The organism is Sutterella wadsworthensis 2_1_59BFAA (genome assembly GCF_000297775.1).
GTDB lineage: Bacteria > Pseudomonadota > Gammaproteobacteria > Burkholderiales > Burkholderiaceae_F > Sutterella > Sutterella wadsworthensis_A.
In genome coordinates this window covers 233,520-289,994 of record NZ_JH815516.1, presented here as the reverse complement: position 1 = coordinate 289,994, position 56,475 = coordinate 233,520, and the positions used below count along the sequence as shown (strand labels likewise).

Here is a 56,475-nt window from a genome sequence, read left to right as displayed (position 1 = left end):
GCGCTGGACGACGCGCAGGTCGACGACGAGGATGTCGCCCGCGACGATCCTGCTGTTGAAGGCATCGTCCTTCATGACGGCCGTGAACGAATGGTGTTCGCCGAGCGAAACGCGGATTCTGCGGCCCGAAGCTACGAGCTCGAAGGCCCTGTTTTGAGAGAAACACAGAACGGCGTCGACGCCCGGCGTCGAGAGCGAGGCCGCCACGCGCGAGCAGGCCGCGCCGCACTCGGCGTCGCGAAAGCCGATCCAGGCGCCGCCCGAAACGGCAAGACGCCTGTCGCCCGCCGTCACTTCACCCCCCCCCCGATCGCGGGATTGAACGCAAAGGCAGCGTCCGTGCCGCCCTCGAGCCACTTCTTGAGGGCAAGGATCTCGACGAGACAGTCGGCGAGACAGGCGATCTGGTTCTCGAACGTGCGCCAGACCAAGAGGCCGAGCTCGAAGCGTCCGCCTTCGGCCTTCGTGACGGAAAGACCCGCCTCGACGCCGTCGGGATTGACCAGACGGTTGAGGAACCTGAGCGCGTCGCTCAGCGCGAGAAGCGACGGCGCAAGACGGTCCGTGCAGAGGGTTCCGTCCGAGACGGACGGTCCGGTGAATTCGACGACAAGGACGGCGTGGCTCTCCGGCATCCCGCAACTCCAGAATGAAACCTAAGGAAGCTCTTCAAAACCCCCATCTCTGAACGATGGGGGAAGCAGATTTGTTTAAACGAGTGACTTTTGACCAGGTGTTGAAAAGCGTCGGGAGTTCCCGTGAACGTTAGTCGTTCGATTTTTCCGAATAATGCTGAAACAACTCGACATTTGCCTAAAAATTGGGCAAATTACGTTTTCTAGAGTCGGCAAGGCCCCATGGCATTCGAGACGAAGCGCGCACCAGAGTTTCGGGGTAATCAGCAAGGTAGCCTTGGCGGAGCGCACCATTTGCGCAAGCGGTTGCAGTTGTAAAGTGCGAGCAACGTTACCGCTTGACTGTGATTTTTCGCCAACCCTCGATAACGAACCTTGGCATAGCCATAAATCCTCTTCAGCCAGAGGAAGCACCACTCAATCGAGCATCGTACCGATGCTTTTGCATGTTCCAGTTGCCGCTTTACGTGGGAGTGTCAGGATTTCTGTGTCTGGGGAGGTTATTCCAGGGGCAGCCCAACGAGGCTGCCCTTTGTTTTTTGTGATGCAGTATGCCAGACCTGATGCGATAGCGCGGGTAGTCTAATCATACCCCTTGTCTTACTCCATGGCACCTGTAAAGCGCTCGCCAAACAGCAGAGCGAACTGAGGCATGGCAGCAGACCACCTGGCTGTAGCACGCTTCCAGGAGGTCGTGAAATTCATGATAGCCAGGTAGATCAGCTTCCGGGCTGCGTCCTCACTAGGGAATAGAGTGCGCGTCTTGATCACCTTCCTGACAGCGCGGTTTAGCCCTTCAATCGCATTGGTCGTATAGATCAGTGTACGGATCTCTGGCGGGAACTGGAAGAACGGGATCACTTGCGCCCAGGCGCGTTCCCAGATCTGGATGATGGCTGGATACTTCTTGCCCATGTCCGTGCTTCCAAAACGCTCCAGAGCGCGTTCTGCAGCGTCGGCATCCACTGCCTGGTAGATGGGCTTCAGCTCCTTGCATACGGCCGCCCTGTCCTTCTGAGAGACGAATGAGGTGGATGCGCGGATAAGGTGGACGATGCAGGTCTGGTGGAGGGTCTGCGGATACACGGTTTCAAGAGCCTCCGTCATGCCCTTCAGGCCGTCCGTAACGGCGATGAGGATGTCCTCCACGCCTCGGGCCTTGAGCCCGTTGAACACGCTCGCCCAGAAGCTTGCGCCCTCGTTCTCGGCGATCCACATGCCCAGAACCTCACGCGTACCGTCCGTGCGAACACCAATCCCGAGATGAACAGCCATGTTCTTTACGGCTGCGCCGCTGCGGATTTTGACTCGAAGGGCGTCGAAGAAAGCGACGGGATACACACTTGCGAGCGGGCGATTCTGCCACTCCCGGACGTCCTCAAGCACTCTGTCAGTAACCTTGCTGACGTAGTCGGGGCTGATGTCCACCCCGTAGAGGTTGTCGATGAAGGCCTGGATGTCACGGGTGCTCATGCCCCTGGCGTACATGGCGATGATCTGCTCGTCCATCTTGCCGAACGAGCGGCTGTGCTTGGGCACGATGATCGGGTCGAAAGTGTTCTGTCGGTCGCGCGGAACGCTCAGCGGCAGAGGACCAAACTCGGTCTTCAGGGTCTTGTGGCTAAAGCCGTTGCGCTTGTTGGAAAGCTGGGGAAGCTCGTCAGCGGCGACCTCTTCAGGAGGCGTTTCAGTGGGCTGACAGCCTGTGAGATGGGCATCCATTTCTCCCTGCAGCATGGCTTCGACGAAGCGTTGGGAGAAGGTACGGACGGCCTCGGAGAAGGCTTCGGGGCCCAGCGGGCGGCCCGATGCTCGAAGCTCGGAAACGTACTGGTCGATATGGTTATCGAGGGGGTTGGTGGACTTCTTACGAGAATTGCGTTTGGTATTCGTGTTCATTGGATGCACCCGATTGGCGGGCTCCGATTATCCCATGGACACAAAATTTCTGACGCTCTCCTTTACGTTCACGCATTCGACGAGCGCTTGACCAAGTTCGCCTCCAAAGTTCTCACTGATTGACAATTCCTTCTTCCATGCGCTCGGCCTGGCAGCAATGTACCATGACACGTCCTTGAAAGGAATCGCCCGAATTTCAGCACGCTTGTGGCAACCAATGTAGCCGGAATCAAGGAAGACCTTCTTCTCAAGCCCCTTCAGAAGGTCGCCCAGATGAGTAATGTCATGTTCATTAGCCGGTGCGGCGACCGTGCCATAGATGATCCCGGATTCAGAGCAGGCGGCAATGTGCTCCTTCATCCCGAAATGCCAGGTGTTGGCCTTCTTGCCCGAAGCCATCTCAGGATCTCGAGCGTGAGCCTTGTTCTTCGTTGACGACGGCGCTTCGATAAAGGTGCCGTCAGCCGCCACCATATCAAAAGAACAGGCTCCGGCCTCTGCTGCCAGATTTACCGTGCGCTCGGAGATTTCTGCGCCAACCCATGTTGTTCAATGAAATGCCGGAAGCGCAGTATCGTCGAATCTGAGATGAAAAGACGAGTGCTGGACACGCGGCAGAAGTTGCGAGCCACCATATCGCTCGTCAAATATGACTCCATCTCTGGATCAGACAGGTTGAGAGAGACCTGAAGCAGGTGAACCCGAACCATCGTTTCAAGGCGCGTATACGGCCTTCCTTGTTGAACCGTCTCGCCGGCTTTGATGTGGTAGTGAGGCAGGCATAGTTGGATCAATTCGTTGATTACATCATCTGTCAAGCGATCCATGGCATTCACGCGGCGATCAGCATGAGCCCGACGAACATGTAGGAACTTTTCAGCGTCAATGTCTGCAAAGCTCAATTGACCATTAAACAACTCTTCCATAGCGTTACAAGATCGTAAGCATCAATACAATAGGGCTATACTATTTTGATGGCAAAATACACCATTTTTTTGACGTCGCAAAGAAAAACCGAACGGAACAATTTTGTTCAATTCGGCTTGGGAACAGGGGTTTTTGAAGAGCTTCCCTAAAAACGAACCTAATTATAGAGAGAGAGGACTGTACGTGAACCTCGACGAGAGGCGATTTCGCGAAGCGTACGAAAATGCGCGGGAAGGGCACTCAGGTCGCAGTTAGAATGACGGTACACGCGTCCACCATGAGGAAATCCGACCATGCATCACGCCAACCCGCATCCCATGCGCCGCCCAGACCGCGCGGCCTCCGAGGACTTTGCCCGCCGCACCGCGAACGAGGCTCCCTACGGCACGCTCGTGACGGCGTCCGCCTCAGCCGAACCGTACGGCACGCCCGTCTCGCCAGTCATCGAGGACGATAAGATCTACTTTCACGCGGCGACAGGTGCAGGTCGAAAGTTCGAGAACCTCACCTCAAACCCGCGCTGCTCGATGGTCTTCGTCAGCATGACCGAGCCCGACGAACCGGCCTTTTCGATGAACTACCGCACTGCGGTCTTCGAGGGGCGCGCGACGCTCGTCACGGACGAAATCGAGAAGATGCACGCGCTCTGGCTCATCGGCGCGCGCTGGGCTGGAAGCCAGCCCATTGCGAAGAGGCGTGCCTACATCGAGGGCGACATGGCCCGCTGCGACGTCTGGCGCATCGACGTCGACGTCATCTCCGGGAAGACCCGCGAGATGAGGCGCTGAACGGAGCCTTTTCTCAGAACTTCGGGAACGCCTCGGCCGCCTCGAAGTGCACGGGAATGCCCGTCGTCGGGTGAGGAATCGTGAGCTCGGCCGCATGGAGGCAGAGTCGCGAGGTCTTCTCCTCGGCGAGGATGCCGCGGCTGCCGTAAAAGCTGTCGCCGTCGATCGGAAGGCCGATGCCTGCAGCGTGCGCGCAGTGCACGCGCAGCTGGTGCGTGCGGCCCGTCTCGGGCCAGAGGCTCACGAGGGCCTTGCGCCTGCCGTCGGGCATCGTCTCGACGCGCAGAAGCTCCCAGTCGGTGGCGGCGGGCTTGCCGCCCTCGGCTTCGGAGAGCACGCACTGGCGCGGACGATCAAGCCTGTTGAGGGCGAGCGGAAGCTCGATCCTGCCCGACATCTGCTCGGGGACGCCCTCGAGCCTCGCCACGTAGCGCTTCATCGCAAGTCCCTCGCGAAAGCTCTCCTGAAGCGCCTTCTCGGCCCTGAGGCTTCTCGCAAAGAGCAGAACCCCCGAGGTGTCCATGTCGAGCCTGTGCACGATGCGCAGCGGCCCGAACTGCTTTTCAAGAATCTCCTTGGCGGAGGTCGTCTCCCTCACGCCCGGCACCGAGGCGAGCCTCGTCGGCTTGTCGATCACGACGATGTCGTCATCGATATAAAGCACCGGAAGGGTCTCAAAATCCTCTTCGGACGCGATGGCCGACACGGGTGCGGCGGGGAGGCCTTCGACGAGACGCTCGTAGAGCCACTTCGCGGCGGCCCTCGGCGGGTAGAAGGTCCCGTCAAATCGTATTTCGTGCGCGGGCGTCGGGCCGCACCACCATTCGGCAAGCCCGATGATCCTCGCGTTCCCCGAGATCCGCCCCCGGACGGCGGCTTCGTTTCGTGCCGCAACGAGCGCCACGATGGGGCTCGTGAGCGCATCCGTCACCGCCATGCGCCAGCCCGCCTTTCTGGCCTCGAGCTCTCGCCCGCCCTGCATTTCGGGCAGATCGGGGTAGGGCTCGAACATCGCCTTGAGAAAGTCCCTCACCGTAAACCTCACGCCGCGTCCGTCGACGAGCGTGCGCTCGGGCACCTCGTCCCTCGACATCCCGGGCCAGAGCGCCGCCGCCCTGAGGGTCGACCAGTCGCGGCCTTCGCCGCCCGCACCGCACAAGGCCCGGCTCACGGGCTCGAAGGCATGCTCGGCATGCATGCCCGCCTCATCCTCGAAGACAAGCACGCCCGCACGTCCTGTGAAGCCCTCGGGAACGGGAACGAGGCGCGCCCGAGCGACGAGCTCGGGCGAAGGCGGGGTGCCGAACGGGGAGGGAAAGAGGATTTCGTGCATGGCTCAAGCCTTCATCGATTGTGGGACGAATGTCAGGATTCTACGGAATCCTCGGCGAACCGCGGAAAATGAGACATGTTAGGCGGTAACATCTAGGGGTTTTTACGGATTTCGTTCGTGTTTTGCGTGTGCGCGAACGCCGAAGGCGGGGAGCGCGCGCTATAGTTTTTTCCTTTCCCTCGTCCGATGCGGCGTCAGACCGCAGGATCGAGGGCCGCGCGGGTGCGTCTGACGCCCGTTCTCGGACCCCCACCATCACACAGGAGCAGCTTTCCATCATGACCAAGCGTCTTAGCCGCGTCTTCCGGTTTGCCGAGCCGATCGTTCACGGCTCGCTCATCCGGCAGATTCTCGTCGCGCTCGTTCTGGGCGCCGCGCTCGCCTTCGTCTGGCCCACGGCCGCGAAGGACGTCGGCATTCTCGGCGAGATCTTCGTGACGGCCCTCAAGGGCGTCGCCCCCGTCCTCGTCTTCGTGCTCGTGACGAGCGCGATTGCGAATTCGTCCATGTCCACCGAGATGCACATCCGTCCGGTGATCGCGCTCTATCTGGCGTCGACCTTCGGTGCGGCCATGGCCTCGGTTGCCGTGAGCTTCATGTTCCCGACGACGATCACGCTCACGGGGGCCGCGCAGTCCTCAGCGGCGCCCGGCGAAATCTCCCAAGTGCTCACGCAGCTCCTTCTCAACGTGGTCGACAATCCCGTGCGCGCCATTGCGAACGCGAACTACATCGGCATCCTCTCCTGGGCGGTGGCCGTGGGCATGATCCTGAGGAAGTCCCGCGAGGAGACCCGCATCGTGCTGGGCGACGCCTCGTCGGCCGTCTCCTCGATCGTGCAGATCGTGATCCGCTTTGCGCCGATCGGCATCTTCGGCCTCGTGTCCCACACGCTCGCCACGGAAGGCTTCCAGGTGATGCTCGAGTACGCGCAGCTTCTTCTCGTGCTGCTCGGCGCCATGGCCTTCGTCGCGCTTGTGCTCAATCCCTTCATCGTCTGGGTCGCCACGCACGACAATCCGTACCCGCTCACCTTCATGGTGCTGCGCGAGTCGGGCGTCTCCGCCTTCTTCACGCGCTCGTCGGCCGCGAACATTCCGGTCAACATGGACATCTGCCGGCGCCTGAAGCTGCCCGAATCCACGTATGCGATCTCGATTCCCGTGGGCTCCACGATCAACATGGCGGGCGCCGCCGTCACGATCACGGTGATCACGCTCTCGGCCGCGCACTCGCTCGGCATCCAGGTCGACATGTTCTCGGCGATCTTCCTCTCCGTCATCGCGAGCGTCTGCGCCGCGGGCACCTCGGGCGTTCCCGGCGGCTCGCTCATGCTGATCCCGCTCGCCTGCGGCCTCTTCGGCATCGACCAGGACACCGCCATGCAGGTCGTGGCCGTGGGCTTCATCATCAGCGTCCTGCAGGACTCGACCGAAACGGGCCTCAACTCCTCCTCCGACGTCCTCTTCACGATCGCCGCCTGCTACCGCGCCGACCGAATCAGGGCCGAGCAGGAGGCCGCGAAAAACAACTGCGGCAATAACTGAGAATATCTGTAAAATACGATGGTTTGCCTAGGGGCGGTCAGTCGAAACCGCCCCAGGGGCAACGCCAGACATTCCGGCGCGGACGGTCGCCTTACGCCGTCCGCGCCTTTTTGCAACCCACATTTTCCCTAGGCATTCCCACACATGACCGAAGCCGACCTGACACCCAAGGCGCCGCTCGTACGCGAGGACGAGCACCCCCAATTTGAAAGAACCATGAAGGCCCGTCACCTGATCATGCTGTCCCTGGGCGGCGTGATCGGGACGGGCCTTTTCTTCAACACGGGCTTCGTGATCGGCCAGACGGGCGCCTTCGGCACCGTCGTCGCCTATCTGATCGGCGCGCTCGTCGTCTACCTTGTCATGCTCTCGATGGGCGAACTGTGCGTCGCGATGCCGCAGACGGGAAGCTTCCACCTCTACGCCACGACCTTCATCGGTCCGCGCACGGGCTTCACGGTCGCGTGGCTCTACTGGGTGACCTGCACGGTGAGCGTCGGCACGTCGCTCACGGGCGCGGGGCTCGCGATGCAGTACTGGTTCCCGAACGTCGACGTCTGGATATGGTGTCTGTTCTACTGCCTCCTGATTCTGGCGATGAACGTCTTCACGACGAAGTTCTTCGCCGAGGGCGAATTCATCTTCTCGCTCATCAAGGTGATCACGATCCAGGTCTTCATCATCGCGGGCGGCCTCGCCGTCTTCGGCGTCATTCCGCTCTCCGACGGCTCTCCCGCGCCTTACTTCAGCAACCTCACCGAAGGTGGCCTCTTCCCGAAGGGCCTGCTGCCGCTGCTCACGACGATGATCGCCGTCAACTTCGCTTTCTCGGGCACCGAACTCATCGGTGTCGCTGCAGGTGAAACGCAGAATCCCGAGAAGGTCATTCCGATGGCCGTGCGCACGACCGTCGTGCGCCTCGTGCTCTTCTTCATCGGCACGATCGTGATCCTCGCCGCGCTTCTTCCGATGGAGGAGGCCTCGATCCTCAAGAGCCCGTTCGTGACGGTCTTCGAGCGCATCGGCATTCCGTACGCCGCCGACCTCTTCAACTTCGTGATCCTCACGGCCGTCATCTCGGCCGCGAACTCGAACCTCTACGCCGCGGGCCGCATGATCTGGGCCCTCGCACACGACGGCATGCTGCCCGCCTGGGCCTCGAAGCGCACGAAGCGCGGCCTTCCGGTCAACGCCATCATGCTCTCCATGCTCGGCGGTTGGCTCGCTCTCTTCACCTCGGTCTTCGCCGCCGATACGGTCTTCGTGGTCCTCACCGCCATCGTCGGCTTCTCCGTCGTCGCCGTCTGGATTGCCATCAGCGTCGCGCACATCGGCTTTCGCAGGCAGCTCAAGGCCGAAGGCAAGTCCGCCTCCGACCTCGCCTGGCACTCGCCGCTCTTTCCCGTCGTGCCCGTCCTCGCGATCATCCTCTGCTCGGTCGCCTTCATCGGGCTTCTCTTCGACCCTGAGCAGCGACTCGCGCTCTACTTCGGCGTTCCCTTCGCCGCAGCCTGCATGATCCTCTATCCCGTCATCGCACGCCGCCGCGACGCCCGCCGCGAGGCCGCACGCCTCGCCGAAGCCGGCAGGCACTGACACCCTGAAGCCTCTCTGAACACAAACGGCCCCGCTCATGACAGGATGAGCGGGGCCGTTTGCTTTTGGCATTCAGGACCCGTCAGGGCCCTGTTTCCACCTCAAGGCTTTCAGAACGTCCTGAAGGCGAGGGCGGGATCGACGCCGCAGGCGAGCGAGAGCTGCGCGAGCACACGGGCCTTCTGCGGGTTGAGCGTCCCTGCAGGCACGAAGCCCGCATCCTGCCACTTGGCGAGTCCCTCGACGGTCATGCCGCTCGGGGTTCTCGAAGCGCGCACGACGAGTACGCCGTGAGCGGCAGCCTCCATGAGGGCGCCTTCCGCCTTCTCGTGAATCGAGCCGTTGCCGGTCCCCGCATGCACGATTGCACGGGCGCCTGCAGCCATGGCCGAACGAACCATCACGCCGTCGTCGTCGACGTGCGAATACACGATGTCGACGCGGGGCAGGGCGCCGTCGGCCGCAACCCGGGCTTCGAGCGCCTCAAGCGTGAAGGGCGTGGCGGCCCCATGGGCCTTTTCGGACCTCGCGATCCACTCGATGTGCGTGCCCGCGATCATGCCGAGCATGCCAAGATCCGGCCCCCTGAAGGTGGCGACATTGGTGGGATGGGTCTTCGTGGCGTCACGCGCGGAGACGATCACGTCGTTGAGCGCGATGAGCACGCCCCGGCCCGCAGCCTTCGGATCGGACGCGATGCGAACGGCGTTGAGAAGGTTGAGGGGCCCCTCGGCCGAAAGGGCCGTGGCGGGACGCATCGCGCCCGTGAGCACGACGGGCTTTTCGCTCTTCACCACCAGATTGAGGAAGAACGCGGTCTCCTCCATGGTGTCGGTGCCGTGCGTAATCACGACACCCGAGACGTCCTCGCGGCGAAGAGCCTCCTCGACCGCGTTCGCGAGCTTCAACCAGAGCTCCGAAGTCATCGAGCTCGAGTCGATGTTCGAGACCCGGGCGGCCTCGACGTCGGCCACGTCGGCCAGCATCGGAACGGCCGAGAGCAGGTCCTCGACGCCGAGCCCCTGAATGCTGTAGCCCGTCATCTGCGTGGCGGACGCGCCCGAACTGACGATGGTGCCGCCCGTGGCGAGAATCACGACCTTGGATGCGCAATGCGGCATGGTGTCTCCTTTGTCTTTTGTCTTGAAGATGGGTTTGTCTGTTTTTTCAATGATCCCAACAGCATACATCGCCGCCGGACAAAAAAGGCCCTCCCGCCGCCGGCGAAAGGACCTTTTCCTCCGTTAAATTCCCGTCAGGGTCTTATTTCCCTGCCGTAAGCCTAACGAGTTCGAGCGTCATCTCGAGCGACTTGTGCAGGCTCGGGAGCGGGAGGAACTCGGCATAGCTGTGGAAGTTGCACGCGCCCGTGAAGTAGTTGGGCGTGACGAGGCCCTTGGCGGAGAGGGCGGAGCCGTCCGTGCCGCCGCGCATGGCGATAGTGTTGGTGGTGATGCCGAGGTTGTCGGCAGCCTTGTAGAGGAGCTCCACCGGCGAGCGGTCGTCGCCGAGGCTGTCGGCGATGTTGGAGTAGACGTCGACGAGTTCGGCCTCGATGACGGCGCGCGGATGCTGTGCGCGCACGGCCTCGACCGCCTCAAGCACGAAGGCCTTGCGGGAATCGTAGCGGCTGCGGTCGAAGTCGCGGATGTTCATCGTGAGGCGGCACTCGGCAGCGTTGGCTTCGCAGTCGGTGAACCACCAGTAGCCTTCCTTGCCCTCGGTCTGCTCGGGCGTCTGCAGGCGGTCGAACCTGTTGATGAGGTCGGTCGCAACGAGGAGCGGATTGACAAGCACGCCCTTGGCGCTCATCGGATGCGCCGTCACGCCCTTGATGCGGATCGAGACCGAGCAGGCGTTGAAGGTCTCCCAGACGATTTCGCCAAGCGCGCAGCAGTCGATCGTGTAGGCGAAGTCGACCTTGAACTTCTTGAGGTCAAGGAGCTTGGAGCCGCAAAGACCGATCTCTTCATCGGGCACGAAGGCGACGCGGATGTCGCCGTGCGGACGGTTTTCCCTCGTCACGACGGCGAGCATCGTCATCACGTTCGCAACGGCCGCCTTGTTGTCGGCACCGAGCACGCTCGTGCCGTCCGTAAAGACGATGTCCTGACCCGCATATGCGGCAAGTTCCGGATGCTCCTCGAGACGCACCCAAATGTCCTTTTGGGCATTGAGGAGAACGTCCCCGCCTTCGTAGTGAATCACCTGCGCCTTCACGTCGGGCGAGAGGCTCACGGGCACCGTGTCGAGATGCGCGACCCAGCCCACGGCGGGAGCGCCCTCGACGTTGGCGGGCAGAAGCGCCGTCAGGATGGCGTGTTCGTTCAGTTCGATCTCGACGAGCCCGAGCGCCTCAAGTTCGCGGGCGAGAAGCTTCGCGAGCTCGCGCTGGCCCTCGGAGCTCGGCACGCGGCCGGCCTTCGGGTCGCTCTCGGAGGAGACGGCGACGTAGCGCAGGAAGTTGTCTCTGAGTTCGTCGACATAGGGAAGGTGGATGTCTGTCATGACGACGGTCCTTTTTTCTTGGATTGCAGAAAAATCGGTTTTGCATGAGAAACCCCGCCGGGAGCCGAAAGGGAGGCGTCCTCGACGGGGTGCGGGCAGGGCGCGGTGCGCCTCTTACTTCACGGGCGGGTAGACGTAGCCCGAATCGAAGCCGATCGGGATGCCGATGCCCCAGAAGGCGTAGAGCACGAAGGTAAGCGCGACGAGGAGCGCGAGGGTGTAGGGGATCATCATCGAGCTCAGAGTGCCGACGCCCGCCTGCTTGCAGTACTTCTGGCAGTACATGATGAGGAGCGGATAGAACGGGAACATCGGGGTGCAGACGTTCACGGCCGAGTCGGACACGCGGAAGGCGGCCTGGGTGAGCTCAGGCGAGATGCCGAGCATCATCAGCATCGGGACGAAGATGGTCGAAAGGATCGCCCACTTGGAGGTCGCCGAGGTGATGAGAAGGTTGAGCATGCCGGTGAAGATGATGATGCCCAGCAGCGAGCCCGCCGACGGCATTCCGAGGTCCTTGAGGAACTCGGCGCCCGAGATGGCGAGCAGCGTGCCGATGCCAGACTTGCCGAAGACGTAGAGGAACTGGGCGGCGAAGAAGGCGAACACCATGAAGCCGAGCAGCATCTTCATGACCTCTTCCATCGACTTGATCACGTCGGACGAGGACTTGAAGGTGCCTGCGGCGTAGCCGTAGACGATGCCGGGGAGCGAGAAGAAGATGAAGATGAGCGGAACGATGGCCTGCATGACGGGGGCCTTCGGGCTCGTGAGGGAGCCGTCGGGCGCGCGCAGCATGGAGCCTTCGGGCCAGCAGAGCACGAAGAGCAGGGCGGCGAGGCCGAGGAAGACCGTGCAGGCCTTGCGGTAGGCGCTGTTCTCAAGGGCGCTCACGGGCGTGATCCTGAGGTCGGGATCGTTCTCGAGGCCCTTGTCGAGCGGCATCGTGGCCCAGAGGCGCGGCTCGACGATCTTGTCGGTCACGTACCAGCAGGCGGCGATCACGAAGAAGGTGCCGCCGAGCGCGAAGAAGTAGTTGCAGAGCACGTTCACCGAGTAGGACGCATCGAGCGTCTGGGCGGCGGCCTGGGTGAAGGACTGCATGACGGGGTCGATCACGGACGGCGTGTAGGAGGCCGTGAAGCCGCCCGAGAGACCGGCGAACGAGCAGGCCACGCCCGCGAGCGGATGACGGCCCGCACAATAGAACATCAGGGCTGCAAGCGGCATGAGGATCACGTACACCGAGTCGCTCGCCACATGGCAGAGGATCGAGACGATCACGACGGCCGGCGTGAGCGCGGCGCGCGGGATGTAGCTCATCAGCTTCCTGAGAAGCGTGTGGATGAAGCCCGATCCCTCGGCGATGCCGATGCCGAGCGTCGCCACGAGCGTGATGCCCAGCGGCGGGAAGCCCATGAAGTTCTTCACGGAATTTACGACCAGTTCAAGCAGGTTCGCGGGGGCGAGCATGTTCGTCACGGCGATCACGGCACCCGTGGACGGATGCCTGTAGTCGAACGAGACGTAGGAGAGCGCGAGCGAGATCACGAGCGTGATCACGAGGCCCAAATGAAGAGCATCGTGATGTGCGGCAGCTTGTTGCCTGCCGCCTCAATGGCGTTGAGGAAGCGGTTGAGGCTTCCTGCAGCTTGCGGGGGAGTGGGATTCATTTGTAGTCCTTGAGGATGGAAGGACGGCCTCCGTCAGGCAGAGACCGAAGGCTCTATTGTACGGAAAATCCCGAATTCGGTTTTTCGGCCCACAAAGCCTGTGCGACCGACGTCCCCAATTGCCAGTGATGATGGAGATGATTCATGGCCGACATGCCGCAATTGCAACGGAAACACATGACGTCAGCCTCAGCGCGAGCGTGGCGAAAAAGAAATACAATAGCGTCAGAAACGCATGTCCCCCAGACGTTTTCTTTTGCTCGCGCCGCTTTCAAGCCCGCCGAGCGTCTCTTCGTCGAACCTCAGGCCGCGCTCACCTGGGCCTGGGTCGAAGGCGACGACTTCCGTGCGGGCCGCAGCTTCACGGTTCACCAGGACGACTATCAGAGCCTGATCGGACGCGTGGGCGTGCGCGCGGGCCTTGAGTTCCCGAACGAGAAGAGCACCTTCTACGCCCGTGTTTCGGGCGCCTGGGAGATGATGGGCGAGGACGAATACCATGCCGTCGCCGACGCGGGCAGGGTCGAGTCCTTCCGCACCGAACTTGACGGCGGTTGGAGCGAGTACGCCGTCGGCGCGAACTTCAAGCTCGCACCCAACGCCTTCGTCTGGGCTGACCTTGAAAAGATCGCGGGCGGAGACATCCGTGAAAACTACCGCTACACCATCAGCGCACGCCGGGTCTGGTAAGGCGCCTGAGGGGACTGTAATCCCTTGACGCTCGCCGGAAACACCCCGCCGGTCCTCACGGGCCGGCGGGTTCGTCTTTGGACGACGGGGCTTCAGCGTCGGATAATCGAAGGCGTGCATAATCGATTGAATGATGGAGGCAGTGCCTCCCGGACATCCGCGTCCGGCGCCTCCAGGCAAGACCAACCCAATTGAAGAGGAAGAAAAAGAAGATGTCCATCCTGCGCACCGCCGCCGCGCTTGCAGCCGCCCTTACGCTTTCCACCGCCTTCGCCGCGCCGCCTCCCGAGGTGGTCGAGCTTGAGGGCCAGTGGCGCGGCCGCCTCTGCACGGCCGAGGGCAATCCCACGAAGACGAATCTGAGCATCGACAAGTACGGCTGCTTCGTGCTCTTCCAGACCGACGTCAACGGCGCCGCCCAGTCCGCCGGCACCGTCACGGTGAAGGAAGGCGTCATGACCCTCGTCGACGCCAAGACCGGCCCCTACATGGTGCTCAAGGTCTCCGACGACGGCCGCCTCGTGCAGGACGTCCGCGGCAAGCTCCCGAAGAACTGCTGCTACCTCAAGCGCCGCTGATCCATCAGCCCCGCCTCATTCGAAGCCCCGTCCGCTCCGCGCTCGGGGCTTTTGCACTTTCAGTGTGCGGCGCACGCGCCGCCCCCTCCATCGGGAGTATTTCGCCAGCCGTCCCGATCGTGCATAATGTGCCTCTCATACTAGGAGCAACCCCAATGTCCATCGAGCAGACGCGTGAAATCCTCTCCCATGAAGAACTGTCGGACGCCGACATCGTTCATCTTCTCGGCCTCACGGATCCCGAGGAGTGCGAGCTCCTGCGCAAGACCGCCTACGACAGGACGACGGAGCTGATGGGCAGCTTCGTGTACTACCGCGGCCTCATCGAGTTTTCGAACATCTGCACGGCGAGCTGCCGCTACTGCGGCATTCGTCGCGAGAACCACGACGTCGAGCGCTACACGATGTCGAAGGAGGAGATCGTCGCGGCCGCGAAATGGGCCGCCGATCAGGGCTACGGCTCGATCTGCCTTCAGTCGGGCGAGCGCCGCGACGAGAAGTACATCGCCTTCGTCGAATCGTGCCTTGAGGCGATCCACGAGGCCACGGTCTCGGAGAAGCTCCCCGACGGCGTGGGCGTGACGCTCTCGCTCGGCGAGCAGACGATCGAGACCTACCGCCGTCTCGCAAAGGCCTCGGGCAATCCCTCGAATCTCAGGTACCTCGCCAGATTCGAGACCTCGAACCCCGAGCTCTTCAAGGTCCTTCACGGCGCCCGCGGCGACCATGAGAAGGAGCTTCAGAACCGCTTCCGCATGCTTCGCGACCTTCGCGAGGCGGGCTATCAGGTGGGCACGGGCGTCATGATCGGCATTCCCGGCCAGTCGCTCGAGGACCTCTGCCGCGACATCCGCACCTTCCAGCAGTTCGACGTCGACATGATCGGCATGGGCCCCTACCTCATGAGCGAGGGCGGGGAGCTTCAGGAATACGGCCAGATGGAGCCCAAGGCGCTCCTTCAGCTTGCCCTCAACATGATCGCCGTCACGCGCCTCGTGCTCGGCCCCGTCAACATCGCCGCCGCCACGGCCCTTCAGGCCATCCGCGACGACGGCCGCGAGCTCGGCGTCTCCTACGGCGCCAACGTCGTGATGCCCAACCTCTCGCCACAGCAGTACCGCGAGGGCTACCAGCTCTACGACAACAAGCCCTGCCTTGACGACGAGCCCACCCAGTGCGCCTCCTGCCTCGAAAACCGTCTGCGCCCTATCGGCCGCAGCGTCGGCTGGAACATGAGCGGAAGCTCCCGCAGGTGGCTGCGCCGCAACGGCCGCCCCGACGAGGCCGTACCCGAGGGCCTGCGTACCAAGACCCTCGAAGGCCGCAGGATCATCCCCATCGCTGCGGGAAAAGTTGCGTGAAAACAACACCTGCCCGAAATCCCGCCGCGGCTCCCCGTGTTCCCGGCCTCCGGCAAAGCCCCGCCCCGAGCGGGGCTTTTTTCACCCCTACGTTCCTCATCCACAGGGCATTTTCAGTCCGCCCGTGCAGCAGTCGAAAGCAGGGCTCCCGCTGGGCGAGAAAACTTTGCAGACGGGGAGAGCGGGAATGAGCGAACGGGTATTGACGTTTTCGCGCCGCCAGGTAGAATGGACGGTTTCCCAAAAACTCGGGTTAACCCGAGCAAGACCCAAGAATCAAATCCCGCCCTCATGAAGTCCGAAATCCGCACGATCCTGCTTGGGATCGGTCAGTTTCTTTTCTGTGCGTTGCTGAGCGCGTCCGCCTACGGCCTCTACGTCCTGAACCTCAGGGTAAGCGTCCCCGTCGAGAGTCTGATCGAGCTGGGCCAGGAAGCGCTGCTCCTTTCGGCGGCGATCTTCACGCTCAGGACCGCGTCGCTTGAGAAGGAACTCTCGGGCGGGCTGTGGCTCGTCGGCGGCTTTCTCGTCGCGCTCTTCATCCGGGAGCTCGACGGTTGGATCGGCCACGCCTGGGTCTACTGCGAGCTCGTCTGGCTCTGCGGTGTCGTCTGGGCCGTGAAGGCCGCGGGGCTCGGCACCGTCATTCCGGGACTTGCCCACTTCATCGGCCACCGCGCCTTTCCGATCATGTGCGCGGGCGTAGCGATCCTGCTCGTCTACTCGCGCCTCTACGGCATGCAGACGCTCTGGCTCGCCTATGCGGGCGAGGCCTGCTCGGGCCTTTATTCGGTGAAGACCCTCTCAGAAGAATCCACCGAACTTCTCGCCTACATGATGATCTTCACGAGCGCCGCCTTCTATGCAGGCAACTGCCTGCGAATGCGCCGCCGCAGGGCCCGCGCCGAACGCCTACAGAAGGAAGCCGGCATCAAGACCGCCTGACAAGGCCGCAGCCCGCAAAAAGGAAGGGACCCGAATCCTGATGGACATGGGTCCCTTTGTTCATTCCGCCTTCGAAAGCCGTCGGGGTCTTTCTGAAGCGTTCGACCGTTTCGGCGCTGTTATTTTAACTTAGCGAGCATTCCGCCCGCGATCCTGCGCACGAGGCAGCGGGGAAGAAATCGAGTCATGAAGGCGCCGAAGCGGTTGGCTGCGCCGTCGAGTACGACGACGCGGCCCGCCATCATGCCCTTGAAGCCCGTTTCGGCCACGCGTTCGGGGTCGGCGGAGAGGCGATCGAAGGGGCTTTCCTGCGAGAGGCCCGCGGTCACACCGAACTGCGTGCGCGTGGGGCCGGGACAGAAGGCGGTGACGGTGACGCCCGAGCCCTTGAGCTCCTCTGCGAGCGACTCGGTGAAGGAGAGCACGTAGCTCTTGGTGGCGCCGTAGACGCCGAGGTAGGGGCAGGGCTGAAAGGCGGCCGTGGAGGCCACGTTCATGATCCTGCCGCGGCCCTCGCGCTTCATGCGGCGCGCCATGCGAAGCGAGAGGCTAGTGAGCGCCATGACGTTGAGCCTGATCATCTTCTTCAACATCGCCTCGTCCATGTCGGACGCAGGACCGAAGGCACCGAAGCCCGCGTTGTTGATGAAGATCTCCGGCACGATCTGCCGATCCGAGAGCCAGCTCGAGATCTGGTCGACCGCACCCGCCGCCGTCAGGTCGAGCGCGAGCAGGTGGGTTTCGGTCCTCAGGTCGCGGCTCAGCACTTCAAGAGCGCGCATGTTGCGGGCGATGAGAAGAAGCCGGTAGCCCTTCTGGGCTGCGAGCTTCGCGAGCTCCCGGCCGATGCCGCTCGAGGCGCCTGTAATGACGGCGAGCGGCTGAATGTGGTCTGGCATCGATCTGACTCACTAGAATGCATGGATGCCGCAAGTGTACAACGGCTTGCGCCCCAACGCCCGCCCCTTCGAGGCGGTAAGACGCCAACACGGGATAGTCCCATACGGCAAACAACCTAGAGACATTGAGCCATCGCATGACAACCCCCATTGAGCGCCCGAACGGGACCGATTCCGGGAAAAATCTGCTTGCACAAATCCTTCTGCTTCTCACGGGCATGGCCGTGCACACGCTCGGCATCGCGCTCATCACGCGGGCAGATCTCGGCACCACGCCCATCAGCACGCTGCCGCTTACGCTCTCGGCCGTGATGGGCGTCACGCTCGGGACGTCCACCTTCATCATCAACATTGCGTTCTTCCTCTCGCAGATCGCGATGCTCGGCTCAAGGTTCGAGCGCCGCCAGTGGCTGCAGCTCCCATCGGTCCTTCTCTTCAGCGCGATGATCGACGCCTGGATGGCGGTTCTCTCCCGCGTCCCCGTCGAGGGGGCCGTTGCGTGCTGGAGCGCCTCGCTCCTGGCGAACGTCGTCATCGCGGCGGGCATTCTTCTGCAGCTTCGCTCGAGCCTCATCCTCCAGCCGATCGACGGCGCCGTGCTTGCCGCCTCGATCGTGACGGGACGTGCGTTCCCGATCATCAAGATCGCCAACGACGTGGGCTGCGTCATCGCGGCCGCCGCGGTCGGCCTCGTCTTTCTCGGAAATCTTTACGGAATCGGCGCGGGCACGCTCGTCTCCGCCTTTGCCGTGGGCTTGCTCATCAAGCGCCTGAAGCCCGTGCTCATGCCCGGAGAACAGCTCTGAAGACGTGTCCCTCCGGTCCCGCATGCCTCAAAGGATCCACGAAAAGACGGCCCGCCTCTCGAATGTGAGAAGCGGGCCGTTCTTCTTCAAGGGACGCCGGGATCCGTCTCAGCCCCTGCGCATCGGGATCATTTCGCCTTGGGCGACGGAACGATCACGAGTGCGGGACGGGTCTGTGCGGGATCGGGCAGGGGAGGCGTCACGGCGAGCGTACCGAACGTCCTTCTGAGTTCGGAGATCTCGCCGAAGCTTATCGCGCGCTGCGGACAGGCTTCGACGCAGATGGGCGCGCCGCCCTTTTCGAGACGATCGAGGCAGCCGTCGCACTTCATCATCTTGCGGGCCTTTTCATCGAGCTGAGGCGCACCGTAGGGGCAGGCCTGCGCGCACATGCCGCAGCCGATGCACTTGTCGCGGTCGATGACGACGAGGCCGTCCTCGGCGCGCTTGTAGTGCGCCTTGGTCGGGCAGACCTTGACGCATGCCGGGTTCTCGCAGTGGTTGCAGGCGATCGAGACGTACCAGGCGCGGACGTCCTGATGCCAGGCGCCCGTCATGCGGTCCTGACGCCAGCTGCCCGAAGCTTCTTCGAGCACGCGGCGCAGATTGAGGCCGACGGGCAGATTGTGCGCGTCCTTGCATGCAACGGCGCAGGTCCTGCAGCCCGTGCAGCGCGAGACGTCGACGACGAAACCGTATTGCTTTGTCATGTTCTATCTCCTTTTGCTCAAGCCTTGACGACCTCGACGAGGTTGGTGTGCTGCGGATTGCCCTTGGCGAGCGGGCTCGGGCGAAGCGACGTGAGCGTATTGATGTTGCCGCCAACGTCGACCCTTCGGCCGTCTTTCATCACGGGCCTGTACCACGCGCCCTGCGGAATCGAGACGACGCCCGGAATGATGCGCGGCGTCACCTTCGCCACAAGTTCGACCGCACCGCGGTCATTGAAGACGCGCACGCGGTCGCCCGAACGGATGCCGCGAGCATCTGCATCGAGCACGTTGACGAGCACCTCGTCGGGGAACTGCTCGCGAAGTGCGGGCAGGTTGTGGAAGGTCGAGTGAATGCGGCCGTGGCCGTGATAACCGTAGCATTGGAGCGGATACTTCTTCTGCAGTGCGTCGCCCGGCATCTCCCAGGTGCGCACGAACATCGGAATCGGCGAAATGACGTCGCCCTTGGGAAGCACCCAGTTCTTCGCGATGTTCGCAAGGCGCTCGGAGTAGATCTCGATCCTGCCCGACGGAGTTTTGAGAGGATTGGCCTTCGGGTCCTTGCGGAACGCCTTGAGCGCGATGCCCGCGTTGGGAAGATCATGGATGTGAGCGGGCCCCGTCTTCCAGAAGGTCGCGAAGTCGGGAAGCGACGGGATCTTGCGGCGCGTTTCGTTGTAGCACCATTCGATCCACTCGAGCTGGGTCTTTCCTTCGGTAAAGGCCTCTTCCTTGCCGAGATGCCTTGCGATGCCGCGGCAGATCTCCCAGGTCGGGCGCTGCTCCCACTGCGGTTCGACCGCCTTGTGAAGCGGCAGGATGGCGGCGGAGTCGCCGTTGGAGCCGCCTGAGGCCGTGACGTCGTCCGCTTCGGGTCCGAGCGTGTCCGGCAGGAGAATGTCGGCGTAGCGGGCCGACGGGGTCATCATGTTGTCGCAGACGACGATGAACTCGCACTTCGAGGTGTCGCGCAGGATTTCGTCCGTCCTGTTCGAATCGCTGTGCTGGTTGATGAGCGTGTTGCCGCCCGAATTGACGATCATCTTGATGTCGTGGCCGAGCGTCTTCACGCCGCGCAGGCCGTCGTGGACGTCATCCATCTCCCTGCCGCGCACGATGGCATCGGTCCAGAGGAAGCACGGAATCGTCGCCTTGACGGGATTGGTGCCGACCGGCAGATAGACTGCGGGCACGGCCGTGTTGCCTTCCTGCTGGCCGGTGCTCGTGCCGGGAAGGCCGACGTTGCCCGTGAGGATCGGAAGCATCGCAATGGCACGGCTCGTCTGTTCGCCGTTGGCCTGCCGCTGCGGGCCCCAGCCCTGTGAGAAGAAGACGGGCTTCGTCGTACCGATCTCCTCGGCGAGCCTCACGATCGTCTCGACGGGGACGCCCGTGATGCGGGAGGCCCATTCGGGCGTCTTCTCGATGCCGTCGGGCCCTCTGCCGAGAATGTGGCTCTTGTAGTCCGAGCCCTTGGGTGCGGAAGCGGGCAGGGTGCCTTCATCGTAGCCCACGCAATATTGGGCGAGGAACGCGTGGTCCACACGGTCGTGAACGATGAGCTCGTGGGCAATCGCCTCCACGAGCGCCGCGTCGGTGCCGGGACGGATCGGGATCCATTCGTCGGCATGCGCGACGGCCGTGTCGCTGTAGATCGGATCGATCACGATCATCTTCGGCTTCCTGCCGCCCTCGGCTTCGCGCGTGCAGGTCATCTGCCAGGACTTTCCGTGTCCGGAGCCGCGCGTGACGGCGGGATTGTGGCCGAAGGTCACGTAGAGCTTCGCATTGGCGATTTCCGAGATGTCAGAGGACGGGCTCGCGCCGTAGGTCATCGGGAAGGCGGCCGAGATCTGAGCAGTCGAATAGGAACCGTAATACTTCAGATAACCGCCGCAGAGATTGAGCAGGCGCCACCAGGCTCGGCGGGAGTTGACGAGCGACTGCTGGCCCGAGCAGTACTGCCAATAGAGCGATTCGTTGCCATACTTCTCGACGGTCTCGCGAAGCTTGTCGGCGACGGTCTTGAGGGCCTCGTCCCAGGAGATGCGCTCGAATCGGCCTTCGCCGCGCTCGCCCACGCGCTTCATAGAAATGCCGCAAGGAAACATCTGACTTCAGTCAGGTGAGGAATTGCGGCCCATGCCTTTCACACTACCACGTGATAAAATTAAGGATATGGTGGAAATAGTATACAACCGAAATTGCGTTTACCAGATGGCATACCATGTGATATGGTGTCCGAAGTACCGCAAACGGATACTTAAAGGTGAAATAGCCAAGGCTTTGCGTCTTGCCATCACCGCGATCTGCATTGAGCGCGAGTGGCCGATTCTGACCTAGGAAATCCAACCTGACCATATCCATTTGTTCGTAACCATCCCTCCGTCACAGGCTGTAGCCGATGCCGTAAAGATTTTGAAGGGTTCGACGGCCCGGAAGCTGTTTGTGGCTTTCCCGGCGTTGAAGGATCAGCTTTACGGCGGGCATTTGTGGTCTCCGTCCTATTACGTAGGTACGGCTGGCAATGTCAGTGCGGAAACCATCAGGCATTACATTGAAAGGACTGAACATATCAAAGGGCGCAGGTAAGCTCGTTCGACGCAAAGTCGACGTGCGTACCGTCTGCATTGCCTTGGAGGTCGATGCCGATGCTTCCGAAAAGATGCATCAGACCCGTCGTCTCTACGGGCAGGCCTGCAATTTGCTCGTCCCAATCGTCGTGTCCGATACAGATAGGAAAAAACGGCTCTGGCAACGGTACAACCTGCACAAGGCTGCTTATCCGATGGTTCGAACCAAAATGTCCGTTCTTGGTGCACAGCTCGCCTGCAACGTCATGCGTTCGGTGTCGAGCATGTACCAGTCGTGGATCAGCAACCATCCGAACTTCTCGAAGGATAAGAAGATGGTGCTTCCGAGCATCAGCTTCAGGAATCCTGTTGTTCACCTGGACAAGAACACCATTCGCTTCTTCAACAACTACACCGAGGCGTCGGTCTATACGGTGAATGGGCGTGTCGGCGTTCGTCTTCGTCCGGGAAAGTTTCAGCTGAGCCAATTGGCCGGTTTTCTGGCTGAAGAGCTTGCCGGAACGTCGAAGGAGAATCGGATTTACAGGCTTGGCGAATGCAACCTCGTTTGGAAGTGCGGCATCAAAGGCACGCCTTCCAGATGGGAGCTGCACATTGCCATAGAGAAGAAACTCGAGGAAGTATCTCTCGACAACTTGTCTTTGAATCAAGTCATGGGCGTTGATGTTGGCGAAAACAACGCCGCCGCACTGTCTACCGGCCGAATCTTCAAAGCCGGGAAGATGAAGGACGACCGTGACAAATACCTGAGCAGTCGGGCTCGTTTCCAGCGCAATGGCTCCAGAAGCGCCAGACAGGCACTTCGAAAGGCTTCCGGCCGAGAGAAACGACATGTGGAACAAATCAACGACGAAATCAGCAAGTCCATTATTGAAGATGTGGCAGAACGCAATATTCGCCTGATCGTTCTTGAAGATCTTACGGACATCCGCGAGCGAATCAAGGCCGGGCAGAAGGTTCGCGCACGCCTGCACCGCTGGCCCTTCAGGGAGCTTCAGCAGAAGATAGTGGACAAAGCTTGTAGAGCGGGTATCGAAGTGATCTTCGTTGACCCTCGCTATACGTCGCAAACCTGTCCGCATTGCAATGCCATCGGAACACGGCAGAAGCACCGATTTGTTTGCAAGAACTGTGGTTACAGAGCGCACAGCGACCTCAATGGAGGTCGGAATCTGCAACGTCTGGGTTGTCTGCTGATAACCCAGGGGCTGGTGTAAACAAGCCCTATGTTGAGCCTGCTTTAGCAGGTGACAATAAAGCTTTCGACTTTAGTCGAGAGTTGTTTACCGGATACTTCAGTCGATCGGGACTGTAGAGGCGCTCGCGCATGTCGCGGCCCTTGAGGCAGGCGCGCGACTGACGCACCCTGCAGCCGTCCTTCACGGTGTTGTCGGTTTCGATGCGGATCACGGTGCCGTTCTTCGTGTACGCGCGCCATTTCGATGATGAACAACGCTCCAGCGTCTTTTGGAGGATTTCTTGACGGGAGGCAAGCGCAGGCCGCCGTCTTTACCGCCCGCAGGCTTGAGGATGACGATGGACGGGGCGTTTCGAGCGGCGGTGCATCGCGACGCTGTACAATGCCGCCTTGGTCCGGACGGACCGCCTTCTCACACGCACTCCAAGGAAAAGACAAGACAAATGACCTCAGTACGCCGCATGCTCACGGGCTTTCTTCTTGCCATCGCCGCAGGCTTCGGCTGGGGCTCCATGGGGGTGGCTGCTCAGGTCATGATGACGGACGGCGGCTTCACCGCCCAGGACCTCGTGGCGCTTCGCGTCTTCGGCGCGGGCGTGCTCCTCACGCTCATGACGCTCCTCACCGAAAGGGGCAGGGTCTCGAAGCTCTTCTCCGACATGGTTCTGCTGCGTGACGTCGTGATCTACGGCCTCGGCGTGCTGGCGACGCAGTTCACGTTCTTCCTTGCGATCCGTGATGCGGGCGCCGCCACGGCGGCCATCATGGTCATCACGGGTCCGCTCTTCGTGATAGGCTGGATCGCCGCCACGACCCGCAAGCCCGTCTCGATCCTCGAGCTCGCCGCCTTCTGCCTTGCCGCCACAGGCGTCGTACTCATCATCACAAAGGGCGACCTGAGCGTCGTCAACTTCTCATATTCGGGCGTCCTCTGGGGGCTTGCCTCCGCCGCCTGCGGCGCCTTCTGCACGCTGCAGCCGGGCAATGCCGTCAAGAAACTCGGCGTCAACGCCGTCGTGGGCTTCGGCATGCTCTTTGCGGGCATCGGCGCGCTCTTCGTCTATCCGCCTACGGAAATCGACGCCGTCTGGACTTGGGAGACCCTCGCGGGCTACCTCTACATCATCGTCGTGGGCACCGCGCTCGCCTTCGTCTGCTATCTGAAGAGCCTCGACTACGTCCCGCCCGCCGTCACCACCATCCTCGGCGCCTCCGAGCCCCTCACGGCCGTGATTCTCTCCGTCGTGCTGCTCGGCACCTCCTTCACGCCCGTCGAGAGTCTCGGCGCAGTCCTCATCTTCGCCACCGTCTTCATCCTCGCCATGAGGGAGGGGAGACGCAGGGCCTGATCCCGATCCTGTCTTCAACACCGCTCATTTGCTCCCGCTCAAGCGAAACCCGGCGACTGAGACAGAACCGAGAGAAGCAAAAAATGGCGGGACTTCCGTTATGGAAATCCCGCCATTTTCAAGTGAGGCAGGCCGGGCATTCATCCCGCCCTCATGACAAGAAAGGCGGAAAGAGGCCGGCAAGCCCGGTGATCAGTCCTTGGCCTTGCGGTTGCGGAAGTACACGGCCTCCTGGATGTCGGTCGTGCGCTTCGTGAAGCAGTCGTCGAGAAGCGTTTCGCAGAGCTCTTCGCCTTCGGCGAGAACACGGAGATTGAAGTCGTTGAGGAGCTTCGCGGCGGCCTTTTCGTCTTCGGCATGAAGCTTGACGAACTCGGCTTCGAAGGCGGCCATGCGCGGGGCGAGGTCGGCCTCGAACTTGGCGAAGGCGGTCTTGACCATCGGGGCGAGGCCGGCGTAGTCGGTCATGACGAGCGTCTGAAGCCTGCGGAACTTCCAGTAGACGGAACGGCGGTCGCAGTGGTCCGTGCCGCAACCGTAGTGTTGGGGAACGGCCTCGAGGCCCTGGTAGAACGGCAGGTAGACGGAGAGGTCGGCCATGCCGAAGGCGAGGTGGATCAGGCAGCCGATGGCCTGCGGGAGCCACGGACGGACCTGCATGATGTGGGACTCGTACGTGCGGAACACGCTGATCGGGCGCCAGGGCTCGTCGCCGCGCAGACCGAACTGGTACGGGTCATGCTCGGACATGTCGTAGTGATTGCGCATCAGGGCCTTGAGATCGTCGACCGTGATGGGCTTTTCGGGCGTGAGATAGACCTCGAAATTGCGGCCATCGTCGACGGGCTGCTCGACGGACGGATTGAGGTGCTTCTGCATGATCCAGACGCGCGGGTCGTTGTAGACGCGGTCACGCTCGTCGTTGCGGGTGTAGGCGGCGGCGAAGTCGAAGGGACCTTCCTCGGGGTTCCAGAAGCCGTGCTCCTTCGCCCAGCTCATGACCGTGGGCGAGCCCATCATGTCCTCGCGTTCCGGATCGTATTCGCGCAGGCGGCCCTGGTTGCCCGTGGCCATGTACTTGTCGGCCGGGGTGCGGTGGGCGATCCACTGGTGGCCCGTGCCGGTCTCGAGGTACCAGACCTCCTTGCTGTCGACGAAGCCGACGCCGAAGCCTTCACCGCAGCCGGCCTCCTCGATGATGCGGCCCAGAAGCGCGCACGCTTCGCGCGCGGTCGTGCAGCGGGAGAGCAGAACGTCGGGAATGTCGTCCTCGGTGATGCCGGAGGCCTTGTTGTACGGGTCGATCGCGAGCGCGTCGTCGCGGGCGAAGATGGACTCGGTGCCGGTGAGGCCCACGCCCGCTTCGTTGAAGCCCACGGCGCCGTGGAGCTGGGTCTGCCAGTTCGGCACGGTCGTGAAGCGCATGCTGTGGGCGGGCTGGGGCCATTCGAAGGCGGTGGCGCCCTTGTGGTCCTGCGTGCGGTACATCGAGCCTTCGGGCCATTCGCGCGCTTCGTGAATCACGAAGTGCTGGGCCTTGAGGGCGCTGCTGTCAGCGCTGCGGGCAAGAAGGAAGGAGCCGTCGGCCGTGGCCTTTTCTCCGACAATGACGGAAGTGCACATCTTGGATGTCCTCAGAAAATGCGCCGGCCCGAAAGGGAGAAAGACCGGCATTCAGGGCGCATATTTTAGGCGGCACCCTCTGAAACCGCCATCGGCGTTTACCTGAGGTTTCCAAGGGAAAACCATCTGAAACGCCCGTCCGGACGGCAATCCGGAAGACAGGCCCCATAGGGCGGATGACGACAAGGGACGAAGGAGGTAAACCCGAAAAAAGGGCCCGCCCCGCTTCCCCTCTGTATATACAAAGGGAAGGCGAAGAACGAGCCCTTTTGGGAGAAACCGCGTTCCCCGGGAAGAGGAACACGGGCTCTCATCAGAAGCGGTGGACGATGCCGGTCGTGAACTCGTAGCCGTTGGGCTTGGCTTCGGTCGTGCCGTTCTCGACCTTCTCCTGAGACCAGCCGGTCATGGCGTAGACGGCGGTACGCTTGGAGAGGGCGTAGTCGTAGCCGAGGGCGGCGATCACGCGCTTGAAGTCGACGTTGTCCTTGTTGTCCATGTCGCGGTAGGCGACCTGGGCCTTGGCGACGCCGCCCATGGCGGGCACGTTCACGCCGAGGCTCACGCCGTAGCCGTCGACAAAGCCGTAGCCCTTGCCGCCGGTTACGGCCATGATGCCGTCGGTGCCGACGCCGCCGCGGAAGGCGGGAAGCTCCTGGTCGCCGAAGAACTGCGTGAAGGCGAGGACCTTGACGCCGCCGTCGAACGTGTAGTTGCCGCCGAAGGTGACGGTCCAGCCGTCATCCTTGCTGGCGGCGGTGCCAGTGCGGTACGTGCCGTACATCGTGGTGTCGGCGACGAGCACGGCCTCAAGAGCCCCGGCCTTGTAGCGTGCGGCGAGAGAGGCGTAGCGGTCGGATTCGCCGCCGTGGCCTTCGACGCCGCCCTTGGAGGAGTCGTTCTTGAAGGAGTACATGGCGTAGCCCGTGAAGCCCGCAACGGTCGGGGTCACGTAGCTGAGCGCATTGTCGACGCGCGTCCAGGAGGAGGCGGTCACGTGGCCGGAGCCGAAGGCCTTCGTGTAGTTCGCAAAGAGCGGGTCGATGGCGCGGAAGAGGCCGTCGGCGCCGAGCGTGCTGCCGAAGACGGGCATCAGGCCGGCGGAGAGCTTGCCGAACGGACCGACGAGGTCGACGTGGGCTTCGCGACCGAAGAGCTTGCCGCCCTGGTCGAGACTGCCGTCGTCGGACTTGATGCCGGACTCGAGCACGAAGGCCACCTTGTAACCGTTGCCGAGGTCTTCAGAACCCTTGAGACCGAAGCGGGAGCCGAATTCCTTTGCGTTCTCCATCGAGAAGGAGTTCACACGGTCGTGGCCGGCAATGTCGGCGTCGCTCGACACGAAGGAGAGGCTGGTGTCGATGAGGCCGTAGACCTGGACGTCAGCGGCCTGGGCGCCCATAGCCGCAGCGGCCACGGAAAGGGCGAGAAGAGACTTCTTCATCATGATGTTCATTTCCTAATGGGTTGAAAAGCGGAATGCGCTTTGAGTCAGGAGGGCGCTTCGCCTCTCCTGCGGGCAGGACGGAATAATACAGTATCAACGAGTACTTTTGTTGTTCTCTTTAATTCCCGCCTGACCTCCGGCATTCCTTCCGCCGTTTTCGGGCGGGAACGGGCGCCGCGTCCGACCGGACGAAACGCCCGTCGATCCCTGCACGCGGGAGGTCTCAGGCTTCCCGCTCGCAGGGCGCATCTTCAGGCGTTGACCGGGATCAGGCCTTCTTGAAGGCATCGCGGGCTGCGATGCGGCCGAAGATCATGCAGTCGGCAACGGCGACGGTACCGAGACGAACCATGCCGTGGACGCCGCCCGTGGCTTCGCCGGCGGCATAGAGGCCCTTGATCGGGGTGCCGCGCACGGACATGACCTGGGCATGCTCGTTGATCTCAAGGCCGCCCATGCAGTGGTGGACGCGCGGCCAGAGGCGAACGCCGTAGAAGGGACCCTTGTCGTTGACGCTGGCGCCCTTGAAGAACATGCAGTCGAACTCGGGGTCCTTCATGGCCTTCATGTAGCCGTTGAAGGTCTCATTGGTCTTCTCGAGCGTCGCGTAGTCGATGCCGTAGCCGGCAGCGAGGTCCTTGAGCGTGTCGAACTTCTTGACGACGCCGGTCTTGAGGGCGTGCTCCCAGAGCTTGTCGGTCATGTTGTGGCCGACGATGGCGTTCATGACGTTGGCTTCGCAGGTGTAGATGACGCAGGGGTGGCCGATGGCGACGATGGCGTCGGCGCGGACCTTGCGGTTGCCCGTTTCCTTGATGAAGCGCTTGCCGGTGGCCGGGTCGACCATGGGCCCGAGGCCGACGCAGGACTCGACGAAGAGCGGAGCCACGCCAAAGCCCTTTTCATCGGGCGAGGTCCACGGACCGAGCTGGATCCAGTCCATCTGGACGGTGTTGGCGCCGATTTCCTGGGCCTGCATGATCATTTCGCCCGTGGCGCCCGGATGGTTCGTGGAGGTGAACTTGTCCGTGAGGCGCGGGTCCTGGCTCATGCGGTACTTGACGTTCTGCGCGAAGCCGCCGGCTGCGATCAGGACGCCCTTCGTGGCGCGCACGTAGAGGACCTTGCCGGAATTCTCGCGGCCGAAGCGATAGCCCTGGCGGGCCTTGACGCCGATGACTTCCTTCTTGTCGTTGACGATGATTTCGTCGACGATGAAGCGAAGGCGCGGCTCAATGCCGAATTCCTTGAGCTTGGCGAGCATCGGAAGAATGAAGCCGGAGCCGGAGTTGTTCGTCACGGCGTGCGAACGCTTGACGGAGTGGCCGCCGTGGTAGGTTACGGCCTTGAACTGGACGCCGATGTCGTCGCGCAGCCACTTGAAGTTGGCGACGGATTCATCGGCGATGCGGCGGGCGAGGGCGGGATGGCAGAGGCCGCCGCCCGCCTTCATGATGTCCGCAAAAAGAAGGTCGGCGGAGTCCTTGATGCCTTCCTTTTCCTGCATGTCGGTGCCGGCGGCCGCGACGGCGCCGCCGTTGATGATGGAGTTGCCGCCCGGCGTGCTCATCTTGTCGACGAGCATGATCTCCTCCTTCTTCGCGCCGAGGTAGTGCGCCTCGAGGGCGGCGGCGCAGCCGGCAAAGCCGGTGCCGACGATGAGAAGACCCGTAGTTTCGTCCCACTTCTGCGGCGCTTCGGTCGAGAAGGCGGGAGCGGAGACGGCGGCGGCAGCGGAGGCTGCGCCGAAGAGGGCGCCGGTCTTGAGGAACTGGCGGCGGGACTGGTTGGTCATGCTGATACTCCTTTTCATGAGTGATGGTCGCGGGGCGGACCTCCGTGTGCGGCGGAGGCTCCCGCCGTCCTGCGGCTGGTCGGCCGTCAGGACGCGGTGAAAATCATCGGGCGTTCGAGGGACGGTCCCGTCAATCCGGGCCCGAAGCGATGCCTGTCAATGCCTTTCAGCGCCTCAGGGCACCTTGAAGCCGAACTGGTGGCACTGGTCGCAGAAGTTCTCCGTTTCGCCGTGCATGTAGTGGCAGTTCGTGCAGTCAAGCTGGTCCTGATAGTGCGGGGAGACGTGCGGATTCGTCGGCTTGACGTCCTTCGTCTTCTCGACGAGGTCCTTCGTGTTGTGGCACTGCGTGCACGTCTTGATGTCGGGCGTGGCGGGATTAGCCTTGTCGGGGCCGTGGCAGGTCTCGCAGGTGAGACCCATCGCCGCATGACGGTCGGCACCGAACTTTCCGTCGGCGGCAGAGGCGGTGCCCGCAGCCATGAGGGCGGTCATCATCAGGGCGGCAAGCGTCTTGAAATTTGTCATTAAAATCTCCTGTAGGGGCGAATGGTTCATGGGGGCCGAGCGCCCTGTTCGAGTGAATCCTAGTCCATTAAGCCTGCCTTAAGACGCGCCGACTGTGCCAACTTAGGGTAAGCCTCCATCGAAAGTCCCCACTAGTTGGGTGTTCTCCATCAGGGTTCCTCCGAATAAAGAACCAGAAAAACCGCCGTTCGTGTTGCTTTTCCGCCACACGCCGTTTCGAGAGGAGATGCGCTTCGCAGGGCTTGCGAAGCGAGACCGTCATGCCGCATCCGAAGCCTGCCGAAGGAAACGTTGCGCTCATCAGTCCGCCTGAGGGCGCCGTCGCCGCCGCTGCGCCCGCGCCCGAAGCAGACGACCGCTGGGTCTGGTTTGAGGACGAGCACGGCGAGCGCTTTCGCGTCCCGCGCTCCTGGGTTCAGGGCGCGCCTGCGGACGCGAGCAATGCAGGCGGATCGGCCGAAGAGGCGGACCCGGACGAGGCGGGCGGAATCCACATCAAGAATCCGACGCTCTCGCGCATGTTCGAAGGCGTGCGGCTCACCCCCGGTCAGGCCTCGCTCGTTCCGAAGCTTCAGGCGTTTCTTGACGACGACGATGCGCGGATCTTCATACTTCGCGGCTATGCGGGCACGGGGAAGACCTTCCTGATGAAGGGCGTCGTCGACTATCTTTCGGCCGTCAACCGCTCCGTGCACCTCATGGCGCCCACGGGCCGCGCGGCCAAGGTGCTCTCGACGAGAACGTCCCGCAGCGCCTCGACCATCCACGCGCACCTCTACTCGCCCCGCGACCGGGACGATCCCGACGACGAGGACTTCACGCTCGTGAGCGACCTCACGTCAAACACGGACGAACTCGACGCGGTCTACGTCGTCGACGAGGCCTCGATGGTCTCCGACCGCGAGACGCAGAATCCGCTCCTGCAGTTCGGCTCGGGCCGCCTTCTCGCCGACCTCCTGCACTTTCTCGAGGACGCCCCCTGCGCGCACCGCAGGCACATCCTGTTCGTGGGCGACGCCGCGCAGCTCCCGCCCGTCGGCATGACCGTCTCGCCCGCGCTCTCTCCCGTGCACCTCGAGGAGGAATTCGGCCTGAAGCCCTCGGAGCACACGCTCACCGACATCGTCCGCCAGAAGCAGGACTCGGGAATTCTCGCGCTCGCGACTGCGCTCCGAACGGGACTCAAAAACAAGACGTACGCTCTTCCAAGGCTTCCTGCGGACGTTCCCGACGTAGAGCGGATCGATGCGCGCGACATGGCGCGCCTCTGCTGGGAGGTCATGGGACGGCGCATCACGCGCGACGCCGTCATGATCGCGCAGACGAACGTGCGCGCCCAGCAGCTCAACCGCGCCTTCAGGCGGCTGCAGTTTCCGGGCGTCGAGGAGCTCGCCGCGGGAGACAAGCTCATGGTAATCCTCAACACGCACATGCACGGCGAATTCATCTGCAACGGCGACTTCTGCCAGGTGCTCCGCACGGGAGCGCGCACCAGGCGCAGCGTCTCCTTCCGCGTGAAGACCGGCCCCGCAGGGAAGGGCAGGCGCCTCGTGAACCTCGACCTTGAGTTCCAGAGCGTCACGCTCAGGCTTCGCGGCAATACGGGCGAGTGCTTCGAGGTCTCCTGCATGATCCTTCTCAACCAGCTCGAGCCCGACGACCTGCCCGACATGACGCTTCTCCTTCGCGCCCTCATGGCCGACTTCAAGAACCGCTTCCCGAGGCTCAGGCGCGGCACGAAGGACTGGCAGGACGCGCTCGCCGAAGACCCGTTCGTCAACGCGCTTCACGTCCGCTACGGCTACGCCGTCACCTGCCACAAGTCCCAGGGCGGCGAATGGCCGCACGTCTTCGTCGACTGCGCATGGACGGGACCGAGATCCTCGGCCGACTACTTCCGCTGGCTCTACACCGCAGTGACGCGCGCCAGACAGAAGCTCCATCTCGCCCGCTATCCGAAGCACGCCTACGACGACCCGAACGAAGTCCTCCCCGTGCCCGACGACGCCTGGCCCCGGCAATGGCAGGCCGAGCTTCCCGCAAGACATCCCGGCGAAGACCTCGAGACGTTCGCGCTCGAGCTTCCCGAAGACAACGGCGAAGTCTTCTGACGCCCATGGAAAAACAGGCGGCCGCATTTCTGCAGCCGCCTGCGCTCCCTGAACCCTCCTCTTCGGACAAAAGAGGCGTTCCTCGCAAAAGCCTGCGTCTATTCCTCTCGAACCGGCGCCCAGTAGGTCTTGTAGACGCCGCCCCGCTGAAGGACGAGCTTCTTCTTCGAGACCATCACGACGTTCCAGACCTCCTCGAACGGGAAGGTCCCACCGTTGCCGATGCTCCTGCCCCTCAGGGTGAGCTTTCGGTCTGCAACCTGCCAGCTCTCGTACTCGAGCGTCGCCATGTTGACGGACTCGGCCGAGCCGTCCTCGTCAAGGATGAAGCCCTGCTGCCTGCCGAACTGGGCGGGCACGGGCTCAAGCCACGTGTTGACAAAGAGAGGCATCATCTGCCTGTCGATCCCCTCGCTCATGGCCTTCTTCTCGATCGCGGCGGCCTCCTCGGGCGTCGCGGGACTGCCTGCGCATCCTGCGAGCACAAGGGCGGCTGCGGGCAGCGCAAGAAGCATCGTTCTTCTCTGCATGGCTTTCCTCCTGTCGTCACGGGCATTCGGTCGCTCCCTGCGGCACGCTGCGCCGCATGAGGAGCCTCATGCCTTCATCCTACCGCGCCTTGACGCTCCGCGTCCCGCAAAGCCACACGGCGAAACATTTGCAATGCCTCAGGCTTCCATTTTTGGAATCGCCCTCTCGCCGAGCCCATCTCCCTGAAAACAAATCGGGCCCGCGGTCAGAAGGCCTGCGGACCCGAAAGGCAGATGAAAATGTCGAAGGCTAGAGCTTGTCCGCCTGCCAGGTGTTGCAGACATTGGGATTGCCGCTCTTGAAGCCCTTCTTGAACCAGTTGAGGCGCTGGAGCGAGGTCCCGTGCGTGAAGCTGTCGGGCACGACGCGGCCCGTGGCCTCCTTCTGCAGGCGGTCATCTCCGATGGCCGTGGCGGTCTTGAGCGCCTCCTCAAGATCACCCGCCTCAAGAATCCCACGCTTTTCCATGAAATGCCCCCAGACGCCCGCGAAGCAGTCAGCCTGAAGCTCCATCTTGACCTGGAGCGCATTTGCTTCCTTCTTCGTCACGCGCTGCTGGAGCGTCTGAACCTGCTCGGAAATGCCGAGCACGGTCTGTACATGATGCCCGACTTCGTGGGCGAGCACGTATCCGAGCGCAAAGTCGCCGCCCCCGCCGAGCTTCTTCTGCATGTCGTCATAGAAGCTCAAGTCAAGGTAGACCTTCCTGTCGGCGGGACAATAGAAGGGGCCCATCGCCGACCGGCCGTAGCCGCAGGCGGTCGAGGTGCTGCCCGTGTAGAGCACGAGCTTCGGGTGCGGATACCTTTCGCCCGTGGCGCGGAAGATCTCGGTCCAGACGTCCTCCGTCGTCTTGAGCGCAACGCGGGAGAACTTCGCGAGCTCCTCCTCGGCTGCCGTGCCCTTGTAGGACGCCGAAGCCGTCGTCTGCGTCTCGACGGGGAAGGGCTCTCCCGTCAGCAAAGGCGTGAGGTCGATCCCGTAGTAGCCCGCCACGAGCACCACGATCACGACGACCAGCCCCGTCTTGCCGCGAAGCGGAATGCCGCCGCGGGTGCGAAAGCCTCCCGAGCGGCCCATGCCCCTGCGGTCCTCGACCGACGAGCTTTCCTCAAGATCCTGCCAACGCATGAAAAGGCCTCCCTGAAGCATCAAACGCATTCCGAATTGTAGCCCGCATCGCGAAGACCTTCCGACGGGAACCCTCGCCACGCACCGCGCCGCCCGCGGAGCGCCTCCGGACAGCTTTCGGCAAAAAACACCTCTTGTGTCGCTTTTGGGCGACACCTTCAATCCTGAGCGCAATTTTCCATTGCATTCAGGCCTCCCTGCGTCTATACCGGAAGAGTGCGCGGACTGCACGATTTCCGGAGAACAACGGATTCGCCCGTGTCCGCCCCTGAACCAACCTGACTCAAAGGAGGATCTGCATGTACATGAAGTCTCTCGTTTCGCTGGCCGTTCTCGGCGCCATGTCCGCCGTTGCAACAGCAGGAGATCTCGTGGCCTTTGACAAGCCCAACGAATCGGGAGTGTCAGGATTTCTGTGTCTGGGGAGGTTATTCCAGGGGCAGCCCAACGAGGCTGCCCTTTGTTTTTTGTGATGCAGTATGCCAGACCTGATGCGATAGCGCGGGTAGTCTAATCATACCCCTTGTCTTACTCCATGGCACCTGTAAAGCGCTCGCCAAACAGCAGAGCGAACTGAGGCATGGCAGCAGACCACCTGGCTGTAGCACGCTTCCAGGAGGTCGTGAAATTCATGATAGCCAGGTAGATCAGCTTCCGGGCTGCGTCCTCACTAGGGAATAGAGTGCGCGTCTTGATCACCTTCCTGACAGCGCGGTTTAGCCCTTCAATCGCATTGGTCGTATAGATCAGTGTACGGATCTCTGGCGGGAACTGGAAGAACGGGATCACTTGCGCCCAGGCGCGTTCCCAGATCTGGATGATGGCTGGATACTTCTTGCCCATGTCCGTGCTTCCAAAACGCTCCAGAGCGCGTTCTGCAGCGTCGGCATCCACTGCCTGGTAGATGGGCTTCAGCTCCTTGCATACGGCCGCCCTGTCCTTCTGAGAGACGAATGAGGTGGATGCGCGGATAAGGTGGACGATGCAGGTCTGGTGGAGGGTCTGCGGATACACGGTTTCAAGAGCCTCCGTCATGCCCTTCAGGCCGTCCGTAACGGCGATGAGGATGTCCTCCACGCCTCGGGCCTTGAGCCCGTTGAACACGCTCGCCCAGAAGCTTGCGCCCTCGTTCTCGGCGATCCACATGCCCAGAACCTCACGCGTACCGTCCGTGCGAACACCAATCCCGAGATGAACAGCCATGTTCTTTACGGCTGCGCCGCTGCGGATTTTGACTCGAAGGGCGTCGAAGAAAGCGACGGGATACACACTTGCGAGCGGGCGATTCTGCCACTCCCGGACGTCCTCAAGCACTCTGTCAGTAACCTTGCTGACGTAGTCGGGGCTGATGTCCACCCCGTAGAGGTTGTCGATGAAGGCCTGGATGTCACGGGTGCTCATGCCCCTGGCGTACATGGCGATGATCTGCTCGTCCATCTTGCCGAACGAGCGGCTGTGCTTGGGCACGATGATCGGGTCGAAAGTGTTCTGTCGGTCGCGCGGAACGCTCAGCGGCAGAGGACCAAACTCGGTCTTCAGGGTCTTGTGGCTAAAGCCGTTGCGCTTGTTGGAAAGCTGGGGAAGCTCGTCAGCGGCGACCTCTTCAGGAGGCGTTTCAGTGGGCTGACAGCCTGTGAGATGGGCATCCATTTCTCCCTGCAGCATGGCTTCGACGAAGCGTTGGGAGAAGGTACGGACGGCCTCGGAGAAGGCTTCGGGGCCCAGCGGGCGGCCCGATGCTCGAAGCTCGGAAACGTACTGGTCGATATGGTTATCGAGGGGGTTGGTGGACTTCTTACGAGAATTGCGTTTGGTATTCGTGTTCATTGGATGCACCCGATTGGCGGGCTCCGATTATCCCATGGACACAAAATTTCTGACGCTCTTAACGAATCGTACACGGTTGACGGCCTGAGCAAGTACGGCGCCAAGATCAACGCCTCCGACATCACCATCACGAACACCACATACAACGGCATTGACGCCTACGGCGTCTTCGACCTGAACGCAGCCAACGACATCAGCATTCAGGGCGCCACGAACGGCATCTTCACGCCGATTGAGAAAGAGTTTGCGACCCCTTCAATCACGATCAAGACACCCAAGAAGCTGACGATCACGGGCCCGTGGGCCATTCATGCGGAAGGCAAGGGCAAGATCACCATTGACGCGGGCGACCTCGTCCTCAGGGGAAGCAACGGCATTGCCGCCAACTCCACCGGCACCGTCAGCATCGACGCTCAAACGGTCGACATCGCCTGCACTAACAAATACGGCGTCTCCTCCGCCAATACGGGCGGGGTGACGATCAAGGCGGAAAAGTCCATCTACATCAAGGGCGGCAGTGCAAATGCCGTCAACGGCCTGCAGGGCGCCATCAAGCTTGAGAGCAACGGCACGACCGTCGTCGACGGCGACATCCTCGCCAGGGCAGCCACGGTTTCGGCCGACTTCAAGGGCGCAGGTTCCTCGCTCACGGGCGCCGTCACCACGGGGGACACCGGCACGACGAAGCTCGGCTTCTCCGACGGTGCGCTCTGGAAGGCCGAAGGCGACAGCAAGGTGTCCGAACTCACCCTCAAGGGCGGCGTCGTCGACCTCAACAACCACAACGTCACCGCCAAGCAACTCGCCGAAAATTCCGCAGCCACCATCCGTCTTGATGCGGGCGCCGAAACGCTCGGCAGCTTCACCGTTGGAAATCAGGATGTCAAGGCCGACCTCAACGTCGACCTCGTCCAGAACGCCGACGTCGTCGACGAGGCGCTCGCCAAGCAGGCGCTTGCGCAGATCCAGACGGGCGACAATACCACGGTCGAAGCCCACGTCAAGGAAGGCCTGGTCAATCCCGACATCACCTTCAACAAGGACGGTTCGACGGCTTCGGTCGGCACCAACACGCTCATTCGCGACACGCTCGATCTGGCTGCCGCAAGCTCGCTTTCGCTCAACCGCATTCTCATGAACGACGTGCGCAAGCGCATGGGCGATCTTCGTTCGTCCAGCGGCAAGAACGGCGTCTGGGCCCGTTATGACGGCGGCAGGCTCGAATCCGACGCGGGCCTCAAGAACGACTTCAATACGTTCCAGGCCGGCTTCGACACCATGCCGCTCGACAACGGCGTGCGCTTCGGCGTGGCCGCCAGCTACACCTGGTCCGACACCGACTTCGCGCGCGGCGAAGCCGACATGGACGCCTTCGGTCTGGCCGCCTACGGCGTCTGGATGGGCGACAACGGCATGTTCGCCGACGTCGTGGCCCGCGTGGCCAAGGCCTCCAACGACATGACGATCGACAGCGTCTACAAGGGCGACCTCGACACGGTCACGACAAGCCTCTCGGGTGAGTTCGGTTGGCGCTTCGACCTCGCCAGAACCGTCTGGATCGAACCTCAGATCGAGGCCACCTACACGCACGCGGGTGCGGAAGACCTGACGCTCAGCAACGGCGTGAACGCCGCCACCTACGAGATCGGCGACTTCGACAGCCTGATCGGTCGCGCAGGCTTCGCAACGGGCTTCACCTGCCCGAACAACCGCGGCGAAGTCTGGCTGCGCGCCTCCGCCGTTCATGAATTCCTGGGCGACCGGGAAATCTACGCCAGAACGGGCGACAACACCAACTCGCTCAAGCAGGACGGCAAGGACACCTGGTTCGAATACGGCATCGGCGCCAACTTCAACCTGTCCGAATCCACCTACCTCTGGGCCGACGTCGAACGCACGTCCGGCGGCATCATCGATCAGGAATGGCGCGCCACCATCGGCGTTCGCTACGGCTTCTGACGATCCTTCCGACCTGCGCAGGGAGTCGTTCGCATGACGCAGCTCCCTGCCTGAGTTGAATAAAGGCGGCGCAGAATCTTCTGTCGCCGCCTTTTTCACGCCCGCCGGATCAATCGGGAAGAGCGGGCACCGTCAGGGGGTGCGGGATCCCTCCACCACTTCACACGAATCGACGTTCTCTCGCAGCCTTCCTTGTCGAGATAAGAGACGCCCGCAGGCAGTCCCTTCTCGGGTCCCGTGAGGAACTTCTCCTTGGACTTCCAGCCGAGCGCGGGCTTGCCGGAGACCGGATCCTTCCTGCGCCCGAAGTCGACGAGCCCGGCCTGCGTCAGGACGGGCGCCTCGAAGGGACCCGTAAAGCAGAATTCGCCCGAGTCCGTCGGCTCCTCCCAGAGGCGCCTCATCTTCGTCTCCATCCAGGCGGCATGCACGAAGCGGAGCTCGACGCCTTCGGAGTCGAAGGTCTTCATCCAGACGGCAAGCGTGCGGATCCAGGCGAGCCAGGCCTCAAGGTCAGGGCCGAGCTGCCTCACGGTCTCCACGAACTGGCGCCTGTGCGATTCGCTGTGCGAGCGCAGCCACTTCGGTCCGCCGTCCTCCTCTCTGAGAACGGGATCGGGCGTCGTGAAATGGAGCGCATTGAGTTCGTGATTCCCCATGACGGCGAGCGCCGAGCCCGCCTCGACCATGCCGCGCACGATTTCGTGCGTGCGGCGGATTTCGGGCCCGCGGTCGATGAAGTCGCCGAGAAAGACCGCGCGGCGGCCTTCGGGATGGCGCAGGACGCCGTTCGTCTCCTCATAGCCCATGCACTTGAGGAGAATCGTCAGCTACGCGGCGTGCCCGTGCACGTCGCCAATGACGTCAAAGCCTGATTTTCCGAGCATGTCCTTCATGACTCCTCTCCGTTCCGGCGCCTCTCCTGAAAGCACTCGACGATCGCGGCCCTGAGCCACTGTAGCTGATGGTCGTCATTGCTTCGTGAGTGCCAGATGACCGTCGGGTTCCAGCGTTCGCGAAGCGGCGAGTCAGGGTCGAGCTTCACGTCAAGGATCTTGAGCGGCATCCAGGCTGCAAAACGCTCTGCGAGCTCCCGCGTCATGACGGCGTAGGCGTCGCTCTCCAGCAGCGCGAAGGGCAGCGTCACAAAATAGGGCGTCTCAACATAGATGCCGGCATTCGTTGTGATCTCGGTTCGATGCATCACCTCGACGGTGCTTTCTCCTCGATAGTCAGGAAGCCTGAGCGAGACAAGCGGGTAGGCGCGGACCTCCTCTTCGGATACAGGACCGGGGCAGGAGGCAAGGGGATGGTCGTTTCTCACGACAACGACGTGTCGTGACGCGAAAAGCTGCTGACCATGAATGTCGGCGGGGAGCGGATTGCCGTCGGGATCGTAAAAGAAGGCGAGGTCGAGCCGGCCGCTTCTGAGATGCTCGATCAGACTGCCGTCGGGCGGCATGACGCGGATGCGAATGTCGGGAGCGCGTCTGCGGATGGCGGGAAGCGCCTTGAGAAGCAGCGTCACGAACGCATTGTCGTTCATCATCAAATGAAATACGCGGTGGATGTTGGCCGGATCGAAATATTCCTCGCTGACGAGATCCTCAATCACGGCGCGGGCGCGCTCTAGCTTGGGCACGAGCGCCGTCATTCGTCGCGTGGGCGCCATGGAGTTGCCCGAGCGTACGAAGAGTTCGTCATCGAAGATCTCGCGAACAGCGCCGAGCATGCGAGAGACGGTCGCAACGCTCAGACCGAGCGCCGAGGCCGTTCTCGTCAAAGAATGCGTTCGCGAAAGAAGGAGCAGAAACTCAATCTGCTCGCCTGAAAGACCGGATCCTCGTCCGTTCATGATCGTTCTGACCCCCAAGGCATGAATAAAAACGCCCTTCGATTTTATCGAAGGGCGTCGTGCCCAAACAAGGCGTGACTTCCTCATCAGAAGAAATGCGTGATGCCGAACATCACCTGTTCGGAGTTCGGATCGCTGGTATCCTCGAAATTGTCCGAATCAAAGAGACCCGAGCCGTGGGTCCAGTTGGCGGCGCCGTAAAGATGCGTGCGCTTGCTGAGCGGGTACTCGTAGGCTGCGCCGAGCAGCCAGCGCTTGAGGCCGGTTTCTGCGCCCGCCTTGACGTGTCCCTTGTACTCGATGTCATCGTAGGCGGAGGTGAGCATCAGATCGCCGCCCCAGAGACCGATCTTTGCATTGAGGCCAAGAACATAGCCGTCAAAGCCCCTGCCGCTCACGCCCCGCGCATTCTCGTCCGCAAGATTGTTGCTTCCGATGAGCGATAAAGGCGTGTAGACGGGCGTTCCGGGAACCGTGTAGAAGTCCCTGAACATCTGGCCCATAACATAAAGGCGCACGTTGTCGGCCACAAGAAAGTTGACGGCGAGGCTCGCAAGCGTCGAATCCCTGGCCCCCGACCAGCTCGCGCCCGTCTCGGGTGCAGGATGCATGATCCTGTCGACAGTGCCCGCGAAGGTCACCTTCGGCGTCCGGTACTTGAAGCCAAGTGCGGCGCGGCGGTTGTTGTCCTCCGTATCCGCCTCCTCACCCCCGGGCACCGGGTTGGAACCCGTCTGGAAGGAATACTGGGCGTAGAGCGTCAGCCCGCCAGCTAGTTCGGGACTCGCCCAGGAAAGTGCGTTGTCAAGGCGGTCGCCGCCCTGCATCCAGTGCACGCCGCCCGCTCGGCCCCATCCGAACCCGAACGGGGTCGCTTCAAGGCCAAACATGCCCCAGTGGCCGAACGGAGAGGTCAGAGCACCCATGCGGCCGGCCGCAAACTCGCCGAAGCGTCCGATGACGGCAAGAGATGACTCGCCGCCGAAGAGACGATTGAAGCGCATGGCGCCGTTGTCGGACTCGAAGAGGCTTTCGAGCTGCATCTTCACCTTGAGTCCGTTGCCAAGGTCCTCGTTGGCGACAAGACCCACGCGGGGTCCGAGGTTGACGCCGAACTCTTCGCGAGCCGTGCACTCCGTGCCGTTGACTCCGTTTCGGTTGTTTTCGACGATGATACCTGTGTCGATGATGCCGTACATCCGCACGTCGGCGGCCTCTGCCGCCGGTGCCAGCGAAGCCGCAGCCAAGGCGGCGGCGATGATTGTCTTTCTTAGCATGACAAGGTCCCTGAACTGAGGGGATGGAAAGGTTGGATTCTCAGAAAAATCCGGACGGTCGGACGGAGACAAGAGCCGACCGACCGTCCGGCAAGGCAAGACGCCGGGCCAGGGCGTCACTTGGCTGCCGAGAAGGCCTTCTGAACGTCGAACGGCATGGCCTGATAGCCCATGGCATCAAGAATTCGGATTTCAACCGAGGGCTCCTTCGCGCCCCACTTGAATTCGTTGATGAAGGGCGAGGGCGCACGCATGTCCATGGCGCCCGCCATGCCTGCGGTGGCGGAGTAGACCATGACGGAATCCTTGTCCTTGTGGTATTCGGTCAGAGACGTCACCGGGCTGAACCATTCGTGACCGCGGCCCTTGCCGTATTCCCAGACCTGCTCGATGGTCATCTTCTTCTGGTCAATCTTGTAGACGACGGCGCGCGAATACTTCATATCGGGCAGAGCGGGCTGCTCCATGCCGCGACCGTCGCCATTGTCAAAGACGGAAAGGTAGAACCAGCGCTTGTCGGACTTGGCATCAATGCGCCATGCGGTGTGCTGGGTCCAGGTCCAGTCGAAGTCCTTCTTGCAGACGTTGTAGTATTCGTCGCACTCGATGGGGTTGCCCGAAGCGTCGACCGGCTTGAGGAGCCTCTTCGCGAAGTCACCCGTCCAGCCTTCATGGGAGCCCACGATCCACTTGACCTTCTTGTCGCGGCCGATCTTGACGATGGCGGACTGGTGACGGGAGGAAATGATGATCGAGTCATCGGTCGGGTCGTAGTCCACGGAGTTGACGTGGGCCCAGTTTCGGCCCGCGCCCGTACCGAGGATGTCGCCGAAGTTGTCGCTCTTGTCGATCGCGGCCAGCTCCTCGGCGCTCATCGTGTGGCCTGCGAGCTTGGCGTCGATATTGAGGCAGACGGCGCCCTGGTCAAGCGTCTTGATGACCGTGCTGCGATACGGATCGAGAATGTTGTTGAGGTTCCATTCGTCGACGACGCGTCCTTCCGAATCGACCTCGATGATGACGTCACGCACCGTGCGAACGTTCCTGCCGTCGGGACGCTTGTAGTTGGCGCTCGAGACGCGAACGAGATAGTTGCCGTTCTGCATCGGTTCGAGTGCATGGCTGAAGTCGTCATAGCCTTCGGGCAGACGGCGGTTGAAGACCTCGCGGCCCATGATGTCGTACTTGGCGTAGCGCTGGCCGTAGCCCCAGGTGAGCATGCCGTCGTCGTTCTGGCGGAAGCCCATCATGACGCCGCCCTGATAGATGGAGCTCGCATCAAAGATCGGCTCGGCATGCAGGTACCAACGCAGCTCGCCCTTTGTGTCGATGATGCCGACCTGCGGATAGCCGCCCCATTCGAGCGAGCCGCCCGTCGGGTTGTTCCACACGGCGCGCTCGGCCTGCGGATAGTGATCGAGAATGTTGTTGACGAGGTAGAGGCGGTCCTCGAAACCCTTTTCAACCTTGATGACCTTCGTGTTGAAGAGGCCGCTCTTCTGAGCGGTCGTGCCATTGCTCGGCGCATAGGCCGGACCGCAGTAGATGCGGTAGCTTTCAGTGATCTTTTCGGACTTCGGGTTCGTGCCGTTGGTGGTGCGCGTGTAGCTCACCTCGACCGTGTTGACCCAGTCGGCGTAGAGGCCGAAAACGGGAATGCCCGAGTGCGTGAGCAGGTCGACGTCGCTCACCTTGTACTTGATCTCCTGACCTTCGGGCTTGGGAACGATGCGGACGGTCGCGTCGGTCACGACGTAGCCGCCGTTGCGGATGATGGCGGTGAGCGGCGCGATGCGGTACGGATTGACGACCACCTCGCCGAGCAGGCCCTGGACCTGGTACTTGACCTTCGGACCCGAGGGACCGCCTGCGGCAAGCGCCCGAAGGGGCAGGGCGGCGGTAACGGCCATCGAGAGCATCGAGGCAATGAAGACGCGCTTCGTCAGCATGTTGGACTCCTTTTCTGACTTGCTGAAGGGCGTGCCGAGCATCAGTGCGGCGCACGCCCGTTGACGGATCGAGGAGGCGGAACCGGCGTTCCGCCCCTCACGATGCAGAAAATGGTACGGATGCGACCATCGCCGAACCATAGGAGGATTCGGAGGCGCAGTCTTCAGAAACGGGAAGGCCTCTTTGCAGAAAATGCAAAACCTCGGGAAATCCCCTTGGGGTTTTGCTCGAGGCGAAAATCCATGCGTTGATGCATCGCGTGCATGCGCGCGGAAAAGACTCCCGACGCAGGCTCATATGGAGGCATCGACGGCAGGACACCCCCTGCGAAACCAGAGCCGCCGTTCCTTCACTTCGGCGACAAGGGCAACGAAGGCCTTGACCATCGATCCGTTGCTTTCAGCGAGCCTCACGACGGAGGCATCCATGACGATGTCGTCGAGGACGACGTGGCGGATGCCGTCGCCGGCAATCGGCAAATCGGTCTGAGGGATGATGGCGGCGCCGATCCCCTGACGCACGTATTCGATGATGAGGCGCAGGGACGAAAGCTTGATGACGGCCTTCGGAGTGAAGCCGAGTGCATTGTCGACCACGTAGGGCGAGTCATGACGGCTCTCGAAGATCATGAAGTCGCTATGACGCAGGACGTCCATGTTGAGTTGTCCGTCCGGGGTGATGCAGGGCGAGTCAGCGGCAGCAAGGAGTACGGGCGGACAGCGTCCGATCGTCTGCATCACGACAGGCGCATCGAACCTCACGCCGAAAGTGATGCTCATCATCACGTCGATCGAACCTTCGGCCAGGCGCTTTGCAAGCGTAGCGGGAGGCGCCTCTTCGGCAATGATCGTGAGTGAAGGAAAGCGCGAGCGCGCCTCACGCAGAACGGTACCGAAAAGGCCCGAGGAAATCGTGGCGGCGCATACGCCCACGCGAAGCGTCGAAGCGGTGCCGTTGAGAATGTCGTCGGCGTTGTGCCTCGCGCATTCGGCCATCGCAAGGATGCGCTGCGCGTCTGCAAGGAAGGTTTCACCAAGAGGCGTCAGCGCCATCGTTCGGTTCGAGCGGTTGACAACCGCTCCTCCGAGCTCCTCCTCAAGGAGTCTGATCTGCGTGCTGAGCGTCGACTGGCTGATGCCAAGCAACTTCGCCGCGCGCCCGAAATGCATGCGGTCCGCAAGAACCACGAAGGCCTGAAGATGCTTCAAGTCGAACATGAAGAGCTCCTCTCGGAAACGGAAAAGGACGGGACGGGTTTTCCCGTGTTCGGAACACTAGAGATTTCCCGAACCTTCGATCGCGAACGTACTTTCGATCCACACAAAAACGACCTAGGGACAAGCGTTTTACGTAGCCTCACATGCACAATCGAGATTCTCGATCGTACCATCAATCAAAGTCGAAATCAACGGAATTATTCTCCGTCCTTGCGCTTCAGGGTCCGACCGAGTTGAGCGGTCCCTGACCAACCCTTAGGAGAAGACAAACATGTTCGTTGAAACTTTCAGGAAGACGGCGCTTGCCGCGCTTCTTTGCGGCGCCGGTTCCTGCGCCGTTGCCGCCGTGACGGCGGGCACCTACGAAGGCCAAGCCATGGGCAAGCTCAGCATGGTGAAGGCTGCCGTGACGCTTGACGCCGAAGGCCGCCTCACCGACGTCAAGCTTGACGTTTCGGGCGAAACGCCGTTCCTCGGTGGCGAGGCCGCCAAGGCCATGGCCCCCGCAATGGTCAAGCACCAGAGCACGGCCGTTGACGCCGTGACCGGCGCCACCATCTCGAGCGAAGCCATCCGCAAGGCCGTCATCGCCGCCATCGAGAAGGCGGGCGGTGATCCCAAGAAGTATGACGTCAAGGTCGCCAAGAAGATCGGCCCGTCCGAAACCATGACCGCCGACATCGTCGTCGTTGGCGCCGGTGCTTCCGGCACGGCCGCCGCGCTTGCCGCAGCCGAATCGGGCGCCAAGGTCCTCGTCCTTGAAAAGGCTCCCGCCGTGGGCGGCGCCGGCCAGATCGCCTCGGGCCTTTTCGCCGTCGAATCCTCGCTGCAGAAGGAGAAGTTCAAGAACGATCCCGAACTTCTCAAGCAGCTGACGGCCGACAACCTCTACACGCTCCTGATGGACTACAACCACTTCCTCTCCAACGCCCCGATCACCCGTCGCGTGATCGAGCAGTCCGGCTCGACCATCGACTGGCTGCAGGGCCACGGCGCGAAGTTCAAGCTCATCGACTGGAACCCGCAGCAGGGCCAGAACCCGTACCCGATCCGTTGGCGCATCTATCACCGCTATCAGGACAACCACACGGCCTTCGTGAACATGTACAAGTCGCTCGAGAAGATGGGCGGCAAGCTCCTCACGTCGACCCGCGCCTATGACCTCGAGCAGGACAAGGACGGCAACGTCACGGCCGTGATCGCCGAAAAGGCCGACGGCGGCAAGCTCACGATCAAGACCAAGGCCCTCGTACTCGCCACGGGCGGCTACGGCGGCGACATGAAGCGCCTCTCCGAAAAGATGGAGAGCAAGCAACTCACGAACCGCATCGCCTGGGCCAACAACGGCGAAGGCATCGACATGGCCCTCAAGGCCGGCGCCCAGAAGATGGGCGAAAACTCGGCCCTCATCCACGCCTGCGAATTCGACGGCCTCTCCACCTCGACCGCCGGCGCCCACGGCATGATCGACTCCAACCTCCTCGTGCGCGTCCTCAAGACGCCGCTCCTCTGGGTCGACCCGGCCGGCCACCGCTTCTGCAATGAAGAACTGATCTACGACACCGTCTACTGGGCCAACGCTGGCTACTCCGTCGGCGGCAAGTACTTCGTCGTCGTGGACGGCAAGACGCTCGACGCCTACACGGCCGACAAGCTCCCATTCGAAGTCTCCGGCGCCGGTCCCGCCAACCCGACGGGCAAGGGCGACTTCCGCGCCTTCGCTGAAGAGGCCGTCCGCCAGGGCGTCGGCTTCAAGGCCGACACGCTTGAAGAGCTCGCCAAGAAGGCCGGCTTCGACAGCGGCTTCACGAAGCAGGTGGCCGACTACAACAAAGCCGTCGAAACGAAGAAGGATCCGTTCGGCAAGCCCGCCGAGTTCCTCCAGTTCGGCGTCAAGGAAGGTCCGTTCTACGCCTTCCGCGCCAAGGTCGTAAGCCTCTCCACGCTCGGCGGTCTGCGCGTCAACGAGAACATGCAGGTTCTTGACGGCGACTACCGCACGATCGGCGGCCTCTATGCCACGGGCAACAACGCCTACGGCTTCTACTCCACGCCGTCCTACCCGCCGTACCAGGGTCTGGCTCTCGGCTTCGCATACAACTCCGGCCGCATCGCCGGCATGGAAGCTGCGAAGGCCGTGAAGGCCGCCAAGTAAATCGCGGACGAAACCCCAACCGCGGCCGCTTCTTCGACGGGCCTCTCCTCCCTGAAGAACACGAAAAAAGCGGCCGCCTTCCCGGGACCGGCGAGCACCTCCTTCCCGCCGGTCCTCTTTTTTTATCCAACCAATCCGGAGCCTTTCTCATGGCTTTCACCAAATCCCTCATCACGCTTGCGTGCGCCGCTGCGGCTCTCGCCGCCAATGGCGCTGAAGTGAAGATCGGCGGCATGGTCGACACCGGCCTGCGCTTCCAGCACACCTCCACGGGCACGGGCACGAGCACCAACACGCTTGAAATGGCCGAAGGCATGCTCAACGCCAACCGCATCATCTTCATGGGCGGCGAAAACCTTCGTCCCGGCACCGACCTCGGCTTCTGCCTCGAGGCCAGCTATGCGTCTGACTCGGGCGAAATGAAGACCGAAGGCAGCCTCTTCGACCGCGGCAGCTACATCTACATCAAGGATCAGGATCTCGGTCAGGTCGCCTTCGGCCGCCTCGGCATCATGCGCTCCGGCGCCACGCCGCTATCCTTCGACATCACCGGCGCGCGCATCAACCCGTTCGGCACCGGCTGGGGCAATCTTGCAAGTCCCATGTACGTGATGCCATTCTACGGCTTCCCGAGCTCCAACATGGTTCAGTACGACACGCCGTCCTTCGCCGGCGTCAAGGGCCACTTCCAGTATTCGTTCGACGCCGACACGAAGGGCAACAACGTTGTTGAAGGCTCGTCCTCGGCCGACCGCTACGCCTCCGCTGCCTTCACCTGGGACAGCAGCGTCGCGAACCTCGTCTTCATGGCCGACTGGATGAACGAGGCCAGCACCTCGGGCGATCAGGAGGATGCGCTTGGTCTGCTGTTCGGCGGCAACGTGAAACTCGACCCCGTCAAGCTCTACGCATTCGGCACCTGGTTCAAGGGCGGCGACATGATCATGCCGCTCCCCGGGCTCTCCGACTGCCGTCCCCTCACGGGCCTCGACGACATCGGCGGGCACGCCTTCTCCGTGGGCCTGCGCGCTCCGCTCCTTTCGGGCGAATTCGACCTTTACGCCATGCGCATGAGCGCCGAGGCCGATGACGCCGATGCCGACGGCGCACACATCACGCGCACCTCGCTCGTCGCAGGCTGGAAGTACGACTTCACGAAGCGCACGAGCTTCTACACGGCTGCAGGCTGGTTCAGGGACCGCACGGAATACGTGAACGGCGACTCGAGCTTCAAGAATCCTGAAGCCTGGCAGGTGCTCGCAGGCATCCACCACAACTTCTGACGCAGGACACGGGATGGCGCCCCTCGGCACGTCCCGTTACCTTGCGCACACGGCCGCGGACGGGAAGATATTCCATCTGCGGCATTTGCATTCTGCATTCCCGACCATGAGGGACCCCGACCAACCGAAGCCGAACAGCAAAAAGGACCAGCCCATGACCACCCCGGACTACGACAACATCGACCTTCGAATCCTGAGACTTCTTGTCATTCTTCAGGACACCCGATCGCTCGCGCGGACCGCCGCGGCGCTCGGGCTTTCCGTCTCGCAGGCCTCGAGGCTCCTTGCGCAGGCGCGCGCGACCTTCGGCAACGAGCTCTTCACGCGCCACGGTCCCGAGATGATCCCGACGCCGGACCTCACGGCCATTCTGCCGAGGCTTCACGATCTCTTCCGCTCGCTCTCGGCGCTCTTTTCGAACGAGAGCGAGCCGAACCTGCTTGAGAGCAGCGAGACGATCCGCATCGGCGCCGTCGACAACACGGCGCTCGTCTTCGTCGCGCCCTTCATCAAGGCCATGCACGAACGCGCCCCGAAGCTGCACGTCGAAGTCGTGCCCCTCAACCATCAGGCGCTCCCGGACCTGCGCTCGGGGACGCTCGACCTGGTCGTCGCCTGCGACCCGCACCTGCATCTCGATGACGACATGCGAAGCCGCCTTCTGATCTGTGCGCGCATGAAGGTCCTCGCGCGCCGAGGGCATCCGATGAGCGGGCGGGGCGCCGCGCTCACGACGGCCGACCTCGACCGCTATCCGATGATCTCGCCCACGGTCTCGCAGCCTTCGGGCGTCACCGCGCCCATTCTCACACTCAACCAGCTCTCCTCGCAGCGCGTCCTGCAGATGCCGTACTTTCTCGCCTGCGCCTGGACGCTTCTCGACACCGACGCCTACATGGTCGTCCCTGCGCCGCTCACGGACCTTCTCGCGGAACGTCTTCCCGTCGAGGCCTTCGAGCCTGCGGACCTCTTCACGCCGCTCTGGATTCCGTCCTTCATCTGGCACGCGCGCACGGACCTCGATCCGCTGCGCCAGTGGGTGAGGGCGTTTCTGATCACGAGCATCCGCGAGAAGTGGCGCGCCTACCTCAAGGCCGACGAAGGAGCGGCGGTTCAAGAAGCTCAGCGGAGCGAAACCCGGGAAATGCGCGCCTGCGTCTGAAGTCCCCCGTCCCGCACGCACGGCGTGCAACGGCCCCTTGCACCCCATGGCCGCCGAAGGCGGGAATCCGTCTCTAGGCGGCGCGGGCCGCCGTTTCTACAATTTTCTCCGTGTTCCGAAAGCCCCCTGCACAGGCCTTCGGAAGCCTCACCCCGGGCGCGGCGTCCGTCACTGCGGACGCTTCGCCCGTACGGCGCTCGAATCAGAGAACGCCGGCAACCAAACGGAAAGAAAAATGCAGAAATCCATCCTCGCAGCCGCGACCTCGCTCGCCATTCTCGTCGTCAGCGCCCCGGCGCTCGCCTCCGGCGGCCCCTCGGGCCCCCACGTCGGCTATCCCGTCCAGGGCCACATCGGCGAAGTCATCGTCAATCCCTACAAGGTGGCTCCGCTCACCGCCGTCATCCGCGACGGCGGCTACGAACTCTCCGACGTCACGGTCCGCATCGTCCCGAAGGCCAAGGGCCAGGAGATCAAGTACAAGGTCTCCCGCACCGAGCTCAAGACGCACGCGGGCGTGCCCGTCTTCGGTCTCTATCCCGACTGGCAGAACACAGTCGAGGTGAGCTACACCCGCACCCATCAGGGCAAGAGCGAAAAGTTCACCGACACCTACCGCTTCTACACCCCCGGCGTCTACACGCTCTCGACCGGCATGCCCAACCAGACGCGTCCCTTCGACGTCAAGGTGAAGAAGGTTGACAAGGAATTCCAGGACCGTCTCTATCTCATCAACAGCCAGCTGCAGAGCACGGTTCCGCTCGGCTCCCGCTTCACCTGGAACAACCCTTCGGGCGGTGCCGTGGAATGGGCCTTCAACTCCAACATCGGCATCATCGACACCACGGGCGAAATCCGCTGGTGGCTCCTCGACCAGGAAATCGGCGACACGGAAAACCCGTGGAAGTCCGGCTACTTCATGGGCTTCCAGCAGACCGAGGACGGTGCGCTCACCTGGGGCTACGGCCAGAACTACGCCAAGTACGACCTCATCGGCCGCAAGATCTTCGATCGTCGTCTCCCTGCGGGCTACTCCGACTACTCGCACTCCTTTGACAACGCCCAGAACGGCCACAGCTTCCTGCGCGTGGGCTCCTCCGACTACCGCCGTCCCGACGGCAAGCGCGTCCACACTGTCCGCGACGTGATCGTCGAAATCGACCGTGACGGTCGCGTGGTCGACGACTGGCGCCTGATGGACATCCTTGATCCGTATCGCGACAACGTCATCAAGACGCTCGACCAGGGTGCCGTCTGCCTCAACATCGATGCCTCCAAGTCCGGTCAGACCCTTTCCGCGGAAGAACTCGCCAAGCAGGAAGCGTCCGACAAGTTCGGCGACATCACCGGCGTCGGCGCTGGCCGCAACTGGGCCCATGTCAACTCCGTCGACTACGACCCGAGTGACGACTCCATCATCATCTCCTCGCGCCATCAGTCCGCCTGCGTCAAGATCGGCCGCGACAAGGAGGTGAAGTGGATCCTTGCCGCTCCGGACGGCTGGAACAAGGAACTCGCCGCCAAGGTCCTCAAGCCCATCGACAAGAACGGCAAGCCGATCAAGTGCGAAGACGGCAAGTGCGAGGGCGACTTCGACTGGACCTGGACGCAGCACACGGCGTTCCGCATCGACTCCAAGTCCGACGAGAACACCGTCATCCTCTCCGTCTTTGACAACGGCGACGGCCGCGGTCTTGAGCAGCCGCCCATCCCGTCCATGAAGTACACCCGCGGCGTCATCTACAAGATCAACCAGAAGAACATGACCGTCCAGCAGCTCTGGGAAGTCGGCAAGGAACTCGGCAACGAGTACTTCAGCCCGGTCACCGGCATCACGCAGTACCAGGCCGACAAGAACTCCATGGTCGTCTTCTACTCGACCGCCGGTCTGCTCGGCCCCTCGGCCGGCAAGGACGCCAGCCGCGAGGAATCCTCCCATCCGTACCTCTGCGAATACCGCTGGGGCGAAACGAAGCCCGCAGTCGAACTGCAGTTCAACAAGCTCTTCGGCTATCAGGCCATGCCGATCAGCGTCGAAAAGGCCTTCACGCACTAAGGCTTCCTGCTGAAACGCGCCCGGGGACGCCTCCTCACCCCGAGTGCAGCGGGGGCGCCCTCCGGGGCGCTCCCGCCTCATGACCCCGCGCCCGTTCTCCTCGGACGGGACCTCCCGCGGGCCCCCATTGATCCTTCCTCCGTATCCAACCCTAAAAGTCGTCGAAAGACCCCACGAAACCCTGTTGGGAGTAGGTCTTTTAAACTAAAAGTCCGTGAAACACACGGACTTTTTATTGACTCCAATAGTGCACCTATAATATAATACAGGTACACCATTGGAGCAGATTATGGGACGTCCTCTCACTGGAAAAAAGCATGTTGGAATTCGTCGTGACACCCGCCCGAATGGCGATGTTTACGTGTATGAACGCGTCACCGGATATGACGCCAAGACGCAGAAAACCAAGACGATCTCTACCCGACTTCTTGGAAAAATCCTGGCCGGAACGACGGAAATGATCCCGACTCGCCCCAAAAAATCGCGTTCTGAGGTTGTAGAGCCTCCGGTTGAAGCTGTGCGCACGCATGTCGGACTGCAGACAATTCTCGAATGGGCCGGAAAGGAATCGGGCATCGATGAGGATCTGAAGACATGCTTCGAGATTGGGGAGGCTCAGAAATTGAGTTCAATCGCCCGATATTGGGTTGCCACTGATGGTGATACGCTGCCTCGCATGGAGACGTGGCAGATGATGAATCCGTTGCCTTACGAGTACCCCATCACGCAGGATGTGTACGGCAAGCTTTTTGCGTCTGTCGGACGTAATGAGTCAGGCGTGCAAGCCTATTTTCGAAGCCGTGCTCAAAGAGTTTCCTCGTCGGGCTTGAATTTGGCTCTGGACACAACGACCTTTTCTACATATTCGAAGAATCAAATCGAAGCGCGTCAGGGATTCAACAAGGATGGCGACGGACTGGATACGATCAAGCTTCTGGTCCTGTATTCAGTTGAGAATCGAGAACCGGTAGCTTTCAGCAAGCAGCCGGGAAACATTCCGGACAAGATCTCGCTGGCAAATTCTCTACGGCAGCTTGAGGTGCTGGGTCTCTCTGCACCGGTTATCGTGGCTGACAACGGCTTTTACTGTCAGGCCAACATGACGTACCTCGCGCGGGAGCACGTGAAGTTCCTGATGCTCGCCAACAGCACCGACAAATGGGTTCGTGAAGAAATTGATGCTGTTCGCGAAGAGATTGGCGCTTTCGAAAATTCCTGTCCGTTTGATGTCGGTGTCAATGCCGTCATGCGTCGTCGCCAGCACGATTTCAGCATCGTTCGTCAGCGCACGCGCGGCAACTACGAAGCAGGACAGACTGAAACATTCACCCGGCGATTGTATGTTCATGTTTGTTACAAGCCGGAAGCAGCTCCGATTCAAGAAAGACGTCTCAAGGAGAGCCTTTTTTCAATCAAGAAAGATTTGGAAGATGGTGTTGAAGAATTCCGACCTGCCGCCCAGAAGCTGATCGACAACTTCCTCATCGTGAAGCGCACAAGCAAAGGCGTCAAGGTTTCCTTCAAGAATGAAAAGATCGAAGAAGCCAAGCGATACTGGGGGTACTTTGTCCTCGTGAGCAACGAAATTTGCGATCCCTTTGAAGCTCTGAAAGCATACCGCTCCCGCGAAAAGATTGAAGAGTTGTTCGCGACCTACAAGGACAGCTTCGACGGACGCAAGCCCAGAACGTGGTATCCGGAAAACCTTTACGGCAGACAATTCGCACAATTCGTCGGGCTGGGCTATCACTGCTTCCTGACGAAGAGAATTCAGGATGTGAAAAAGGGGCTTGCCCAAAAGAGCACTGAAAAGAAAACGAAGGAAGAGTTGAATCTCGAAGAAAAGCTGCTTGCTTGGCTCGATCAGCACTCACTGATTCAAATTCTTGATTGGTTCCGTTGCGTCGACTACGTTGCTACGACAGGTAACGACAGTGCTTCCAAATGGGCCACGGAAACAACCAAACGCGATCAGCTATTCCTCAAGCTGCTTGGTGTCAGTTGAATCGTGGCCGCATTAGACGACTTTTAGGATCCAACATGACCATCAAGCCCATCGTCGCCGCGCTCGGCGCGGCCCTCATCGCCTGCGGCTCCGCCGCCTCAGCTGCCGAAACCCAGATCTACGGCGTCGTCTCCACAGGCCTCTATTACCAGAAGGCCGAAGGCGCCGACCACGCCACCGTCGGCATGGCCGCCTACAAGCAGACGCCCACCGACTCGCACCTCGGCCTCATGGGACGCGAGGACCTCGGCAACGGCTGGTACGCCGGCTTCCAGATGGAGAGCGGCTGGAGCCTCGACTCCGGCGCACTCTACGACGAAAGCCGCCTCTTCAACCGTCTCGCCCGACTCTTCGTCGGGAACGAATTCATCGAAGTATCCGCAGGCCGCATGTCGACGTTCTCCTGCGCGTCCGAACCGTACTCCGTCTTCAAGAAGCTGCGCGCCAACATGACGGGCTCGGGACTTCCAGGCATGGCACCCGCGCTCATCGTCTACAACAAGGGCGAGTCCGACAACACGATCGCCTTCGCAACCCGCGCCAAGGACGGCTTCTTCCTCCAGGGCCTCTACACCAACGGCTCGAACGACAGCGAAACCGAATACGGCTGGTCCGACAACAACCACGTCGCTCAGGTCGCCTTCGGCTGGACGGGCCGGCAGCTTCGCATCGGCTCGCTCCTCAACTGGGAGATGCCCGAGCACACCGACGCGACGCAGGCCCGCAAGCACGACAGCTTCGGCTTCACGATCCTCGGCAGCTGGGACTTCGGCGGTCCGGCCGTCTCCGGCATTCTCTACAAGGGCAAGAACGACTGGCGCATCGGCGGCGCACCCGACCTAGGCGCCATCCTCCTCAAGGGGAGCGGCGTGAACAACCTCGCGCAGAGCACCGAAGGCCTCGACGTCACGACGGGCTTCGTGAGCTTCGGCTATCCCTACGGGTTCCATTACTTCAGCGCCGGCCTCGGCGTCGTCAACGCCGAATGGAACGGCGTCTCTGCCGGCATGAAGCACACGAAGGGCACGGCCGCCATCGGCAGCCTCATGTATTACTACAACCTCTCGAAGCGCACCCAGCTCTACGCGGGCGCCTCCTACGCGAACGGTCACGACCTTCTTGACGGCGTCGATCGCTTCAATCAGGTCTTCGCTTCGGGCGGCCTCACGTACCGGTTCTGACATTCCCGTTCTCTTTGAGACATTCGGACCGCCGCCGGCCGCTTCGTGCCGACGGCGGTCCTTTCGCTTCATGCGGTCTGAGGGGGGGGGGGGGGGGGGGGAAGAGGCGGGCCCTTTTGTAGTTTCTGCAACAAGGCCTTGCACAACCTGCCGTGCGTACTTGGAAAAGTCACAATAGCCCGAATAAAAGGGGAGGTCTAAACTCGCAGTCATGGTTCAGGCGAGCCCCGCACACATCCGACGTTCCGCCGACCACCCGTCACCCATCTGGAGAAAACTCACAAATGTTCAAGAAGACTCTGCTTGCCGTCGGCCTCTCTCTCTTTGCCGCTGCTTCCATGGCCGCCACGGAAGGCACCGACTACGTCAAGCTCGAAAAGCCGATGGTCAACGCCGAAGGCAAGCTCACCAAGATCTTCAGCTACGACTGCCCGTTCTGCTTCAAGTATGACGTCGGCGTCGACCCGAAGGTTCTGCCGCGCATTGAAAAGGAAACCGGCCTTGCCTTCAACCCGATCCATCTCGAAACCAAGGGCAAGTACGGCCGCATCGGCAGCGAATTCCTCGCCATGTGCCTCCTCAGGGACAAGGCCGCAGGCATCTCCGTTGAGTCCAAGGACTCTCTTTTCAAGAAGGCCAAGGACGCCGTCTACGTCGCCTATCACAAGAAGGGCGAACGCTGGACTTCCGGCGAAGCCGCCTTCCTCAAGACCATGACCGACGCCACAGGCATCAGCGCCGATGAGTTCGCCAAAGCCAAGAACGATCCGGCCGTCAAGGCGATGTGCGACGAATGGAAGCTCTCCTACGACGTCGCCAAGATCCAGGGCATCCCGGCCTACGTCGTCAACGGCAAGTACCTGATCATGACGAAGAGCATCCGCAGCCTCGACGGCATGGTCGAGCTCGTCAAGGAACTCAAGGAAATGAAGTAAGCCCTGCCGCTCCGCCTTCGCGGAGCAGGGCCCAACAGGTTCTCCCTGGGCGGGAGGGACGGCGGTACATCCGTCTCTCCCGTTTTTCGTCTTCGGATTTAGCCTCCCCGACGCCCGACGTTTTCACCCCCGACAGGGTCCGAAAAGGGCAGGGGACTGTACCGGAATCTTTTCCGGCAATCAACAATAGGATTTTTTCATCATGATCAAATTCATGAAGGGGCTCGCGGCTGATCCCGTCCGTACGCTCGCCGACTGGCAGGACTCCCGCTGGCCCTGGGGCATCATCGCGTTTGCGATGGTCGCCATGGTTCTGCTCGCGCACTATGTCTTTCAGGACTGGATGCACATGCTGCCCTGCGAGCAGTGCGTCTACATCCGCTACGGCAACCTCGTGATGGCGCTCGGCTGCGTCATCGCCATGATCGACCCGAAGGCCGTCTGGGCGAAGCTCGTCGGCTTCGTGATCACGATCTACGGCCTCGTCTACACGATCATCTGCTCGGTCAAGCTCATCGGCATTCATGACGCCGTGCACTCCGACGATCCGGAAGCGATGTTCGGCATGCAGGGCTGCTCGACCGAGCCGCACTTCCCGTTCGGCCTTCCGCTGGAAAAGTGGGCTCCGGACTGGTTCCAGCCCACGGGCGACTGCGGCTACGACGCACCGGTGGTGCCCGACGGCGTTGAGCTCGGCGCCCTGCAGCGCTGGTTCATCGAGCTCTACCAGTCCTACGACGGCTGGTACCTGATCCCGCAGTGGAAGTTCATGGACATGGCCTCCTGCTGCCTCCTCGCCTGCATCGTCGCGGCCGCCTTCATCGCCGCCATGCTCTTCGGTTGGGGCGCCCGCCTCACGAAGAAGGCGTAATCGAACCCGAACCCGGGCGTGAATCGGGCCGTCGGCGAAAGCTGGCGGCCCGTTTCTTCGTGCGGCATCTTCGTGCCTTTTCTTCGTGCGGCCTTCCGATCAGCCTTCCGGCCTGCGCGCGCTGCCCGCGCAGGCTTCTTGCGCCGAGGCGCTTCTGAGCATCGCGATGAGCCACATCAGGGCCGGATCGCCCGAGGCGTTCTCGTGCCAGATCACGCGCCGCTCGTAGCGGCCCGCCAGCCCGGGCGGCAGCGGCAGGATCTCGATCGGCAGGTATCGGGCGAGCATGCGGGCGTTCTTCTCGAGGATCTTCGCCGTGGCGTCCGTCTCGAGCACGATCCAAGGCGCGGCGAGAAAGTAGGGCATCGTGATGCGGGCGCCCTCGCGCTCGTGCGCCATGAGACTTGCGTGAAAGCGCACGACGGCGGCGGAGAAGTTGTGCGTGACGTTGCTGATGCGCACCTACGGATAGGCCCTGAGGTCCTCGAGCGTGAGCGCGCCCCGCTCCCTGCTGATCCTCACGAGCGGATGCCCGCTTCGGACGATCAGCACGTCGGGCTCGTCGCCGAAGAATGCGCGCGCCGCGGCGAGCGTGCGGCTCACGGTCGCGGTCGAAGTGCCGAGCTCGCTCCCAGTGAGCGTCAGACTGCGCGTGCGCGACAAGGAGGCGAGCGTCAGAAGCACGCCGTTGTCGGGAAGCGTCTCTTTTCCTGCCAAGGTCCTCATCCTCCTGATCTGTTGGTCCTCCGCCCGAAGGGAAGGGCGGTCAAGTCTTTATTTTGGTTCATCTCGGAAGTCCGTGGAACGCGGCCTTGACTTTTAAGAAAAAGTACAGATCGTCTCGGAAGCCATAAGCTCGTCGCTTAATTTGCTTGATTTTATTGTTGACACCTTCAAGTACAGAGGTGTTGATCTTAAAGTCCGCGGCTGCAATGATGCCCTGCACATAGCGCCTGAGGTTCTTGCCGAAATCTACCAAGGGCTTGATCCTGCTGTGAGTGGCTCGGTGAATCCAGTCCATAACCAAAGCAATTGCTTGTCCGCGTGTTCCCAAACTCCAGAGATGTCGAAGCTCGTCTCCCATGAGATAGCATTTGAGCAACGGCGTATTAAGTTTCGAAAGCTCCGCCAGTTTTGTATGCTCCTTCTCCGAGAGATTTTCAGGGCGCTTGTACAAGAGGTACCGGGAGCTCTTCACGACTTTTCTTAACCAAGGCGCATGCCTGAGGGAATTGGCCGCGTCCCCCCTGACTCTGTCGATCACCTTCCTGCCGAAGTTGGACAGGACATGAAACAAGTCGTAGACAACCACGCCGTTGGGACAGTTCTCTTTCACCTCAAGGTCGAAGGCAGAGTTTTGATCCATGGCAACAGCTCTTATTCCAGCCTTTTGCTCTGGCGTAAGTAAGCTAAAGAACTTTCGAAGCGTAGCTCTGGAGCGACCACGATCAAGCCAAAGGACTTTCTTCGTATCAATGGAGTACACAACTGTGGCGTAACGATGCCCGCGATGAATGGCGAATTCATCCACAGCCAA

At 61.8% G+C, this 56,475-nt stretch carries 49 protein-coding genes and 2 pseudogenes (1 of these 51 cut by a window edge); 22 read left to right on the top strand and 29 right to left on the bottom strand.

What is annotated here, in order from left to right; genetic code table 11:
* From HMPREF9465_RS07050 to HMPREF9465_RS12410, 6 genes and pseudogenes are all read right to left on the bottom strand, one after another.
* A protein-coding gene (locus tag HMPREF9465_RS07050) for a hypothetical protein (protein ID WP_005435461.1) crosses the window boundary here: on the bottom strand, positions 1–294 show its 5' portion. The gene continues 69 nt to the left of window position 1, outside the view; the window shows 294 of its 363 coding nt (coding positions 1–294); its start codon is at positions 292–294; its stop codon lies off the left edge, out of view.
* A complete protein-coding gene (locus HMPREF9465_RS07045) occupies positions 291–635 on the bottom strand; it encodes a hypothetical protein (RefSeq protein WP_005435460.1) in 345 nt (114 codons plus the stop codon). Before HMPREF9465_RS07045 ends, HMPREF9465_RS07050 begins: the two co-directional genes overlap by 4 nt.
* 263 nt (positions 636–898) lie before the next feature.
* A pseudogene (locus HMPREF9465_RS13230) lies at positions 899–1,099 on the bottom strand (transposase); the annotation flags it as partial.
* A gap of 136 nt (positions 1,100–1,235) precedes the next feature.
* Positions 1,236–2,534 (bottom strand): IS256 family transposase, encoded by a 1,299-nt coding sequence (locus HMPREF9465_RS07040; RefSeq protein WP_005433166.1) that lies wholly within the window; start codon positions 2,532–2,534, stop codon positions 1,236–1,238.
* Positions 2,535–2,561: 27 nt separating this feature from the next.
* The gene (locus tag HMPREF9465_RS12415; RefSeq protein ID WP_051009041.1) at positions 2,562–3,008 is read right to left on the bottom strand and encodes a transposase; all 447 of its coding nucleotides are present in this window, start codon (positions 3,006–3,008) and stop codon (positions 2,562–2,564) included.
* A 35-nt stretch (positions 3,009–3,043) separates the two neighbouring features.
* The gene (locus tag HMPREF9465_RS12410) at positions 3,044–3,460 is read right to left on the bottom strand and encodes a transposase (RefSeq protein WP_051009040.1); all 417 of its coding nucleotides are present in this window, start codon (positions 3,458–3,460) and stop codon (positions 3,044–3,046) included.
* 294 nt (positions 3,461–3,754) lie between these two features.
* On the opposite strand from HMPREF9465_RS12410, the gene HMPREF9465_RS07030 reads away from it, so the two are divergent.
* Positions 3,755–4,249, top strand: coding sequence for a pyridoxamine 5'-phosphate oxidase family protein (locus HMPREF9465_RS07030; protein WP_005435456.1), 495 nt, complete (start codon positions 3,755–3,757; stop codon positions 4,247–4,249).
* Positions 4,250–4,262: 13 nt separating this feature from the next.
* Here the strand turns inward: HMPREF9465_RS07030 and HMPREF9465_RS12405 are convergent, their stop codons facing one another.
* Positions 4,263–5,582 carry an RluA family pseudouridine synthase gene (locus HMPREF9465_RS12405; RefSeq protein ID WP_005435455.1) on the bottom strand — a complete coding sequence of 440 codons (1,320 nt, stop codon included), beginning with the start codon at positions 5,580–5,582 and terminating at the stop codon, positions 4,263–4,265.
* A gap of 278 nt (positions 5,583–5,860) precedes the next feature.
* On the opposite strand from HMPREF9465_RS12405, the gene sstT reads away from it, so the two are divergent.
* Positions 5,861–7,129: a serine/threonine transporter SstT gene (gene sstT, locus HMPREF9465_RS07020; protein ID WP_005435453.1), complete on the top strand. Its 1,269-nt coding sequence runs from the start codon at positions 5,861–5,863 to the stop codon at positions 7,127–7,129.
* Positions 7,130–7,273: 144 nt separating this feature from the next.
* Entirely contained in the window at positions 7,274–8,725 is a 1,452-nt protein-coding gene (locus HMPREF9465_RS07015; RefSeq protein ID WP_005435452.1) for an amino acid permease, read from the top strand.
* Positions 8,726–8,835: 110 nt separating this feature from the next.
* Here the strand turns inward: HMPREF9465_RS07015 and HMPREF9465_RS07010 are convergent, their stop codons facing one another.
* The 3 genes from HMPREF9465_RS07010 to HMPREF9465_RS07000 form a co-directional block, all read right to left on the bottom strand.
* Positions 8,836–9,846, bottom strand: a complete 1,011-nt coding sequence (locus HMPREF9465_RS07010) for an asparaginase (RefSeq protein ID WP_005435451.1) — start codon at positions 9,844–9,846, stop codon at positions 8,836–8,838.
* 142 nt (positions 9,847–9,988) lie between these two features.
* Positions 9,989–11,233 (bottom strand): peptidase T, encoded by a 1,245-nt coding sequence (pepT, locus tag HMPREF9465_RS07005; RefSeq protein ID WP_005435450.1) that lies wholly within the window; start codon positions 11,231–11,233, stop codon positions 9,989–9,991.
* A 114-nt stretch (positions 11,234–11,347) separates the two neighbouring features.
* A complete protein-coding gene (locus HMPREF9465_RS07000) occupies positions 11,348–12,796 on the bottom strand; it encodes an AbgT family transporter (protein ID WP_005435449.1) in 1,449 nt (482 codons plus the stop codon).
* Positions 12,797–13,083: 287 nt separating this feature from the next.
* Here HMPREF9465_RS07000 and HMPREF9465_RS06995 point away from each other — a divergent pair, with 287 nt between their 5' ends.
* From HMPREF9465_RS06995 to HMPREF9465_RS12400, 4 genes are all read left to right on the top strand, one after another.
* The gene (locus HMPREF9465_RS06995; RefSeq protein WP_038006943.1) at positions 13,084–13,596 is read left to right on the top strand and encodes an autotransporter domain-containing protein; all 513 of its coding nucleotides are present in this window, start codon (positions 13,084–13,086) and stop codon (positions 13,594–13,596) included.
* 191 nt (positions 13,597–13,787) lie between these two features.
* Positions 13,788–14,174, top strand: coding sequence for a hypothetical protein (locus HMPREF9465_RS06990; protein WP_038006940.1), 387 nt, complete (start codon positions 13,788–13,790; stop codon positions 14,172–14,174).
* 155 nt (positions 14,175–14,329) lie between these two features.
* Entirely contained in the window at positions 14,330–15,535 is a 1,206-nt protein-coding gene (gene hydE / locus HMPREF9465_RS06985) for a [FeFe] hydrogenase H-cluster radical SAM maturase HydE (RefSeq protein ID WP_005435445.1), read from the top strand.
* Positions 15,536–15,826: 291 nt separating this feature from the next.
* Positions 15,827–16,480 carry a hypothetical protein gene (locus tag HMPREF9465_RS12400; protein WP_005435444.1) on the top strand — a complete coding sequence of 218 codons (654 nt, stop codon included), beginning with the start codon at positions 15,827–15,829 and terminating at the stop codon, positions 16,478–16,480.
* Between the two features lie 119 nt (positions 16,481–16,599).
* Here the strand turns inward: HMPREF9465_RS12400 and HMPREF9465_RS06970 are convergent, their stop codons facing one another.
* Complete coding sequence (locus HMPREF9465_RS06970; protein ID WP_005435443.1) at positions 16,600–17,379, bottom strand: SDR family NAD(P)-dependent oxidoreductase; 780 nt, start codon at positions 17,377–17,379, stop codon at positions 16,600–16,602.
* Positions 17,380–17,516: 137 nt separating this feature from the next.
* On the opposite strand from HMPREF9465_RS06970, the gene HMPREF9465_RS06965 reads away from it, so the two are divergent.
* Positions 17,517–18,185, top strand: a complete 669-nt coding sequence (locus HMPREF9465_RS06965) for a YczE/YyaS/YitT family protein (protein WP_005435442.1) — start codon at positions 17,517–17,519, stop codon at positions 18,183–18,185.
* 128 nt (positions 18,186–18,313) lie between these two features.
* On the opposite strand, the gene HMPREF9465_RS06960 is transcribed toward HMPREF9465_RS06965, so the two are convergent.
* On the bottom strand, positions 18,314–18,895 hold the full coding sequence (locus HMPREF9465_RS06960; RefSeq protein ID WP_005435433.1) for a DMSO/selenate family reductase complex B subunit: 582 nt from the start codon (positions 18,893–18,895) through the stop codon (positions 18,314–18,316).
* A 17-nt stretch (positions 18,896–18,912) separates the two neighbouring features.
* Positions 18,913–20,988 (bottom strand): DMSO/selenate family reductase complex A subunit, encoded by a 2,076-nt coding sequence (locus HMPREF9465_RS06955; RefSeq protein ID WP_005435431.1) that lies wholly within the window; start codon positions 20,986–20,988, stop codon positions 18,913–18,915.
* Positions 20,989–21,040: 52 nt separating this feature from the next.
* Between HMPREF9465_RS06955 and tnpA the strand changes: the two are divergent.
* A pseudogene (gene tnpA / locus HMPREF9465_RS06950) lies at positions 21,041–21,490 on the top strand (IS200/IS605 family transposase).
* A gap of 22 nt (positions 21,491–21,512) precedes the next feature.
* Positions 21,513–22,709: an RNA-guided endonuclease InsQ/TnpB family protein gene (locus tag HMPREF9465_RS06945; protein ID WP_231289364.1), complete on the top strand. Its 1,197-nt coding sequence runs from the start codon at positions 21,513–21,515 to the stop codon at positions 22,707–22,709.
* 7 nt (positions 22,710–22,716) lie between these two features.
* Here HMPREF9465_RS06945 and HMPREF9465_RS13225 read toward each other — a convergent pair whose 3' ends face one another.
* Positions 22,717–22,902, bottom strand: coding sequence for a hypothetical protein (locus HMPREF9465_RS13225; protein ID WP_147645264.1), 186 nt, complete (start codon positions 22,900–22,902; stop codon positions 22,717–22,719).
* 231 nt (positions 22,903–23,133) lie between these two features.
* Here HMPREF9465_RS13225 and HMPREF9465_RS06940 point away from each other — a divergent pair, with 231 nt between their 5' ends.
* Positions 23,134–24,039 carry a DMT family transporter gene (locus tag HMPREF9465_RS06940; RefSeq protein WP_051009039.1) on the top strand — a complete coding sequence of 302 codons (906 nt, stop codon included), beginning with the start codon at positions 23,134–23,136 and terminating at the stop codon, positions 24,037–24,039.
* A gap of 192 nt (positions 24,040–24,231) precedes the next feature.
* On the opposite strand, the gene HMPREF9465_RS06935 is transcribed toward HMPREF9465_RS06940, so the two are convergent.
* From HMPREF9465_RS06935 to HMPREF9465_RS06920, 4 genes are all read right to left on the bottom strand, one after another.
* Positions 24,232–25,662 carry a C69 family dipeptidase gene (locus tag HMPREF9465_RS06935; protein WP_005435423.1) on the bottom strand — a complete coding sequence of 477 codons (1,431 nt, stop codon included), beginning with the start codon at positions 25,660–25,662 and terminating at the stop codon, positions 24,232–24,234.
* Positions 25,663–25,975: 313 nt separating this feature from the next.
* Positions 25,976–27,109, bottom strand: coding sequence for a porin (locus HMPREF9465_RS06930; RefSeq protein ID WP_005435422.1), 1,134 nt, complete (start codon positions 27,107–27,109; stop codon positions 25,976–25,978).
* Positions 27,110–27,377: 268 nt separating this feature from the next.
* Entirely contained in the window at positions 27,378–28,904 is a 1,527-nt protein-coding gene (locus tag HMPREF9465_RS06925; RefSeq protein WP_005435421.1) for a flavocytochrome c, read from the bottom strand.
* Between the two features lie 174 nt (positions 28,905–29,078).
* Positions 29,079–29,432, bottom strand: coding sequence for a cytochrome c3 family protein (locus HMPREF9465_RS06920; protein WP_005435420.1), 354 nt, complete (start codon positions 29,430–29,432; stop codon positions 29,079–29,081).
* Between the two features lie 260 nt (positions 29,433–29,692).
* Between HMPREF9465_RS06920 and HMPREF9465_RS06915 the strand changes: the two genes are divergently transcribed.
* Positions 29,693–31,543 (top strand): ATP-dependent DNA helicase, encoded by a 1,851-nt coding sequence (locus HMPREF9465_RS06915; RefSeq protein ID WP_005435419.1) that lies wholly within the window; start codon positions 29,693–29,695, stop codon positions 31,541–31,543.
* 98 nt (positions 31,544–31,641) lie between these two features.
* On the opposite strand, the gene HMPREF9465_RS12395 is transcribed toward HMPREF9465_RS06915, so the two are convergent.
* The gene (locus HMPREF9465_RS12395) at positions 31,642–32,073 is read right to left on the bottom strand and encodes a lipocalin family protein (RefSeq protein ID WP_005435418.1); all 432 of its coding nucleotides are present in this window, start codon (positions 32,071–32,073) and stop codon (positions 31,642–31,644) included.
* A 250-nt stretch (positions 32,074–32,323) separates the two neighbouring features.
* Positions 32,324–33,205: a neutral zinc metallopeptidase gene (locus HMPREF9465_RS06905; RefSeq protein ID WP_005435417.1), complete on the bottom strand. Its 882-nt coding sequence runs from the start codon at positions 33,203–33,205 to the stop codon at positions 32,324–32,326.
* 299 nt (positions 33,206–33,504) lie between these two features.
* Between HMPREF9465_RS06905 and HMPREF9465_RS13220 the strand changes: the two genes are divergently transcribed.
* Positions 33,505–33,678: a hypothetical protein gene (locus HMPREF9465_RS13220; protein ID WP_005435416.1), complete on the top strand. Its 174-nt coding sequence runs from the start codon at positions 33,505–33,507 to the stop codon at positions 33,676–33,678.
* Between the two features lie 55 nt (positions 33,679–33,733).
* Here the strand turns inward: HMPREF9465_RS13220 and HMPREF9465_RS06900 are convergent, their stop codons facing one another.
* A complete protein-coding gene (locus HMPREF9465_RS06900; protein WP_005433166.1) occupies positions 33,734–35,032 on the bottom strand; it encodes an IS256 family transposase in 1,299 nt (432 codons plus the stop codon).
* Positions 35,033–35,035: 3 nt separating this feature from the next.
* On the opposite strand from HMPREF9465_RS06900, the gene HMPREF9465_RS06895 reads away from it, so the two are divergent.
* Positions 35,036–36,991: an autotransporter outer membrane beta-barrel domain-containing protein gene (locus HMPREF9465_RS06895; RefSeq protein WP_005435414.1), complete on the top strand. Its 1,956-nt coding sequence runs from the start codon at positions 35,036–35,038 to the stop codon at positions 36,989–36,991.
* Between the two features lie 95 nt (positions 36,992–37,086).
* Here HMPREF9465_RS06895 and HMPREF9465_RS06890 read toward each other — a convergent pair whose 3' ends face one another.
* From HMPREF9465_RS06890 to HMPREF9465_RS06870, 5 genes are all read right to left on the bottom strand, one after another.
* Positions 37,087–37,800: a metallophosphoesterase gene (locus HMPREF9465_RS06890; protein ID WP_005435413.1), complete on the bottom strand. Its 714-nt coding sequence runs from the start codon at positions 37,798–37,800 to the stop codon at positions 37,087–37,089.
* 83 nt (positions 37,801–37,883) lie between these two features.
* Positions 37,884–38,846: a LysR family transcriptional regulator gene (locus tag HMPREF9465_RS06885; protein ID WP_005435411.1), complete on the bottom strand. Its 963-nt coding sequence runs from the start codon at positions 38,844–38,846 to the stop codon at positions 37,884–37,886.
* A gap of 86 nt (positions 38,847–38,932) precedes the next feature.
* On the bottom strand, positions 38,933–40,123 hold the full coding sequence (locus HMPREF9465_RS06880) for a porin (RefSeq protein WP_005435409.1): 1,191 nt from the start codon (positions 40,121–40,123) through the stop codon (positions 38,933–38,935).
* Positions 40,124–40,239: 116 nt separating this feature from the next.
* Positions 40,240–42,072, bottom strand: coding sequence for an aryl-sulfate sulfotransferase (locus tag HMPREF9465_RS06875; RefSeq protein WP_005435407.1), 1,833 nt, complete (start codon positions 42,070–42,072; stop codon positions 40,240–40,242).
* A 294-nt stretch (positions 42,073–42,366) separates the two neighbouring features.
* Positions 42,367–43,290, bottom strand: a complete 924-nt coding sequence (locus tag HMPREF9465_RS06870; RefSeq protein WP_005435405.1) for a LysR family transcriptional regulator — start codon at positions 43,288–43,290, stop codon at positions 42,367–42,369.
* A 271-nt stretch (positions 43,291–43,561) separates the two neighbouring features.
* Here HMPREF9465_RS06870 and HMPREF9465_RS06865 point away from each other — a divergent pair, with 271 nt between their 5' ends.
* The 8 genes from HMPREF9465_RS06865 to dsbI all read left to right on the top strand — a co-directional run bounded on the left by HMPREF9465_RS06865 (position 43,562) and on the right by dsbI (position 54,938).
* Entirely contained in the window at positions 43,562–45,445 is a 1,884-nt protein-coding gene (locus HMPREF9465_RS06865) for an FAD-dependent oxidoreductase (RefSeq protein WP_005435403.1), read from the top strand.
* A gap of 149 nt (positions 45,446–45,594) precedes the next feature.
* Positions 45,595–46,728, top strand: a complete 1,134-nt coding sequence (locus HMPREF9465_RS06860; RefSeq protein WP_005435401.1) for a porin — start codon at positions 45,595–45,597, stop codon at positions 46,726–46,728.
* A gap of 154 nt (positions 46,729–46,882) precedes the next feature.
* On the top strand, positions 46,883–47,890 hold the full coding sequence (locus tag HMPREF9465_RS06855; protein ID WP_196793866.1) for a LysR family transcriptional regulator: 1,008 nt from the start codon (positions 46,883–46,885) through the stop codon (positions 47,888–47,890).
* Between the two features lie 235 nt (positions 47,891–48,125).
* Positions 48,126–49,946 (top strand): aryl-sulfate sulfotransferase, encoded by a 1,821-nt coding sequence (locus HMPREF9465_RS06850; RefSeq protein ID WP_038006934.1) that lies wholly within the window; start codon positions 48,126–48,128, stop codon positions 49,944–49,946.
* Positions 49,947–50,235: 289 nt separating this feature from the next.
* Positions 50,236–51,951, top strand: coding sequence for a transposase (locus tag HMPREF9465_RS06845; protein ID WP_005433715.1), 1,716 nt, complete (start codon positions 50,236–50,238; stop codon positions 51,949–51,951).
* Between the two features lie 35 nt (positions 51,952–51,986).
* Positions 51,987–53,132 (top strand): porin, encoded by a 1,146-nt coding sequence (locus HMPREF9465_RS06840; RefSeq protein ID WP_005435396.1) that lies wholly within the window; start codon positions 51,987–51,989, stop codon positions 53,130–53,132.
* 284 nt (positions 53,133–53,416) lie between these two features.
* The gene (locus HMPREF9465_RS06835; protein WP_005435394.1) at positions 53,417–54,067 is read left to right on the top strand and encodes a thiol:disulfide interchange protein DsbA/DsbL; all 651 of its coding nucleotides are present in this window, start codon (positions 53,417–53,419) and stop codon (positions 54,065–54,067) included.
* Positions 54,068–54,269: 202 nt separating this feature from the next.
* Positions 54,270–54,938: a protein-disulfide oxidoreductase DsbI gene (dsbI, locus tag HMPREF9465_RS06830; protein ID WP_005435393.1), complete on the top strand. Its 669-nt coding sequence runs from the start codon at positions 54,270–54,272 to the stop codon at positions 54,936–54,938.
* A gap of 99 nt (positions 54,939–55,037) precedes the next feature.
* Here the strand turns inward: dsbI and HMPREF9465_RS06825 are convergent, their stop codons facing one another.
* The 3 genes from HMPREF9465_RS06825 to HMPREF9465_RS06815 all read right to left on the bottom strand — a co-directional run.
* Positions 55,038–55,400, bottom strand: a complete 363-nt coding sequence (locus HMPREF9465_RS06825) for a hypothetical protein (RefSeq protein ID WP_005435392.1) — start codon at positions 55,398–55,400, stop codon at positions 55,038–55,040.
* The gene (locus HMPREF9465_RS06820) at positions 55,401–55,655 is read right to left on the bottom strand and encodes a LysR family transcriptional regulator (RefSeq protein WP_005435391.1); all 255 of its coding nucleotides are present in this window, start codon (positions 55,653–55,655) and stop codon (positions 55,401–55,403) included.
* 67 nt (positions 55,656–55,722) lie between these two features.
* Positions 55,723–56,475, bottom strand: a 753-nt coding sequence (locus HMPREF9465_RS06815; protein ID WP_038006931.1) for an ISL3 family transposase, incomplete at its 5' end; no start/stop codon positions are given.

What these genes read in the sequence shown, in the direction of transcription:
- HMPREF9465_RS07045 (WP_005435460.1), bottom strand. Translation starts at nt 635, where the DNA reads ATGCCGGAGAGCCACGCCGTCCTTGTCGTCGAATTCACCGGACCGTCC.
- HMPREF9465_RS07040 (WP_005433166.1), bottom strand. Translation starts at nt 2,534, where the DNA reads ATGAACACGAATACCAAACGCAATTCTCGTAAGAAGTCCACCAACCCC.
- HMPREF9465_RS12415 (WP_051009041.1), bottom strand. Translation starts at nt 3,008, where the DNA reads ATGGTGGCGGCTGACGGCACCTTTATCGAAGCGCCGTCGTCAACGAAG.
- HMPREF9465_RS12410 (WP_051009040.1), bottom strand. Translation starts at nt 3,460, where the DNA reads ATGGAAGAGTTGTTTAATGGTCAATTGAGCTTTGCAGACATTGACGCT.
- HMPREF9465_RS07030 (WP_005435456.1), top strand. Translation starts at nt 3,755, where the DNA reads ATGCATCACGCCAACCCGCATCCCATGCGCCGCCCAGACCGCGCGGCC.
- HMPREF9465_RS12405 (WP_005435455.1), bottom strand. Translation starts at nt 5,582, where the DNA reads ATGCACGAAATCCTCTTTCCCTCCCCGTTCGGCACCCCGCCTTCGCCC.
- sstT (WP_005435453.1), top strand. Translation starts at nt 5,861, where the DNA reads ATGACCAAGCGTCTTAGCCGCGTCTTCCGGTTTGCCGAGCCGATCGTT.
- HMPREF9465_RS07015 (WP_005435452.1), top strand. Translation starts at nt 7,274, where the DNA reads ATGACCGAAGCCGACCTGACACCCAAGGCGCCGCTCGTACGCGAGGAC.
- HMPREF9465_RS07010 (WP_005435451.1), bottom strand. Translation starts at nt 9,846, where the DNA reads ATGCCGCATTGCGCATCCAAGGTCGTGATTCTCGCCACGGGCGGCACC.
- pepT (WP_005435450.1), bottom strand. Translation starts at nt 11,233, where the DNA reads ATGACAGACATCCACCTTCCCTATGTCGACGAACTCAGAGACAACTTC.
- HMPREF9465_RS06995 (WP_038006943.1), top strand. Translation starts at nt 13,084, where the DNA reads ATGACGTCAGCCTCAGCGCGAGCGTGGCGAAAAAGAAATACAATAGCG.
- hydE (WP_005435445.1), top strand. Translation starts at nt 14,330, where the DNA reads ATGTCCATCGAGCAGACGCGTGAAATCCTCTCCCATGAAGAACTGTCG.
- HMPREF9465_RS12400 (WP_005435444.1), top strand. Translation starts at nt 15,827, where the DNA reads ATGAAGTCCGAAATCCGCACGATCCTGCTTGGGATCGGTCAGTTTCTT.
- HMPREF9465_RS06970 (WP_005435443.1), bottom strand. Translation starts at nt 17,379, where the DNA reads ATGCCAGACCACATTCAGCCGCTCGCCGTCATTACAGGCGCCTCGAGC.
- HMPREF9465_RS06965 (WP_005435442.1), top strand. Translation starts at nt 17,517, where the DNA reads ATGACAACCCCCATTGAGCGCCCGAACGGGACCGATTCCGGGAAAAAT.
- HMPREF9465_RS06960 (WP_005435433.1), bottom strand. Translation starts at nt 18,895, where the DNA reads ATGACAAAGCAATACGGTTTCGTCGTCGACGTCTCGCGCTGCACGGGC.
- HMPREF9465_RS06955 (WP_005435431.1), bottom strand. Translation starts at nt 20,988, where the DNA reads ATGAAGCGCGTGGGCGAGCGCGGCGAAGGCCGATTCGAGCGCATCTCC.
- HMPREF9465_RS06940 (WP_051009039.1), top strand. Translation starts at nt 23,134, where the DNA reads ATGACCTCAGTACGCCGCATGCTCACGGGCTTTCTTCTTGCCATCGCC.
- HMPREF9465_RS06935 (WP_005435423.1), bottom strand. Translation starts at nt 25,662, where the DNA reads ATGTGCACTTCCGTCATTGTCGGAGAAAAGGCCACGGCCGACGGCTCC.
- HMPREF9465_RS06930 (WP_005435422.1), bottom strand. Translation starts at nt 27,109, where the DNA reads ATGATGAAGAAGTCTCTTCTCGCCCTTTCCGTGGCCGCTGCGGCTATG.
- HMPREF9465_RS06925 (WP_005435421.1), bottom strand. Translation starts at nt 28,904, where the DNA reads ATGACCAACCAGTCCCGCCGCCAGTTCCTCAAGACCGGCGCCCTCTTC.
- HMPREF9465_RS06920 (WP_005435420.1), bottom strand. Translation starts at nt 29,432, where the DNA reads ATGACAAATTTCAAGACGCTTGCCGCCCTGATGATGACCGCCCTCATG.
- HMPREF9465_RS06915 (WP_005435419.1), top strand. Translation starts at nt 29,693, where the DNA reads ATGCCGCATCCGAAGCCTGCCGAAGGAAACGTTGCGCTCATCAGTCCG.
- HMPREF9465_RS12395 (WP_005435418.1), bottom strand. Translation starts at nt 32,073, where the DNA reads ATGCAGAGAAGAACGATGCTTCTTGCGCTGCCCGCAGCCGCCCTTGTG.
- HMPREF9465_RS06905 (WP_005435417.1), bottom strand. Translation starts at nt 33,205, where the DNA reads ATGCGTTGGCAGGATCTTGAGGAAAGCTCGTCGGTCGAGGACCGCAGG.
- HMPREF9465_RS13220 (WP_005435416.1), top strand. Translation starts at nt 33,505, where the DNA reads ATGTACATGAAGTCTCTCGTTTCGCTGGCCGTTCTCGGCGCCATGTCC.
- HMPREF9465_RS06900 (WP_005433166.1), bottom strand. Translation starts at nt 35,032, where the DNA reads ATGAACACGAATACCAAACGCAATTCTCGTAAGAAGTCCACCAACCCC.
- HMPREF9465_RS06895 (WP_005435414.1), top strand. Translation starts at nt 35,036, where the DNA reads ATGCACCCGATTGGCGGGCTCCGATTATCCCATGGACACAAAATTTCT.
- HMPREF9465_RS06890 (WP_005435413.1), bottom strand. Translation starts at nt 37,800, where the DNA reads ATGGGCTATGAGGAGACGAACGGCGTCCTGCGCCATCCCGAAGGCCGC.
- HMPREF9465_RS06885 (WP_005435411.1), bottom strand. Translation starts at nt 38,846, where the DNA reads ATGAACGGACGAGGATCCGGTCTTTCAGGCGAGCAGATTGAGTTTCTG.
- HMPREF9465_RS06880 (WP_005435409.1), bottom strand. Translation starts at nt 40,123, where the DNA reads ATGCTAAGAAAGACAATCATCGCCGCCGCCTTGGCTGCGGCTTCGCTG.
- HMPREF9465_RS06875 (WP_005435407.1), bottom strand. Translation starts at nt 42,072, where the DNA reads ATGCTGACGAAGCGCGTCTTCATTGCCTCGATGCTCTCGATGGCCGTT.
- HMPREF9465_RS06870 (WP_005435405.1), bottom strand. Translation starts at nt 43,290, where the DNA reads ATGTTCGACTTGAAGCATCTTCAGGCCTTCGTGGTTCTTGCGGACCGC.
- HMPREF9465_RS06865 (WP_005435403.1), top strand. Translation starts at nt 43,562, where the DNA reads ATGTTCGTTGAAACTTTCAGGAAGACGGCGCTTGCCGCGCTTCTTTGC.
- HMPREF9465_RS06860 (WP_005435401.1), top strand. Translation starts at nt 45,595, where the DNA reads ATGGCTTTCACCAAATCCCTCATCACGCTTGCGTGCGCCGCTGCGGCT.
- HMPREF9465_RS06855 (WP_196793866.1), top strand. Translation starts at nt 46,883, where the DNA reads ATGACCACCCCGGACTACGACAACATCGACCTTCGAATCCTGAGACTT.
- HMPREF9465_RS06850 (WP_038006934.1), top strand. Translation starts at nt 48,126, where the DNA reads ATGCAGAAATCCATCCTCGCAGCCGCGACCTCGCTCGCCATTCTCGTC.
- HMPREF9465_RS06845 (WP_005433715.1), top strand. Translation starts at nt 50,236, where the DNA reads ATGGGACGTCCTCTCACTGGAAAAAAGCATGTTGGAATTCGTCGTGAC.
- HMPREF9465_RS06840 (WP_005435396.1), top strand. Translation starts at nt 51,987, where the DNA reads ATGACCATCAAGCCCATCGTCGCCGCGCTCGGCGCGGCCCTCATCGCC.
- HMPREF9465_RS06835 (WP_005435394.1), top strand. Translation starts at nt 53,417, where the DNA reads ATGTTCAAGAAGACTCTGCTTGCCGTCGGCCTCTCTCTCTTTGCCGCT.
- dsbI (WP_005435393.1), top strand. Translation starts at nt 54,270, where the DNA reads ATGATCAAATTCATGAAGGGGCTCGCGGCTGATCCCGTCCGTACGCTC.